We start from the raw sequence: 57671 nt of genomic DNA, 5'->3' as shown, positions 1-57671 counted from the left end.
TTTCGGATCGCGCAAATTTTTAGTTCCCCATTTTTCCTTGGTATCAATCACCGGGTTCCCTGAATATTTCTGAAAAGTGCGGCCACGGTCATTACTGTATGCGATACATTGCACCTCGTTACCTGGGCTGTCTGCTGTGTAAGCTGCAACTATCACATCCTCATCCCCTGTCTTAAAACCGGATGTATTCTCAAAATCAACTGTTGCTGTTCCGGAGAACATCGTGCCAATACTATCAGGGTACAGCGCATCGGGCAATTCCTCCCAATGAATCATATCTTTACTGACCGCATGTCCCCAATGCATATTTTCCCAGTTCCGTTCATAAGGATTATGTTGGTAGTACAAATGATATTCACCTTTGTTATATACCATCCCGTTTGGATCATTATTCCATCCACGCCTTGGTGAAAAATGAAATTGTGGACGCTTACTTTCTTTATAAAGACTGTCTGCCCCATTAATTTCGTCCGATTGATAAATATTTGCCAATCCTTCTGAGGCTTTCGGATATTCAATTTCGATGGTTTTTCCTATAAAAGCAGACACATCGCTAAATACCCAATAGTCAGGGTCACCGTCACTCAACCGGATCACAAATGATCGATCATCTGTTCCCGGAAGTATCATGGCCATCCGTTGCCTTTCCTGCGCGTGTTCAACCGGAAAGTTCAGGTATTTTTTACTAATTGTTATCTCTCTTTTAACCCCTTGTGCAAACAATGCACAAAAAGCCATTGTAAATAAAACCGTCATTTTAAGCTTCATGATTTTCTATTTAGTGATTTAATTTGATTTTTTTAAGTTCTTCTTTTTCATATTCGGGCATCGCGCCGCTTTGCGTGCATACAAAAGCTGATAGTTTTACAGCCAGTTCATGCATCTCTTCAAGACTCCGGTTGTTTAAAAGTCCTGAAACAATTGCTGCAGTGAACGAATCACCTGCACCTACTGTGTCTACTACTTGCACCATCGGAGTCTCTCGAAAACTTGTTTGATCGTTTGTATAGAGGTAACTTCCGTTGGTCCCGCAAGTCAAAACAAGCAAGCTCAAATCATACTCAGTAATCAGTGTCCTGCATTTTTCATACTGTGAGCCATCCAGCCCAAACATTTCAGATACTATTTCTAGCTCCTCGTCATTAATTTTGAGCACATTGCACAAACTCAACGAATCCCTGATCAATTCTTTTGAATAAAACTGCTGACGTAAATTAATATCAAACACTTTGTACGCAGTTTTGGGGACCAGCTGAACCAACAGTTGAATGCTCTCTCTCGAAAGTTTTCCACGTTGCGCCAGCGAGCCAAAACAGACCGCTGAAGCATTTTGGACAATGGCTTCAAGCTCTGGTTTAATCTTAATAAAATCCCAGGCTACCGGTTCACAGATCTCATATTGAGGGACCCCATTCCCGCTGAGGGTAACTTGTACGGTGCCCGTTGGATATTCATTTCTTCCAATATTATAATGCACCCCTGCCTGTTCAATTACGTTTAGTAGTTCCCTGCCGAGCTCATCGTTGCCAATTGCACTGATTGCCAGACTTTCTGTCCCCAGTTTGGAAACATGATAAGCAAAATTAACTGGCGCTCCGCCTATTTTCTTTTGATCGGGAAAGACATCCCATAACAGCTCCCCAATTCCAATGACTAATGATTTATCTTCCATTGCTCCAACTATATCAATCCAAGTTCGTTTTCAATTTGCTCCAATGATTTACCTTTTGTTTCCGGGATCCAGATCTTCACAAAAACAAATGCAATGATACTGAAGCCACCAAAGATGACGAAAAGGTATTCCAGTCCCAGAGATCCCTGGATAACCGGAGCAAAATACACGGTAAGAAAAGTACAAAGCCAGCTGATTGCAGTTGAGAATGACATTGCCACTCCTTTAATCCTGTTTGGGTATATTTCTGAAATAATTACCCACATGACCGGGGCAAATGAAGCAGCAAAAAACGAAATGTAAACCAGCAAAGCGGCCAAAACACCAACTCCGTATTGGGTGGGTTTGGCAAACTCCCAGGACAGGTAAATCAATGAAAAAATCATTCCTGCGGCGCCCCACAAAAGCAAGGTTTTCCTCCCTTTTTTATCAACCAACCACAATGCAACAATGGTCATTAAGAAATTGACAAGCCCAACAATCATTGCCTGCATCATGGAATCACCTTTGGCTGATCCCGCTGCTTTAAATATCTCCGGTGCAAACATAATCACAGCATTGATTCCGGTAATTTGTTGCAGGGCTGCTATCAAAGTCCCAATCATCACAATTTTCCCTGTCTTACCTCGAAATAACTCTGAAAGTGCCATTTTCTTTTTGCCCCTTTCTTCCGAGATGACTTTTTCCATCTGTGGCAATTCGCTCCTGACCAATTTCTCTCCACCAATTTTAAGCATTACCGCAGCTGCCTCTTCTTTTTTATCCTTTGAAACCAGCCAGCGCGGGCTTTCCGGAAAAGATATAAGTAAGAAAATCAAATACAGTATACTGAACAACGCCGGAACTGCCAGCATAAATCTCCAACTATCCTGTCCTAACCCTAAAAGCAAATAATCAAAAACATAAGCCAACACTATCCCGATTGTTATAGCAAACTGATTCATTGATACCAAACGTCCCCGGCTATGTGCAGGCGAAATTTCCGATATATACATTGGCCCAACCACGGATGTGGCACCAACAGCCAGGCCCGAAAGAACCCGAAAAACAATTAAAACCGATGAAGACCCCGCAAAAGCGCACCCCAATGCAGACAGGATATACAGAAAAGCAGTAGCAAGCATTACTTTCTTTCTGCCATATTTTTCAGTGAAGTTACCGGTAAAAAGTGCCCCGATCAGGCAACCTATGGTAAGCAGGGCAGCAACTGTACCCAACCCGCTGTCGGTTAATGAAAATTCCCCTTTTAACATATCTATAGCCCCGGAAATCCCGGCCATATTTAATCCAAAAAGCAAGCCCCCGTTGATGGCCACAAAGGTGGTCCAGTATAAATATTTATTTGATTTCATTTTCTTATTTTATTCTGTTTAGTTTACTCCTTAAATACCAATTTCTTCGTTGCTTCATCCATACCAGAGGTTCCTTTTGCTACAGAATCAAAATCACCATACCAGAACACAGTTGTTGCATAATCTACGGTTCCTGGTTGCCACCCAAGCATTTCAATATCAAAAACCAACTTTTCAGAAAAAGGGATTCCATCCAGATTACGGGTACGAAAGAAGGTATTGTACCCATGAGAGCTCTCTTGGTCAGCCCGAGGAGCACCGCCGAATGGAGTTTGAAAAGGAACTACCGGAGCCCAGGAACTGTTGTAATAGTCTTCTGTTCCAGTTCCAAACTGAGATGGAAAAGTATCTGAATCTATCCAGATCTTTTCATCGCCTTCACCGTACCAGGCAGGTGCGTGATTATACAAACTCAATACATCACCTTTATAAATTCCACGTCCGGAAAGTGTTGCAAAATTCCAATCCATACAGTTTTTATCATTTGATGGATCCGTGCTCAACTCAATGCCATCTTCCTGTTTCCAGGAAGTATGAAAATACAGTGAACGTTCATCCCAATCATACTTTGAAATTCCAAGCTTAACGCCTGCTTTTACAGTCTCTTTATTTGCATTTATTAAAGTAATCTGCCCCGTTGATCTGTATGGCATCACCCAGTGACTAATAACTTGCCCTTTCCCATCAGAGGACAAATACCAGCTTCTCACATAGGGAGCTCCCATACCTCCACCAGAAAAATCACTAAGAGGAACCCAACAGGTTTGTTTCCCATCAAAACTGGCCTGAAAGATTATCTGCCTCATGCTTTGCTCATAATCCATGGAGTCGTTTATTTCGATATTAAACTCCAATCGATTGAGTGCATTACCACCCTCAGGTAAAGAAAACGTTAGCGAATCCCCAGCCGGCAAATTGGCATTTGCCACTAGTAATGAGTCGCTTTCCGCTAAAGGCGGGTCAAGCAGCATTTTGTCCGTTTCAACGATAGCTTCTTTTAAGCTGTTTAGCATATCTTTTGAGAAAGTCTCAACTTTTGTCCCTTCTCCATATTTGCGGTAATTGATGTGGTAATATTTTGGTGTCGGGTTTACACCGGGTTCATCTTCAAAAGTGATTTTACACGATTGGGCGAAAGGGATCGGCAAGAAAAGCGTATTGCCCCCTTTTCCGTTGGGTTCGTAACTGGTATGTGGCTGTAACAAGCCTCTGCCCACTTCCGGAATATCCAATTGCATTAAATCGTAAGCAGGGATCACCCATCCGGGATTTTCACTGCCATCAAAATAAAATCGCCAGGTACCTCTTTTATCTATGGTTGTTATCCAGATTCTGGTGATTGCCCCCGGACCTTTTTGATCAAACATCACCTTTTCAATACGCCCGTCAATGGTATCAATTCGTTCAATACCAAACCCATCGTTATTCGCAAACCATCCAACCGAATCCGGCGAAATAGAATGGCGATCATAACTACTAACCTGCAGGGATGAATAAAAGGGCGATGGGTATCGAGTTGCTTCATCAAACGAAACCATTTCGTGAAGAAGTGATTCCAATGTAATTTGTTGGCTTTCTTTCGTCTTCGTGCAAGAAGCGAGTAATAAGAAAATTAAAAAATAAAATATACGTTTCATTAGGCAAGTTATATTTAAGTTGTTGATTGATCTCACATTGAGGGTTGTTCCGTTTTCAATACTATTCGTAAATGAATTGTTTTAGTTCAAAACAGCATATCCTTGCAATACCCCATTTAGCAAAGAAATGCTTGCTTCCTTGATTGTTATATTTCCTTCTTCGGTATAAAGTGTTACTTCCAGTTGGCTTTCCTCAAACGAATATTTTCTTGTCAACGAAATCAAACCATCCAAAGCAAATAACTCAATAGAATTCTTATCGACTATGATTTTCAAATCGATTGGTTGCTTGTTGCTTACATATGGGGCATAATCAAACCCTTTCAATTCTTGGATATCCTCCGAATTCTTTGTCGGATCAAGGATAAAAAAGTTCGCTCGCTGGTTGTGATATCCAATTACCAGTTGTTCTCCCGCATTGTTGGAAAATTTAATGCCAAATACCTTTGCCATATCCAAGTAGAGTCTGTCATCACCATCAACCAACAAATTGATTTCAAAAGGAATATCAAATGTTTCTTTGATCTTAAGTTCACCAGAAAATTGAGTTTCTTTTAACTGTTTCTTATCGCTCTCAATAGCAGCTAACTCATCGACGGGTTTTGACAATATTGACAAACCATTATAACTGTTTGATAAATTGAGCGTTCTGGGAACTGTTAGTTCATTGGCGCTATTCTCAGTGTCTCCTTGCCTCCTGTATTTTAAATTACAGATTGAACCCAGAAAAACAGCATCCTTTACATTTAACAAATAGTCGGACAAAACAATCCCTAAATAATTATCGCTCCCATTATCCAACCATTTAGGCTTGTCTCTGTCTGCTTTAAAGACATATCCATCAAAATCACCGGTAAAATACTGTATTCCACTCCCTTGATTGGGTGAACCCGAATCTCCGCTAACAAAAAGAATCCATTTGGTTTCGTTCGTCTCTTTCACTTCCAATGGGAAAAAGTCTAGTTTTGTCCATTCTCCTGTTTTTGCAAAAACCTCATTACCGAAACTGCTCACGAATTCCCAATTGATTAAATCATCCGATAAATAAAAGCTTATATCATAACCTGACAAGATCAACATCACCCATTTCTGGTTCTTCTCATCCCAGCTTATTTTAATATTACTAATTGGAGAATAGAAGTTATCCAGTTTAATAAGACCGTCTGCATATTCAATCCAGTTACTACCCGCATCTTCACTAAATAAGATTTGTAGTGCCTGCTCCTGATTTTCATTTCCTAATTCATTGTCAAACTGTATAGGGAAAATACCAACCAAAGGAGCAATTTTCATTCCAAGTCCCGATGAATTATTGATGTCATAGACGATGCTTCCTTTTCCAACCGTGTGCTCCTCGCCACTATTAATTTTCGTCGGAAGCGTTTTCCAATTTAATAGGTCCGAGCTTTTAGCATGCCCAAGCTTCCTAATTTTCTGGTTTGTTGTGAATTCATAATACAAGTGATAGCTATTGTCAAAAAACAATAAACTGACAGGTTCATCCAGTACAATTTCACCTGTTGAAAAATGTATTCCACTTTTTCCTTCTCCATTTTGCATGCGATCACATGCAAAAATTGTAATCATCAAAAATAAAAAGCCTACTCTCTGTATATATTTCATTTATTCAATGATTTGCACCAAACAACTTAGCTTGAAAACACAAATTTCGGAAGTGGACAAATCTCCACTCCCGAAAAAATCATGTATTAATTAAACCCAACATTCTGGGTATATCCGCCTTTTGTAAAATCTATTTCCCTCTGAGGAATTGGAAAATACTCATCTCTTCCTGCAGTAAACTTAGCATTGTTAAGGTACTCACGTCTTATCTTTTCTTTATCTAAATATGCATTCAGAGTAGATTCTGCAACTCCCCAACGAACCAAATCAAAAAAGCGTGGCCCCTCCATTGCAAACTCCAGCCTTCTCTCCCACCTCAATGCCATTCTTGCATTTTCCTGAGTCCATGGAAGATTTACTCCATCATACTCTGAAATCATGTAATTTGAAGGAGCACTTCCATCTTTTAACCTTGTTCTTTCTGTACTTTCTGCTGCTCTTTTTCTTACTTGGTTGATAAGCGGCATTGCTTTAGCTTCCTGTCCTAATTCAATGTATGCCTCAGCTTGCATCAAAAGAACGTCTGCATAACGAATGATATCTGCATTTTTCGAAACCCCCATGAATGGCCCCATTTTTTTATAGCATGAGCAATCGGCAGCCTGTTGTTCTTTCATGCTGTGAAAGTTACCGTAAACACCTGGAACCCTTACCCAACTAGTGCTGTAGATGTAAGAATCTTCATTGCGGTATTTGTAAGGATGGCCATCTATACCGACTGTATGGTCAATTCGCGGATCAACAGTAACACCATCGGTGGTGATATCGGCAGCACTCAACTCCACATCATTAAAAGATTGAAATACCGGCAATCCATTAGCATTTGTCGCAAAAGCATTGACCATATTCTGACTTGCCTGATGAAATCCACAGCAACCATATTGAGGTGCTCCATGAGGATAACTTAAACCAGGCTCAAAATTCAGTCTACCGGCAGTAGTTCCATCGCTGATTGAAAACTGAATTGAAAAAACAGCTTCGGGGCTATTATCTCCTTCTGGCAAGTAGTTTGTTGCAAAATCAGGATTCAAACTGTACTTGCCTGAGCTAATAACCATTTCAGTCAAATTTACAACCTCTTGCAACCTGCTTTGATTGATATTAGTAACCTGATGGTTTTCATCTTGTTCGTAGGCTTGATACAACCTTAATTTTGCCAAATACGCTGCAGCAGCATATTTATTTACACGCCCAATTTCTGGTTGAGTTTCCGGCAAATTATCCAACGCATATTGAAAATCTTCTGCAATTTTATCCCAAAGTTCATCATTAGAATACTCCCGATTTGACGTTTGCAAAATTTCTTCATTCGAAAGATTTTCATCAATAAAAGGAATGTATTTGAATAGGATTTTTAACATGAAATATGAATGCCCCCTCAAAAAGCGTGCTTCCCCAATTCGAACTTTTCTTAAATCATAATCCTCATCAGTAAGCTGATTCAAAGTCCGCAATGCAGAATTCGCCCGGGATATTGATGAATAATAATTCTCCCAAGTCCACGGGAAACCAGCGTCCCACGAATAAGATGGCTGAACTGTATTGTACTGCTCATAAAGATTAAACTGATCCATGTCTCCAATGCCACCACCACCTTTATAGGCATCATCAGAGCGTACACTTCCGTACCAAACCATACTCACGATCGGGCCAGGCATATCATTATTTCCAATAGCCGCATATGCAGCTGTAACCAATCCGTTGGCGCCCTCTGCTGAAGGACTTCCTGACGACACATATCCCTGTGGCTCAATCTGAAGATAATCATTACATGAAAAAGCTAAAAAGCTTATCATGACAATTATGTATATATTTATTTTGTTGTTTTTCATCGTTGTATTTTTTTTAAAAAGAAACATTTACACCTAATGATAAAGTTGTCGGCACTGGGATTCTCGTATCACTTAATCTTTCCGGATCTGGTCCCATATAGTCTTTGCTCTTAATCCAGAATACATTATCAGCCATAAAGTATACCCTAAGGTTTTCCAGGTTCATACCTAATCTACGAGCAGGAATGTTATAGCCTAACTGAAGATTACGAACCTTGAAATAAGAAAGGTTTACATTTAAATAGTCTGAAGAGCGGCCTTCATTGTTAGGATCAGCCAATGTCAAAGCAGGGATTTTTGTGTCTGTATTGGTTGGGGTCCATGCATCGAACACGCCCGGTCCAAAGTTTGTACCTACATTAACGTTCCGATTCCACCCCAAATAAGGATCATAACCAATTTTTCCGGCAACTCCTGATCCAAATATTGATAAATCAAAGTTTTTGTAGTTCACATTGATCCGAAGACTATATTCCAAATCTGGTAAAGTCGTCCCTAAGAACTTCTGATCCAAAGCACTAATAACTTCATCGCCATTTAAGTCTTTGTAACGAATTCGACCAGGACCAGCCCCAACTTGCTCTGCAGCAGCATCTACTTCAGCCTGATTTTGGAAGATTCCATCATACACATAGCCAAAAATTGAATATTCGGAATGACCAACAATTGTTTGCTCCGAGTTTCCCGCATATGCTGTCCTAACTTCCTCTGGCAACTCTGTAATTTTATCGGCAAAATGACCAGCACCTGCTGCAATTTCATAATTAAATTCGCGGTTGATATCTTTTCTGTAGCTTAAAGAAAACTCCCATCCTTTATTTTCCTTTGTTGCACCATTCAAGTATTGTTGTTGTCCTTCACCCAATGCTGAAGCCACTGGTGGTTTAATAAGGATATCGCTGGTCGTTCTAGTGAAATAATCAAAGGCACCAATGATTTTATTATCAAAAAGGCCAAAATCAACACCCACGTTTACTTCGTCTGTATTCTCCCATCGAAGCAATGGATTGGCAGCCTGAACAGACACGAATCCGGAAGGTAAATTACCGGTATCGGCACCATATAAAGAATAAGCTGAACCTACGTTATGATATTGGTTCCAAAAATCACCTCCATGATCGTTTACATCAACCTGATTGGCAGTCGCCCCATATCTTGGTTCAAACAAACCCAGGCTGGCAAAATCACCAACATCCTGGTTACCAACTCGACCTACACCAATTCGCAATTTCAAATTTGATAATGAAGTTAAGTTATCCATAAAAGATTCCTCACTAAGTCTCCAACCAAATGTGGCTGCCGGGAAAATACCATAACGGTTATCCAGTCCGAATCTGGAAGAACCATCACGACGTAATGTAACAGAAGCCAAAAAGCGTTCATCGAAGTTGTATGCAATTTTTCCAAACTGAGAAAATAATCGACTGCCGGTTCCGGTTCCAAAACTATTACCATTACTGGTACCCGCATCCAGTACAAAGAAATCTTCTGATTGAACAGAGTAACCTTCCTTGTAACCAGTATACGAACTGAAATTATCTGCAATCGCCTCTACACCAAGTAAAAAATCAAATTTACTTTTACCAACATCCAACTTATAGGTAACAGTATTCGACCACGTTACGCTTGTAAAATCTGTTTTATATAATCTCAAGCTATTAACTACTCTCGAAACAAACCCATTATTAAAACTAAGTTCGATATTTTTATCCTTTAGCATTGAATAATCAACACCAACATTTGTTCTAAAAACAAGATTTTCAATTGGTTCAAATTCAGCGAAGGCGTTGCCAAATAAGTAAGATCGATTTCTATTATCCCATTTGTTTAGATCCTGCATTGCCACAGGGTTATTTCTATCATTATATCCTGATCCTAATGGACCTCCGTACTCACCGGTTGAAGTATACAATGGAATTGTAGGTGGCATTAGAATTGCTAATACAGGAGTAAGCGCCAACCCGATATCCTGTGCTGCCAATGTCTCATTTGATGAAACTACTTGGGTGTTTATACCAAATCGAATCTTTTGATCCGCCATACTTGTTTGGGCATTAATTCTGGCAGTCAAACGATCGTAATTGGTATACTTAAGCATACCGGTATTTTTGATATATCCTAAATTTATCAGTAATGATGAACTCTCAGTTCCTCCAGTAACGGTAAGGTCATTGCTAATAACATAGCCAGGTTGGTAAGTAGCATCCTGCCAATCGGTATCTGCTGAAGGTACATTGGTATCACCTCCAACAAAAGGCTGAGAGGTAACTTTGTTTAAAACCGGACTGTTAAAGTCTCCATTCCAATCAAAATTATAAATTTCACCATTTGCGGCTGCAGGGTCTACGCGATCATTAATAGATGCTTGCCAAAGCGCTTCTCCCCGTTCGACTGCATTAAGCATATTATATCGTTGTGGTTTTTCACTTTGAACAGAAAAATTTGAGCTAAACTGCACTTTTACCTTTCCTTTAGTATTTGATCCATTCTTTGTTGTAACAATGATTACACCATTGGAAGCCCTGGATCCGTAGATAGATGAAGCAGAAGCATCTTTCAATACTTGAACAGAAACAATTGAACTTGGACTTAGTGCCTGAAACACTTCAGCTCTTTTTGTTGGGACGCCATCGATAATATAAAGAGGATCATTATTCCCAAGTGTATTTACACCACGAATAAGAATACGATTACTTGCACCATTTGGATCACCCGTCTGTTCAACATATAAGCCTGGCACCTTGCCCTGAAGCGCCAACATCGGGTTTCCAGTACTTAAACTTACATTTTCTATTGATTCGATTTTTACAACGCCAATTGCACCTGTAAGGTCCGCTTTACGTTGTGTTCCATAGCCAATTGCAACGACTTCTTCAATACCAATCGCATCTTCAACTAAGGTTACATCAATTGTAGGCTGTCCGGAAAATTGGTACTCCTGAGTTTTCATTCCCACAAAAGAGAAAACCAAAACACCATCCTGTGGAACACTATTTAGGGAATAATTCCCATTAACGTCGGTTATGGTTCCCATTGTAGTTCCTTTGACAACGACTGTAACCCCCGGCATTGGCATGCCTGATAAGTCTGTCACTTTCCCTGAAACCGTATTTTGTTGTCGGATAAAATCATTCACGGAATTAGATCCACCTATTTTCTGAATCAGAATATACCGATCATGAATTTCATACTCGAATCCCTTATCTTTTAACAATTGATCCAATAAAACTGACATTGAAACATGATTTACATTAATTGAAAACCTATCCAGATTTTCAATTTCATCATTTTTGTAAAAAAAATAATAGTCAGTTTTTTCTTCTATTTCTGTTAAGATTGACTTTAGCGTAGCATTCTCCATGCTAAGGTTTAATCTCACGTTTTGAGAGCTGGAGGTTTTTGCTGTGGCAGCAAATAATCCAATCAAAATAAAAAACCCAGCGAGTTTCATAATTAATAAAAATTTACACCATTGTCGGTAAAGACAATAATCTACATTACTTTTTTTCATAAATTTGGAATGTTTTAATTAGTTATAAGATTTTTTAAAACGCTTGACGGTGAGAGTGTGGGGCACTTTCACCGTTTTTTATGCTCCTAAATCAATATACCATAGGCAACTAGTTTTTATATATTAGTATTTGATCTTTTTTATTGTTGAATGGCTTTAGTTCATACTGTACGCCATACATTCTTTTCAAAATTTTCAAGAATAAATCAATTGGTTTCCCTTTAATAATCGTACCAGAGACTTCAATATCACCAATGCTTTCATCAGAAATAATTATCTCTACATTGTACCATCTTTCTAGTGATTTGACCAAATCAGCTAACTTTGTTTGTTCAAGTAATATCTTCCCGTCTATCCAGCTGCTATAAAATTTGGTATCAACTTTTTTAATTATTGTTTCACCTGTTATTTTATCAATGATAATTTGCTCGGAAGGATTTAATATCGCCAATTGACTTCCATCCATATTTTCGACAGTAACCTTTCCCTCAATAAGGGTAACAGCCATTTCTGAATCGTCATCGTATGATTTAACATTAAAAGTTGTCCCATAAACTTTTACAATTCCAGTTTCAGTTACAACTTCGAAAGGAATATTGTCGTTATGAACAACTTTGAATTGAGCTTCACCCTCTAGAGAAACAATCCTATTTTTACTATTAAATGCTGTTGGATATTCTAATGTAGCTCCTGCATTTAACCAAACGATTGTACCGTCGGACAGAGTCATTTTACTCATTTGCCCCCAATCAATTTCAATTTTGTTATAAGAAAGATCCTTGAAGTCAGAAACAACTATATTTTGAAATAAAACTCCAACAATAAAGGCCAACAAAAAAACTGCTGCATATTTAGCAAGTGGTAGAATAAGCTTTTTAAAGGAAAAATCTTGAGTTAACTGATAACTTATGTTTTGCCAATTTCGTTCTTTATCAATTTGATCAAGCAAAAAACTATTTTTAGACTTAAAATGAATTTTGCGAGCTAACCCCAGTCCCTTTTTAGTTTCAGCCAAATTTTCGATCTCAGAAAAATCTTTTTCTTCGTCTTCATCCAAGCTATTATGTATCTTCCCAACAATTAATTGCCACGCTTTATTTGGTTCCATCATTTCCTAATATTTCATGCATTACACGTTTAGGACGCGTCAACATGATATTTGGGTGACAGAAGAATTCAATTAATTGTCCTATTTCTGAAAAATAGCCAAAGAAGAAGGTTGTCATTCACTAAATTTTCCCTCAAAAATTGATAGGCTCGAGACATTTGAGTTTTAACAGTATTGACAGATATTTTTAATTCCTGAGCAATATCCTTATACGAAAGACCATTAAGAATTGCGAGTTGAAGTATTTTTCTTCGTTGTTCTGGAAGTTCTGCAATTAAATTATAAACCTTTTGAATTGTTTCCTCCCTCTCCAGATCGTACTCTTCAATTGGAATACTTTCCAATCTGTCAACGATAGAATCAATTCCTGTTCTTCTGCTTCTTGGCGACCGCAAATAACTGTAAATTTGATTTCGCACAGTAAGCAACATGTAATTTTCAAACGACGTTTTGATTAATATTTTTTCCTTACGTTCCCATATTCGAACGAAACAATCACTAACTATATCTTGTGCTAGTTCAATATCATCAACAACCGAATTTGCATAGAAACATAATGATGAATAATATTCATCATAATAATGCCTAAACGCTTGCTTGTCCCCTGCCTTTATTTTATCCCAGATGTAAGTATCCATTCTATAAAACGATTCCGAACAATTTTAGTAATAAATTCTGATCTGGTAAAAATTATCGAAACTAAAATTAGAAACAGCTTTAATAGCTCTGTCTAAAAAAACCACGGCCGCACCCCTGATACACCTATAAGAATGGATTTTACTTCCTTAAACACAAAAGAGATTTAAAAAAAACATCACAAAATTATACGCAAAGAAGTTCCGCAGATAAAAATTCCAAACAATTAATTTCTCTCTCTTTAGTATTTTAGATTCGAGATAATTCAGTTTTAAGCCATGAATCCTACCATAATTTTGAAAGTATTATTGGAAGTTCTCGGGAATGACAACCATATTAACACAACATAACAAACGCTCTTTTATTAACATAGCACACAAACAAGATAGCACAGTAATAAAATATTGAGTCCACAATACTCAAACTACCAATCAATTGCTCTGTATTATTATTGCGGTTGCTCAATTAATGAGATATTAAAAGAATGATGAGTGTTTAACAACCAATGTTTTTACTATTTATGAAACATTGGAAGTCTGTTTTATTAAATATCAACCATATTGCAAATGCTCCCCTGCCGCATAAAAATCATCAATAGTATTTGTTCCGACCATCGCAGAGATACAAGCACCAAAAGCAGCTTCCTCCAAATGAAGAGGAATCATTAATTTATGACTATATCTTCGTTCAATTAAATCAGCCAATATTTTATTCAACCGCACAGCATTGCCGGAACCGACTAAATAGTTCATCCGATCTCGAATCTCTAATGGGAACATATCATAAAAACCATAGGACTCGTTACAAATCCCATTAGCAAATCCGATAATCAGATTTTCGGGGGAGAAATTGGCGGTAGATATATTTTCTATACTACCTCTTTTTGATGGATTAAGCCGTGTTCCTCGAAATGATACGTCAACATTCAATGAATTTTCAATTGCATCATCGTCAATTTTTATCTGATTTATAAATTGGTAAAAGTCAATTTCAGACTGAGAGCTTTTGCAAAACGCACTAATTAGCTTTTCAATGAAATTCTTTAGAACAACCAGAGAGTATCCTCCGGTTAGCACTGATCCAACCATAATATACCCACCACCGGGGAACGGGCGCACATCTACATCTTTGATGTATTCATATTGATCGGTGTAAACTGAAACCTGGCTACTTGTTCCAATATTTACAAGTATTGATTCTCTAATTTCGCGAACAGATCCGAGAAAACTCGCCTGGTTGTCACCTAAAGCATTGCATACCTTGATATTGTCTGAATAATTCCCAATCACTTTCCCCGCGTCTACAACTTCAGGCAACATGTCTTTATTTATCCCTAGTTTTTGAATCCCTTCAATGTCAAATTCCAACTTTTCAAGATCGAACAAACCTAAACTTGCTGCATTTGTATGATCAGTAACCGGAATACTTAATCCAGCAAGATTCATTGCTATAAAATCCATGATCGTACAAAGTTTCGAAGCACTTTTTGTAATTAGGTTGTTATGGTCGTTATAAAAATGTGTCACTAAGCCAAATCCAGTTGACACATTATAACCGGTCATTTTTGATATATATTCAGCGTAAGTTAAATCAGCATCGAAAGGTAAATTTCCTCTTCCATCTTGCCAGGTATACAACGGACTAACTGGTTCTCCCGAATTATCAACGTATAAAATTCCATGCATTTGACCCGTTATTCCAATTGCCTCAATATTTTTATATTCATCTGTAAGTTCATCAATAATATTTGAAACAATCGATAAAATAATTTTAGGCTCCTGAACATCTTCCCACACATTCTCAACGACAACTTTAGCAGAATTCTGATATGTAACAGATTTTAGCTTTCTACTATCCAGATCGTAAATAACTCCGCAAATATTACTTGTACCGATGTCTATACCAATGAAATGTTTTCCCATACTTCTAAAATTATATCTCAGGATTTTGAAATTATTTTCCAATCAGATTTCTGTTCTCAAGTCTCATCTCCAAATGCTCCAATGGAACTCCTTTTGTTTCTACAAAGAAAAACCATACGATAAAAAACTGTAATATCATCATTACTCCTCCAAAAACAAATGGAATGGATAGGCCAATTTTAGGTATGGAGACAATTACCGGATATACCTGAGCGGCAACAGCTGCAAGTCCCCAATGTGTAAAACTACCTAATGACTGGCCTTTACTTCTAACTTTATTGGGAAATACTTCACTGATGTATACCCAAATTACAGCCCCCTGTGAAAATGAGAAAAACAAAATAAATGCTGCAACTGCCCATGGAAAAAGTTCAGTAAACTCACGTGTCCACGCAATGTAGGCACAAACGCCCAAAGGTATAGCTGACCCCCAAGAACCAATTAACAATAGCATCTTTCGTCCTATTTTATCAATTGTCAATAAGGCAATAGTTACTGCAATAACATTAGCAACACCTATAATTACGGGTTGAAATTTACCTCCGAATGTGGCTCCTATTTCATTTAACGTGTCATTTAAATAGTACAAATATCCATTAACAAATGACAGTTGATTAAATGCAGCTACTGTTACACCCAGAAAAATGGGGTAGAAATATTTTCGTTGAAACAATTTTTCCTTAATATGCTTTGAAGTAGACTTCAAAGATTCAATAATCTCGGCCATTTCTTCTTCAATTCTAAGTTCCCCAACTTGTGCAAGTACATTTTTCGCCTCTTTGATTCGGTGGATTGATGCTAACCATCTTGGACTTTTAGGGATAAAGAACAACATCGTAATAAACAACAGAGCTGGAATACATTCAGCAGCAAACATCACCCTCCATTGCAACTTTAAAATATCAAAATGCATGGTTTCAATAAGTGCGTTGGAAAAATAGGCGACCAATATTCCAAAACAAACATTAAACTGAAACAATATTACCAATCGTCCTCTAATTTGTGCGGGAGAAACTTCTGCAATATACATAGGCCCCAAAACAGACGCCCCTCCCACTCCGATTCCCCCAATCAACCGGAAGACTGTTAATGACCAGAAATCCCACGCCAGAGCACAACCTAAGGCTGAAATAAAAAATAAAGCTCCCAGTACTTTCAAACTTTCTCTTCGGCCCCAAATATCACCTGGTTTAGAAGCAATTATTGTTCCTAGAATTGTTCCAATCAAAGCAGACGACACCACAAAGCCCATTGACCATTCTGAAAGTTGAAATATGGTTTTCACTGCGGAGGTTGTTCCAGCAATTACAGCTGTATCAAACCCAAATAATAAACCGCCTAGTGATGCAACAATTGACGCTTTTATTAAAGTAGTTGTTACCCGATAGTTTTTTTTATTTGTAGACATAATTGAATTATTCATTTTTAATTTTTCGCTTTCCCAATGGTAATTTATTGAAATTACATTTTTGTTGACTCCAAATCCAGCCGGAGGATTATATCATTTTGTATTTCAGCTGATAGATCTAAAAAGTTAACGAAAGTTCCGTGAATTCGCATTATATAAACGCCACTGGGTGCAAATTTTTTCGGATTCGCTATAACCTTTCTCAACATATCGGGAGTATTTACATTTACATACAGATAGAATGGATTAATGTGATCGCTATCGCAAAAAAACAAAGGTTGAATTACTTTGTCATAAAATGACATTCCCTTCTCCTCCATAGATTCTTCTGGAAAATATTTTGGATCTATTCCAAAATGAGACGCATATCCACCAGTCATTTTTTCAAATGATAGTTTCTTAATTGATAAAATTCTAAAACCCAATCCAGAATGCGCGTCCCCACAAAGTGGGTCCAAACCATAATTTAGCATTTCTCGAGCATGCCGTCCATCTGGAGTTGCTCCAACCCAATATCCATACAAAAGATGTGTGGATGGGCTGCTCCAATCAGGTCTGAATGGATTCCCCAAATAATTAGTCAATGAAGCTACTTTATCTGATACTTTATTTACAATTCGTTGAGCCACATCGTCAACTTTTCTCGAATTATTTCCGTATTTCTCAGCAGTTAACAAATATTGCCTAAGATCTTCTTTTTCAGAAAAGTCATCCCTTAAAGCAAGTAATAGTTTACCAGCATCTTCAGGTCGCTCTTTCAATAAATCATTTATGGCAACAAACGAATCAGCTAGTACTGAAAGTCCATGGATAAGGCATCCGCTTCCATTGTACTTGGTCCCTTGATTATTCACATCTCGCATATCAAATCCAGAATCAATTCCCCCCATCGTTGAGGAAAGAAAAGGAACTTTCAAATGTGATAACGCAAGTGAACAATCATTCGCGGCTCTCGACATTTGATCTAAAAAATAATCGAGTTGCTTATAAAACAGACTCTCAATATTAGAAAGAATCGCAACTGGTTCAATTTCCGACATTCCCAATTCGGTATAACCAAGACCAATCTTTTTTCCCGATATAGCTGAGTATCCGTCATTTAATGTAAGTTCTAGTATTTTTCCAAGGTTCAGCCAACTATTGGTTGTATTTCCGTTATCTTTCCCTATGACAAGCGGTTCTTGACAGCCAGCAATAGAATAATCTGCCAAATCCTCTGTTTCAATTCCCGCCCAATCTAAAACCTTAAAAAGTGAATCATCATTGAAGAGTGATGGAGTAAGACACCCCGGAGTAAAAAAGAACTTACCCATTTCTTTATAAATCTGCTGGGGAGTGTTTCGATGAAGTTTTACTGACAAAATTGGTTGTGGGTAATTTGTCTCAAAATAGGCATCAAGCATTGCATAAGTAGTTGCATTGCTTAAATCTTCTCCACTACTTAAACGACCAGAGACCATTAAGTTCTGAGAGATTGCCCAACTACGATCACCAACATTAAAAAAAGTCAGAAAATGCTTAAAAATAGAAGTAGTCATTTCTCGGTCAGCTCCATCCATCTCACGGTAGTCTTCAAAAATACGATCAACATTTCCGACAGAGAAAGCATAAGGATTGGGAGATTGTTCAATACACATCACTTGCCACAAAATGATAAATGATTGTATTGCTTCGAACAAATTTGACGCTCCAAATTCAGGAACTTTTTGAAGCGTATTGGCAATTAAAAGTAATTCTCTCTTTCGTTCTTTTGAAACCTTAGTTGATAATTCCATCGCAAGCTGAGCGTAACGATTAGCCAATTTTATTGTTGCTTTAAGTGCAAGTTCCATCGCATCATAAAATGCTAATTTATTTTGATCGTTCTCAAGCTCCCGCTTCTTAGCAATTTGAAGAAGTTGCTCAGTAATTCCTCCTTTTATTATCGGTTTAAAATCAGCAATTGTATGTCCCGTGACCTGTTCCACAAAATAAACTACTTCTTTTGTTTCGTCACCAGTTTTTTGATAGACTTTCTTTAAATCCTGAACATATGGAGATTTTGCATACTCATCCCTGACCTTTCGAATACGCTCCTCGGTAAATTCATCATTAGGTTCAATATCATCGAATACGGCCAATGGATCGCAGTACCCTTCAAAAGAATCAATGTGAAAATTCGGATTAATTAAAGCGTATGTTTTTGCAAAGGCATCACTCTGAGTTCCAGCAAAAACCTGATTAGCACTAATCTGCAAAGGAATCTCAGTTACTACCCGTTCCAGTAATTTGGCTGATTTAATTTCGGAATGAACACCTTCAAAATCACTTTCCGCATTCATCTGTATCTCTTTTATACGAAACCAGCCATCAAGTCTTTTTAGTTGCCGTTGCTCCTCAAAAAGCTGAAGTGCCATTCGGTCAAGCTTTTCTTTGTTATATAGGTTTTGCCATTTCATATTAACTTTCTAAGGTTATTGATGATTTTCAAATCATTCTCCCGAAACACCTTTTCAATTTTCAATATTCTTTCTACCGATACATATTCGTTTTTCATAGTATAATCGAGTCCGGACAGCTCCCACTTCACTTTTCCATATTCATGATATGGAAGAATTTCCACAAATAGATGATTGTTATTCAATGGTTTGATTATCTCAATAAAATGCATAATATCTATCTCGGAATCGTTAAAATGAGGAACCAATGGAATTCTTATCCAGATAGTTGTACCAGACCCAGAAGCTTTTTTAATGTTTTCAACTATCATTTCATTACCTAAACCCAATATTTGCCTGTGTTTGTTATTGTCCCAGTGTTTGAAATCAATCATTAAAGTATCAAGGAATGCAAATAATTCAGATAAAAATGGATGCGTTCCATTTGTTTCCAGAGCAATATTTATCCCCTCTTTATCCAACATTGCTGCTAGATTCTTCAGTTCATTGAATTGGAGAGTCGGTTCACCTCCTGTAAAAGTGACACCGCCACCATTGTAAAACAACGATTTAGACTGTAACACTTCATCATAAATATCATTGATTGAATACTCTGTATAACTCAACTTAATTCCTTCATTCCTGTTTTTTGTTATACAAACTTTTGAAATACAATTTTCACAAAGTAACCGATCCAGTATTTGATTCTTAATTGCTCCAAAGGGACAAATTGAGTCTTGCAATTTATGTTTGCTCACAAGTAAGGTACCCGCCATTGAAATTCCCTCAGGATTAGAACACCAGGGACACTTCAGATTGCATCCTTGTAGGTGATATAATAATCTGTTCCCTGGTCCATCTTGATTAAAGTTCCACCCCTTCTGAAAGATTCTTATTTTACTTGTATCTGAAAACATCCAGCTGTTGTTTATAATCACAATTGCATTAAAGGAAGAGGTTGGCTGCAAATGCACATTCTATTAGTTACAAATGCATATACAACCTCCCCTTCATTTGCGAGCAGACCTATTCTGATATCGGTGTTATCTCAATATCTTTGAAAGCTACTTTGCCATGTTTTGCGTAAAACCACAGCACATTTCCCTTTCTCTCTGGTAGCCGATTTACAATGCATCGTTTACCAGCAACACAGACATCAATCATATCATCCTTCATTATAATTTCAACGGTGTATGGTTTATCTAAGCCATCTACAGCTTGTATATTAGTATTATAAAGCGACACAGTCTGGTTAATTTCAGAAAAGTCCAATTTATAACCTTCAGACGCTTTCTCTTTTGATCTTAAATAAAGACCGATATTTTCATTATTTCCATCAGGATCAACTTCAAACTTAATACGGCAATTAACAGGAATATCTCCAGCATGAAAAGATCCTATCGATCCCAATGCATCAATGATATATTCATCTGCACTATCTTTAGATGCATTTTCATCCAGCTGAAAATCAACCTTCATTTTAGACCCGACTTCGGGCATCGTTTCTTTTGGGAAGCAGGTAGCCAATGTCCCATCAGCCATTTGTATGACCTCGCGCAAAAGAACGGCTCCTCCAAAAATTTCACCGCCATTATCTTTGTTATCTCTTTTACTTGGAATCCAGGAGGCTGCAATTCGCCTTCCGTTAGTGAATTCTGCTGTCTTTACAACATTCGACCAATCTTCGTCAAACACCTGAAATGAGGGTTCAATCCATGGGCCGTAAGGTTCTTTCGACATCACATAAAAAGTTCTACCTGCTTGCGAATACAACAAATAGTACCAATCATTCCATTTGAAATAATCCGGACATTCCGGAACATGACGTTGACCATCAAGAATCGGTTTATTCACGTTCCATGTTTTCAAATCACTGGATGTTAAATGAACCAAACATCCCTGGTTCTCATCAATGGATGTGTTTTTCTCTCTCCAACTGGAAACGAACAAATGAAATAAACCATCGTCATCAATCACCACTTTAGGATCTCTAAAATCTCTTTTACTATAGCCTGGTGCTGATGTATAAAAAGGATTCGGTTTCTGCTTTTCAAAACTGATGCAATCATCACTGGTAGCGTAACTCAATTGCTCATTTACATGTCCATTTTCGTCAATAAGACGCGTAGCATAAAAAGCGTAAAACTTAGTACCATCAAAAGCCAGGGAACCTGTACAAATAGACTTTTCCCAATCCTCATCAATCCCAATCGCAATCGGATGGTGCTTCCAATTCTTTAAATCACTAGTTGTGCTAACTACCCACTGGTGAGCACCTAGTCCATTTAGTGACGAATGATGTCCTTCATCCAGTAACCAAAAAAGATAATATATACCATCATGATAATAGGGAATACAATCTCCTACAAACTGATTTCCATTTTCGGGAACAAAATATTGCATATTACCCGTTGGTTGTGACTCCGGCTTATAATCAATTTTAAACTGGGCAATTCCTAGTTGCGCTATAATAGCTAAAGCAACCGTAACTATAATTTTCTTCATTTTAATAGGTTTCAAAAGTTATTTATTTTCCAAATTGATTTCATTTCATAAATCTCCAACATACTAATTTTCGGGCCATATTTAAAGGACTCAAACACCAGTCCGTCAGCATGTCTAGCTAGAGGTAATTGCCTTGTTATATACCTTTCACCACTATTTAAAAAGATCTCAGCAATCGTTTTATCAAGTAGAATTTCCAATTGGTTCTCACCTGACAAAAGTTCATCTGAAGACAATTCTATTAGTGAATTTCCCTGATAATAAAGCCTGAAGGTATTTCCCTCATCCAAGGTGAACTTCATTCTAACATGAAGCGGCCCTTCATTAACCTCTGCCATTTTTCTGTTTGCTTCTTCCGCACTCAGGCCTTTCCAGATGTACTCTTTTTGGTGCAACTGATTAATTTCATGAATTGGATTTGCCGTTAAGACAACTCCCCTATCGGTGGTTTTAAGTAAAAATTCGGTCGGGAATAACATCATCTGTGTAAATGGCATTCCTTTAGGTTCTACTCTGGCCCACGCTATTTGAACGCGTCGATCATCCGGCATATTTTCAAACGACTGTGATGCATATAAAAGATCTCCCCAGCTACTTGTTCCTTCGGCATAGCGTAGCTTCTCCGTTTCGGGTAAAAATTCCCTCCCATCAAAACTACCGACATAATACTCTGAGGAACCGCCATGCAAAACCCATTTTTTATTATTGTCATCACCATCTACGGACAATTCAAACATATCGGGGCATTCGAAAAGCCCTTCAAAATGACTTTGCTTTTCCCAATTTCTCAAATCTCTGGAATTATAAAAAGACATCCCATTTTTTTCAAAAAGAACCATTACCCAATGCGTGGATGGCTCGTGCCAAAATACTTTAGGATCGCGGGTATGTGTAGTTCCCATTTCCCAGTTGCTATCAATAACGGGATTTCCCTGAAAACGTTGAAATGTTTTCCCTTCATCCAAGCTATAAGCTATGCATTGCACTTGTTTGAATGAAACGCGATCGTAGGCCGTGTAAAACAAAAGCAAAGCTCCTTTACCAAATCCGGCATCATTGTTCTTGTCAATAATAGCCGTTCCGGACCAAGGTGATCCTAAGGTATCCAAACGCAATGCTGGTGGCAATTCTTCCCAATGTATCAGGTCTGAACTGACAGCATGTCCCCAGTACATAAAACCAGTGTTCCACGATAGTCCAAATGGAAATGACTGCCAAAACAGATGATACTGCCCGTTAAGATAAATTGGACCGTTAATATCGTTACTCCAACCTCTTTTTACGGTAAAGTGATATTGAGGACGATACTTTTCCTGATAGATTGAATCGGATCCAGCAATTTCGTCACTCTGATAAATACGATCCATCGATTCCCTGGATGCCGGACAGGACAATGTAATTCGCTGCCCCTTGAACTCTTCAACATTGATGTATATCCAGTAATTAACGGAATCTTCTGCCAACTGTGCAGGAAACTCGCGCTGCTTTTGGCCATTCGCTTCTATCTCAACAAGTTTCATTCTGGCCTGATAGCCAATGGGAATATTCAAATAGTTTTTCGTAATCTTCATTGTTCGATCGTTCGAAAAAACCATCTGCTGAAATATTACCAAAAACAACAGCAGAAACCCGATCAATCTCAGGAAACAGCTCGATCTATATTGTTTACTTTTCATTTTTGATTTAGTAGTTATTAGTTGGTTTGATTAAATAGTAATTGATTGATTAAACCAGAGTCAGTTATTTACTTCTCTGTCTCTTTTCCCTACTGAATGCCCATAAGGGCGCCTTTCAATAAAATAGCATCACCTGCTTCTGTATAGATTTCAAAACTTTGAAAGTTTTCCTCATTACCACAAAATGAAGTCATCGCTATCTGATTATCACATGTGAATAATTGAAAAGAGCACCCATCAAAGAAAATCTTCAAATTATTAACTGGTGAATCCGAAGAATAAGCGACACCAGATGATCTATATCCATTTTCTATCTGGTTATTTTCAAACAAATTGGAACGATCAACATAACAATACTGTTCTTCCGAATTATATCCAATATTGAGACTTCCCCCTGATTTCGTTTTAAACCGCACTCCATAATTACGACTATTCCAGATTGCATGTTTACGCGAATTATCAAACGTTAAATCCAATATAAATGGAGCTTCGGGAATTTTGTACTCATCAGAGATCGTCCTTGCATTCGACAATTCAATTCTGCCTATTTCTTCTATGAGCTGTTTTTGCGAGTTAATTTCTGAGATGAGAGATGAGGAAATAAAATAATCATCATTTTCGTTAGTTAATTCCAGTTTGCGAGCAAGAATTAGTTTTTGATTGCATTCCTCCTCATTTTCAGTATTAAAACCTCGTCCCCATAAAAAAGCTATTTTGTCTCCATTTTCATCGTTAAGGAATAATCCGTCCAGCTTGTCTGTTCCGTAATCAAGCAGAAGCTCTTTTACCTGCGTTGCCAAAAATTTAGCACCATCAAAATCGCCTACAAAATATCTTTTTGTTTTGACTGTCTCATCTTCTTTTTTCATATCCGCCCAAAGCACCCACTTCATATCATTAGTCCCGACAACCTTCATCGGGAAGAAATCCGGATTTTCAAATTGACCGGAAAAATGAAGTTGTTCACCAAAATCACTTAAATAATTCCAATGAATCCCATCAGTGGATTTATAAAACCGAATGGCATCACCAACAGACACAGTCATAATCCAGGCATCGAAATCTTTGCTCCACCTAACTTTTGGATTTGCAAAGCTGGCTGGTTCACTATCTGTCAATAGAATACTTCCGAATAGATTCCAGGTATTTCCTTCATCAATGCTATATGCAATCTCAATTGTATTTTCAATCCCCTCTAACGAGTTCATGTAATAACAAAGCATTGGTGGAGATACTTTAGCTCCAAATCCGGATGTATTTGCAGAATCAATCACGACACATGGTGAAATCATTGTTTGCATTCCATCCGATAAAACAGCGACTTGCTCTTCTGCACATGTCAAAAGATCTGAGCTGGAATAGTGCCCCCAGATTAAGTCATCTGAAATAGAATCTTCCGAGAAATACAGATGATAACTTCCGTTAAAATAGCTTACCGTTACTGGCTTGCCATTGATTTTATCACTTAAACCAGACATTGTATTTCCCGATCCCACTCTTGGTGTGGTCGTATTACATGAAAAAACAAACACCACAATTATAATCGCCAGCGCACTTCTCATTTGTTGGATATATTTAGTCTTCAGAAGAAAATGTACTAAACAATAATCTATTCATAGCATATTGAAGAGAAGTAAGCCAAGCCATCTTTCTGTCTTGGCTTACATTCTCGGTATATTTTACCAACCTACATTCTGCTTATACAAACCTTTCACATAACTGATTTGTGTCTGCGGAATCGGGAAATATTCATCCCTGTTCTTTGTAAATGTGGCATCCTTCAAATAGGTACGTCGTGTCTTCTCAACGTTAAAATAATTGTTCATATATTCATCTGCAATTCCCCAACGTACGATATCGAAAAACCATTTTCCTTCAGTTGCAAACTCTAGCTGGCGTTCCCACTTTAGAGCTTCGAAAGCAAAATCCTGTGTCCAGGCAGGGCAGTTTTCACCTGGTTTATAAGGCTCAACCATAAAGTTTCCGGTTGGTGTACCATCAGCAAACTTCAGCATTTCGTCGCTGGTTGCAGCTCGTTCACGAATTTGATTGATTAAGTCCAGTGCTTCATCCAGATTTTGATTTAATTGAATTAAAGCTTCTGCTCTCCACAACATCACTTCATCCAAGCGAATAACATCCCAGTTAAGCCCGCTTCCCATAAATGGATTTGTTTTACGGAAACAGGGACAAGAAGGCAATACCAACAATTTTTGACTCATGGAATAGCCATACACTTCAGGAGTCCGAACCCAGCTGGTCTGCATCACAAAATCCGGATCGTATTTCCAGGGCATTTCCGGCACACAAGCAGTATGCATTAACCTTGGATCCATCGGAGTAGATGCAAATGCTTCTTTGTTATCGAGCATTACACCAGTATTGAAGTTGTCAAAGTCAGGCACACCGTCCACCGTTTTATATCGATTCATCAGGTTAACGGTTGGTTGCAAGAATCCGCAACAACCATATTCTGAGTTCACCGGATAAACCAGCCAAACATTAACACGTCCAACAGGTGAACCATCGTTGTTTGCAGTGTGCTGGATCGCCCAAACTGACTCTTGTCCATTTTCATACTCCCACAAAAAGTTCTTTCCAAAATCTGCGAATAAACTCTTACCAGAGTTATCAATTACATCTTTACACAAACTTGCAACCTCAGTAAGCTTTTGCTGATTAATAGAAACGACATTGTTATTGTCATCCTGTTCGTAAGCAGCAAATAATAAAGTCTTTGCCAGATAAGCTTCTGCCGCATACTTGGTTGGCCTACCAACTTCATCCTGACTTGTAGGTAAGTTTTCTGCTGCAAAGCGGAAATCATCGATCAGTTTTCCCCATAATTCCTGATCAGTTAAATCATCATTACTTACCTTATCATACTGATCATTAGGAGTATTTTCATCGATATATGGGAAATACTTGAAGTTCAACTTCATGTACATATAAATATGTCCGCGTAAGAAACGTAACTCAGCAATTCGTTGATTTCTCAACGGATATTCCGCATCTGTTAAAGCTTGAGCTCTCCGTAAAGCATCATGCACTCTACCAACCGCTACATAATGCACCCACCATAAATTATCTAAATCTCCAGAAGTTGTTGCCTGCATATAAGTGAAAGTTTCCCAAAGATTTCGTTCTGCATTGTCGTTTGTTCCCGAACCTCCTTTATAAGCTTCACCACCACGAACTGATCCTTCTTCGTAAGGCATCCCCATTTGTTTATTGAAATGGTTTTGCCCGCAAAAAGAGTAAGCTGCATTTATCATCTGTTCCACCTTATCAGGTGTATTTAAATCTGCATCTGAGATTATCCCCTGAGGATTTTGCTCGAGCATCGAAGTACATGATATAATAAGTATTAGCACAAGATTAAAACTTGCTATTTTTATAGTTTTCATTTTTATTCGTTTTAATTTTTACTAATTAGAAAGTTACGTTCAATCCCATAGTTAATGACAATGGAAGAGGATAGCTGTTGCCTGGAGTTTCCGGATCCAATCCGGTATAAGCATTGTCTCCCCAAGTCTTCATAACCGTTAAGAGATTATCTGCACGCAGCGAGATTCTTGCTCGTTTGATTTTTAAGCGATTAGCCATTTGATCCGGAATTGTATACCCCAGTTCTGCATTTCTAATTTTCATGTATGAGCCACTCTCTACATAATAAGTTGAGAAACGACCTTCATCATTATAGTTATTAATTGAAACTGCAGGGATTGTAGAGTTATTATTTTCAGGAGTCCATGCATCCAACAATCTTGTTCCATAGTTTTCACCAACAGTTCCCAGTGCATAAATATCAGTCCATCGTTTCCAACCACTCACATTTAGATCTTTACCAAATACGCCATTGAAGAATACAGTGAAATCAAAGTTCTTCCAATTAAGCCCCACAGTAATACCATATTCCAGGTCAGGATTTTCTACGCCAATCCAGGAACGGTCTTTATCATCAATTTTTCCATCATCATTCAAATCCTTGTATCGAATGCGCCCGGGAGCAGCACCAATCTGTGTTGCATGAGCATCAACCTCTGCCTGAGATTGAAATAATCCATCAGCTTCATATCCATACAACGAATTTCTTGGACGCCCCAAAATGTTTTGATCTGTTCCATTCCCTGCAAAGTTGTTGATTACATCTTCCGGTACTTTAACCACAGTTTGTTGATTGTGCCAGAATACACTACTAACTTCCAATCCAACGTCTCCAAGTTTCTCCCGGTAGTTCAATGTAAATTCATACCCTTTGTTATCAATATCGGCACCATTCAACCACATGCTTGCTCCTTCACCCAAAGTTGCGACAGTACCAGGTTTCATTAAAATATCACGAGTATATTTCAGATAATAATCAAATGATCCGCTAAGCTTTGAATTAAAGAATCCAAAGTCCAGACCAAAGTTATGCTGAGAAGTCGTTTCCCATTTTAAATCCGGATTTCCTCTTTGTGTTCTGCGAAAACCTGCAGGTAAACTACCGCCTTCACCAGTAAAGTCATATGCTGTTCCCCAGTTCCAGTCCCACAAATTGTTTGCATCATACATTGAAACATACATTTGATAACCAGCATAATCATCAATCTGAGAATTACCATTTTGTCCCCAACCATACCTCAATTTAAGTTGGGAAAAATCAGATAAGGCTTCACTTAAGAAACTTTCATTATTTAAAACCCATCCCACTGAAAATGCAGGAAAAGTAGCCCAGCGATTGTTCGAACCAAATACAGAAGAAGCATCTCTACGAAGAGTAAATGAGGCTAAGTAACGATTGTCGTAGTTGTAATTGAATTTCCCAAACCAGGAAATCATTGTGTTATTACTTCTGTTTCCTCCATTGTCTTTTTCTTCTTCACCAGCGTCTAGTTGCATATAATCTGTAGTTTCCAATGCATACACACGGCGACTTCCCCAAAATTGATCCCAAGTGTGCTCAATAGTTTCCTGCCCAACCATGACGTCAAAATTGCTCTTTCCTAAATCAAATACATACTGTAAGATGTTACTGTTATTCCAGTTCGCATCAAAATTTGCAGTTTGGGTTACTTTATTCCTATCCTCACTCAAAAAGCCTGAACGATAAGTCAGATCCATGGTTTTGCGCCAAAAACCTGTAAAGTCAAGACCGAATGATGAACGGAATGTTAGCCCTTTTAATAATTCGATATTAATAAATGTGTTTCCAAACAAGCGCATATTATCCTGATGATTCTGTAGATTGTCCTCAATTAACCGCACCGGATTTTGTCGATCGCTCATTCCACCAATAGGGCCACCCCAACCAATGCCATCAACGGTATGAACAGGCACAATGGACATTAAAGATTTTGTGCTACCTAAGTTGCCATCCCCAATATTGCTGCTCTGTCTCCATTTTGAAATGGTGAAGTTTTCGCCAACCTTAATTTTACCATCCAACCAGGAATAATCCGTATTAATCCGAGTATTCAACCGGTTGAAGAAACTGCCTTTGATGGTTCCTTTGTTATCGTAATAATCAACAGAAAAGATAGCGTGCCCACTTTCATTACCACTGGAAAGGGTCACATTATATTGTTGCACCTGACCTGTCCGAAGAATCTCATCCTGCCAGTCGGTATCTGCCGATTTCATTGTTTTCGCATCAGGATCGAGGTATTCTCTCCAAGTTACTTTATCCAAAACAAAATTTCCATTGGCATCGACGTGATCTACATATTGATACAATTGCCCGATTCCAACAAGGTTTGGATCTGCATCAGCATTATCATTCTTAATCGCCCAATACTGAGAAATACCTCTCTCTTCTGTATTCATCAGATCAAAAGGTTTTGCACTACTCACCATCGTGTACGAAGACCTAAAATCAACCGTGGTGCCCTTTTTCCCTTTTCTGGTTGTAATGATGATAACACCATTTGCAGCACGAGATCCATAGATTGATGCTGATGATGCATCTTTCAGAACTTGAATAGATTCAATATCCATCGTTGCCAACTCAGACATCGATCGGGTTGTAGGAGTACCATCAACAATATACAGTGGATTATTATTATTCAAGGTACCTTCCCCCCGGATACGAACGGTAGACCACGGATTTGGAGAACCATTGCTTGATACTGTCATCCCTGCAACCTTTCCCTGGGCTGCTCGCATCGCACTACCGGTTGTACTGGATCGTATCTGATCCACTTCCACAACAGATACCGAACCGGTAAGGTCGGCCTTTCGCTGGCTGGTGTAACCAGTAACAATTACTTCATCGAGGCTTGTTAATGATTCCTGCAAAACCACATCAATAACAGGAGAATCTGCCACAGTGATCTCTTGCGATTCAAAGCCAATAAAAGAAAAAACCAAGGCAACTCCATTATCTGTTCCAATGGAATAATATCCACTTGCATTCGTTATCGTACCTTGTGTGGTTCCCTTCACAACTACAGAAACACCCGGTAATGGAAGCCCGGAATCGTCAGTAACAGTGCCGGAAACAGTCATCTGCTGAACAAGAAAATCAGAGTCAATTTCTTCATTTTTTGGAAAAATTATAATACTACGGTCTATCAATTTGAAGGATAAACCCGTATTCTCCAATAATCCATCGACCAAATCCAGCACACCTTTGTCTGTAACTTGAATTGACTTTCTTTCAACATTCTTGACCTGTTCATTTTGATAGAAAAAGCGGTATTCAGATTGTTCTTCAATCTGGCGAAAGATTTCACTTAGCGCAGCATTCTCAATTTTCATAGAGACTTTTGAACTTTGAGAATAAACAGATGCTGTAACATTAACCACAAATAATAGAACTAAAAAGACTGTTAGCTTCATAATTCGAAAAAGTTTAATCCACCCGACTCTTGTCGAGTAGTCAGATAATCGTTTTTTTTTCATAATTTTGAAAAGATTTATAGTTTGTAAATCAGAAATTAGAAGGTGATATTTCGTTGGCGCGGGTATCACCTTTTGTTTTCATTTCTTCACTCCTTAAGTTGGAGTTTAATTGTCTTATTATCTACTTCATATTTTATAGGTATTGTAAGGTTTATAAATTCGAGTACTCTGGAAATACTAAGGTTATCTATTGATCCTGTGTAGTGTATATTTTTGTATACATTTTTATTATATATAAATTTTACAGCATAATATCGTTCCAATTTTTGAATCATGACATTAAATGGTTCATTATCAAAAAACAGAATTCCTTGCATCCACAAGATTTCATTTTGCACTTTTGTTTCAATCTTTGAAATGCGGCCTTCATCTTCATTATAACTAATTTTTTCGCCAGGCTTTAACTCAAAGGTTTCTGATTGATCACTAATGTTCATCGCTATTTTACCAGACAGAAGTGAAGCTTCAGTAATTTTTGAATCGTGATAATGTGCAACATTAAACTTTGTGCCTAAAACCTTAACTTTTGCATTGTCCGTATTTACGATGAATGGGTGGTCAGCCGCATGAGTTACTTCAAAATATGCCTCTCCATCCATACTAACAATCCGTTCATCTTTCGTTGCGTGGTATTTTAACACGGTTTCTGCGTTAAGCCAAACCAACGTACCATCAGGAAGCGTGACTTTGCTTTGCTGACCAGCTTCTGTGCTAACTTCAACCCAGTTATTTTTATAAAACAAATTGGTTTGGGAGGCAATATAAATAGATGAACCAGCAATTGTGATAATCAATATTATCGCGGCAGCAATTCTTGTTAAGTAAAAAATAGTGGGGTGATGTCTCTTTTTAACACTTCCTGCATTTAACTTGAACAGCATCCTCTCACGAACAATATTCAATCTTTCATTTGATTCTTCCTCTGCAGGATTACTCCAAAATGATTCTAAGTTTGTAAAAAATGAACTGTTGCGAGCAGCCTTGCTTTTCCATTGATCCAATACATCTTTGTCTTCCTTACTTTCAATTCTAAGCAATTTCCGGGCAATTATTAGTGAAATATCCTTCAACTCTTTCATAATAGTATTATACTTTACGAAATAAGGACATCACTTCTCTTGCTTCTCCCCAAAAGAAAATGACTTTTTTTCACGAATTATTTAAAAGGCCAGTAAAAAGGTTATCAAACCCTTTGAATTAGTAGGATTCGTCAAATCAATATCTAGCTGCTCTGCGATTTTCTTAACGGCAATAGCAACCTGATTATCAACTGTCTTAACAGATATATCCAAGATTTTGGCAACTTCATTTCTATTTAATCCATCTTCTCGAATCAACTTAAAAATGATTTTACATTTCGATGGTAATTTATTGACAATTCTATTTAATGCGTCAAGCATTTCTCCTTCGATTAAATCATTTTCAGCTGATTGCTTGTAATCTGCCAATTGAATATGAGAATCAGCAAGCATATCAAAACTAAACTTCTGTTCCTTTTTTAATACATTGATGGATTTGTTGCGAATAGAAATAAATAGATAAGTTTCAATATTATTTATCGCAGAAAGAATTTGTCTTTGCTCCCATAGCTTTAAGAAAATGTCAAGTACAATTTCTTCTGCTAATACTTCAGACTTTACAATTGCAGCTGAAAAACGCATTAATCGGTAAAAGTAGTAATCAAAAAAGTCAGTAAATGACTGTTGCGATTGCTCCTGCAAAAATTTGCCAAATATATTTTTACCTGTATTTTCCAACGTTTCGCTACAACTTGAGAGTTGAATTGACTCCACAATTTTAATAATTTAAAAAGAATTTTAAATCATCTTCCAAACTTATTATCTATTGGTTAAAAATTCTGCGAACTAATATCAGAACCTACTTTCTGCATCAATAGTCATTCATTGAGAAACTTAAAAACAAAAAAAGACACTTAAAACATACATCTTAAGTGTCTTCAATTTGACTTTATTTCAATAACTGTACCCCGGACGGGATTCGAACCCATGACCCATAGCTTAGAAGGCTATTGCTCTATCCAACTGAGCTACCGAGGCATCCTTTTAGCGGTTGCAAATATAGGAAAATATCAAAAAATGAGGACTAAAATTTCATTTTTTTGACAGAACAACCACTATTTACAGTTTATACCAAGTGTATATTATGTGCTTTGCATTGTTCGATCATCTCATCCGGCCATATACTTGACTGAATCTCACCGATATGCGCTTTCCTCAAAAAGTACATGCAAATTCTCGATTGACCAATTCCACCTCCCAATGAAAGTGGCAAATCACCGTTTAACAATCGCTGATGCCAGTATAATTCTTTTCTATCTTCAGTGTTGGTCAATGCTAACTGGTGCAATAATGCGTCTTTATCAACACGAATTCCCATCGATGAAATTTCAAAGGCACTTTGTAAAACCGGATTCCAAATGACAATATCTCCATTTAAACCTTTATAACCATTACTATTTACCGTTGACCAATCATCATAATCAGGAGCACGTCCATCATGAATTTCGCCACCAGGTAATGCACCCCCGATACCAATGACAAAAATAGCTCCGTATTCTTTTGCAGCTCTATTTTCCCGCTCTTTTGATGTAAGATCCGGATATCTTGATTCTAATTCTTCTGCATGTATGAACGTTATTTCTTCTGGCAAAGTTGGTTTTAATTGAGGGTAATGCTCATAGACGTAAAACTCGGTTCGCAAGAGTACGGTGTAAATTTTACGAACAACCTTCTTCAAAAACTCAAGGTTTCGTTCTTCACGAGTAATTACACGCTCCCAGTCCCACTGATCCACATATAACGAATGAATATTTGTCAATTCCTCATCCGGACGAATCGCATTCATATCGGTATAAATTCCGTAGCCGGCATCTACCTCCAAATCAGCCAGTGTCATCCGCTTCCACTTTGCAAGAGACTGAACAACCTCGGCAACCTCATCATTTAATTCCTTGACAGGGAAAGAGACTGGACGCTCAATACCATTAAGGTCGTCATTTATTCCGGTACCTTTCATCACAAAAAGTGGAGCAGTTACCCGACTTAGCTTTAATTCTGAAGACAAGTCCTGTTGAAAAAAATCTTTTACCAGCTTTATAGCCTTTTCTGTTTGCTTTAAGTCGAGATGAGAATGATAATTTTCGGGAAAGTATAGTTTCATAAAATGATGTTTTGATCCGTACAACCGGATTAGTTACAACTAATAATTTCTTCTGCTTAAAAATAGTATATTATCACATTTAATAGAAATATTCTAACAAACTGAAAGACAATATAATTATTCAACTTCAGACAAACTCTCTACAACCAACTATTTTCATGGCGATAGTCTATAGAATAACGCGGCTACTTCGAAATAATTCACTCAATTTAAAATCTATTCCCTATCAGAAACAGGGGTGTTTTTGGAATTCTTAGCAAGTCAAAAAAAAATAATATTTAATCAATTTTTTTAATTTTGCCATGCATGAAAAAACTTCCCCCCAACATATTCAACCTGTACCTAATAAAAATTGCAAAATGGTTTAATTTGGTAATGCCTGTTATTGTTATTTTCTATCAAGAAAATGGCCTTACCATGCAGGATATTTTCATTCTAAAATCAATTTATTCAATTGCCATTGTTGTAATGGAAATTCCGTCTGGTTACATGGCAGATGTTTGGGGCAGAAAGAAAACGTTATTACTCGGAGGTTTGCTTGGGGCATTGGGATTTGCACTTTACAGTTTTTCGTATGTTTTCTGGACATTTGCAATTGCCGAAATCATTTTAGGAATTGGACACAGTTTTGTCTCAGGAGCTGATTCTGCCATGCTTTATGATACGCTAAAATCGAATAAAAAAGAAAAAGAGTATATAAAGCACGAAGGCTGGATAACCTCATCAGGAAATTTTGCTGAGGCATTTGCAGGCATAGCCGGGGGATTGCTTGCAACTATTAGTTTGAGACTCCCATTTTACTTTCAATTTGGAGTAGCTTCCATTGCAATCCCTGCTGCCATTTTTCTGAAAGAACCAGTTGTTCATGCCAAGCAGGTATCCGTTGGTTTTCGAAACATTCTTCAAACTGTTGGGAAAACATTTAAACATCCACTACTTCGTTCCGCCATATTGACTTCCTCATTCACAGGAACGGCTTCTCTTACTTTTGCTTGGTTTGTTCAGCCTTATTTTCAGGAAGCTGGATTACCATTGACATTTTTTGGTGTGATGTGGACTTTATTGAACCTTTCGGTTGGACTTTCCTCGATGTTTTCTTATCGCGTTGAGAGAGTATTGGGACAGCGATATTCATTACTTGTAATCATTCTATGCTTGAGCCTTGGATATTTCTTATCAGCAATGGTAGTGAGTATTGCGGGTATTGCATTCTTATTCTTTTTCTACTTAATCCGTGGAATTGCCCACCCCATTTTGAAAGATTATATCAATCAGTACACAGAACCGGAAGTCAGGGCAACTATCCTTTCCATCAGAAATTTTGTGATCCGAATCAACTTTGCCATTATTGGACCAGCTCTTGGGTATATCACCGATCATTTTAGCCTGGCTGCTGCATTACTATTAACCGGTGCCGGATATTTAATAAGTGGAATTTTAAGCATGTTCCCGCTGCTTAAAAAGGACAAGTAGTAAATTATTCTTCTGTCAATTTAAATGAATCCAGGAAGGTATTTACAGCTTTGTTAAGGCTGTTACTACTTGCTGTAATCACCTCGGAAATATAAGCTTTATTTTTCACCAAATAGATTCTCATTTTTATAATAGCGACCCCATTTTTAAAATCGATTCTTATTTCTCTGCCAGGATATCCTTTATATGAAATGGTGTTAGTTGTTAGTAATTTACCCTGCACATTCGTAACAGCACCGTTAATCGAATTATTCATAAATTCAGCAATCTCTTCATCTGCCATGATATCACTATCAACCAGATCTTCCGGATATACTGAAAACCCGGCTCCATAAAGGATATTATCATCTTTCCCCAGTTCCGGCTCATAGGTATAAATTTTCACTTCCATTGGTCCGATTTCAGACTCTACAGATTGTATGTTTTCCTCGGGTTGTTCCGGAAAAAGTATTTCAAAGTTAGCTTCGTTATTGTGGTATGTTATCCATTGGATTGTATCAGATTGAAGAAACTCCATTTTATTGAGTTTCTTCAGCCCCTGTATTTCCATTAACTTTTCTACCCCCAACTTTCCATAATGACTTCCGATCGCTGCAAAAATAGTTCCCACAACAATTCCAATAATTTGACTTTTTGTAATCTTCCTTTTCTTCTTTTTTCCAGCTTTTTGCATTACCGACACAGCCTCATCTGTAACACATCTTTGGGCCTTAAAATCATTTAATGTTTTGCCTTGATTCCGCTTTAACCAATCTTTGAAGTTATTAGACATCTTCTTATTGCATTTCTCGCAAAACACCAGATATTCTGATTTTACAGGGTTGAAGTGTCCGCAATGTTCACAAGGTAAATGGTACATACTAAACAATTAAAATAGAAATATTAGGAAACAAAAAAAATTGCTGACGCAATCTCCATCACCAAATTATCAAAATAAGTCCAATATACAATAAGCGAATAAAAAATAATTTGATAACAAAAAAAGCAACATCAACGATGCTGCTTCATTATTTTGAGTAGTGACAAATTTCTTAAACCAAGCCAGAAAAGCCCATAAATGCCATAGCTAAAATACCTGCTACAAGCAAAGCAATTGGAGTTCCTTTTAATCCTTTTGGAATATCAACCAAATCTAGATGTTCGCGCAGACCTGCAAACAATACCAAGGCTAATCCGAAACCAATAGCATTTGCAGTTGCAAAAACAACTCCTTCCAACAAATTGAATTCCTTTTGGACGGTAAGAATAGCAACACCCAAGATTGCACAGTTTGTCGTAATTAGTGGAAGAAAAACTCCTAACGCCTGGTACAAAGCAGGACTAACTTTCTTAAGGATAATTTCGACTAACTGAACCAACGATGCAATAATAAGAATGAAGAATATGGTTTGTAAATATTGAAGACCAAACGAATTTAAAATATACAACTGGATCAAGTATGTAACGATCGTTGCAATTACCATAACGAATGTAACAGCACCAGTCATTCCAACTGCAGTCGATATTTTCTTGGATACACCCAGAAATGGACAAATCCCAAGGAACTGATTCAATACGATATTATTGACAAATATGGCGGCTATGATAATAAATAAATATTCCATAATGTAATCTCCTATGATTTATTTAAACGTCTGATCAGGGCAATTAAATAACCCAAAACAATGAATGCCCCTGGGGCCAGCACGAACAATAACATTCCATAGTTTTCAGGAAAAACTGTCATAGAAAAAATCTTCCCACTCCCCAGAAACTCGCGAGCTGCTCCTAAAAGAGTCAAGGCGAAGGAAAATCCTAAGCCCATTCCCAAACCGTCAAGTGCAGAAGATAATATCGTGTTCTTGGAAGCAAAAGCTTCGGCACGTCCTAATACGATACAGTTCACAACAATCAGTGGAATAAATAAACCTAAACTTTTATACAATGCAGGAATATAGGCTTGCATAACCAACTCCACAACTGTAACCAAAGTGGCAATAATTACAATAAAACTTGGAATCTTTACTTTGTTGGGAATAAAGTTCTTAAATATTGAGATAACAATATTCGACATTAATAAAACAAAGGTTGTTGCTAATCCCATTCCCAAACCATTTATCGCGGAAGAAGTTACTCCCAAGGTTGGACACATTCCCAATAAGAGAACGAAAACCGGGTTTTCTTTTATAAATCCTTTTGAAAAATTTTTCCATTGACTCATGACTGACCTCCTTCCTCTGCTTCAGTTTTAGCAGACTCTTGTTCATTAAGTGGGGGTGCATCTTTATAGGTTTCAAATGCTCGATTAATAGCATCTAAAAATGCGCGTGATGAAATGGTCGACGCAGTAATGGCATCCACATCTCCACCATCCTTTGAGACTTTAAATTCTGTAGTTTCCGGACTTTTTCCAATTATATTTTGATTGGGCTTATTTTCATATCTAAACCAAACTCCCATTTTAGAACCTAATCCAGGAGTTTCCTTGTGCTCCAATACTTCGTACCCAGAAATGGTTCCATCAGCAGCAATACCCGCCATAACACTAATAAAACCACTAAATCCCTTTTTTGTATATGTTTTTACAGCGACGCCAACTAGTTGTTGATTTGCATCAAATGCAGGAAAAAATTCCAGACTATCAGCTCCATCTGAAGGAAGCATTTTCCACGATGATCCTAAATGATCAAATGTGGGCAATACACTTTCAATGGCTTTCTTCTGGGCTTTTTCTTTTGCCAAGGCAATGTCTTCTTTAGTTAGATCGTGTATAAAACCTAAGATCATTGCGGCTACTAAAGTGACTACCAACAAAGTAGTAGTCATACTAAAAAAAGTTGATTCTTTCTGTGCCATTACTTTTTCCCTCCAAATCGTTTAGGTTTTATATAGGCATTTAATAAAGGTGTAAATCCATTCATAATTAATATTGCGAATGAAATACCCTCAGGGTATGCACCAAAATTTCTAATTAGTACTGTGATTAATCCAATACCCACCGCATAGAAGAATTGCCCTTTATGCGTCATGGGTGAAGTAACCATATCAGTTGCCATATAAATTGCACCAAGCATTGCACCGCCAGAAAGTAAATGAAAAACTGGTTCGATAAATTTCTCAGGGTTTATCAACCACATTCCGCCTTGGAAAATGAAAATAGTTCCCAAAATGAAAACCGGAATATGCCAGGTTATAACCTTTTTCCAAAGCATGTAACCAAATCCAAGCAACAGGAATATGGCTGAAATTTCACCAAGAGAACCAGACATGTTTCCATAAAACAAATCCATATTTGCTGGTAGATTGGGAAGTAGATCACTAACTGGTTGGCCATTTTTAATTCCTTCTTTCAATATTGCCAATGGAGTTGCAGTTGTGGTTGCATCTACCACCATTTGTTTGGTAACCGGCCAACTGGTCATCTGCACCGGAAATGAGATCAGTAGAAAAACACGCCCAACTAAAGCAGGGTTAAACGGATTGTTTCCTAAACCGCCAAAAGACAGTTTACCTACTCCAATAGCAACCAAAGCACCAATAATAATAATCCAAACAGGGAGATTTGCCGGCACATTAAATGCAAGTAAAATCCCGGTGAGTGCAGCTGATCCGTCGGTGATCTTTGGAATCTCCTTCATTATATATTTCTGAATCAGAAACTCAAATGCAATACAGGCTGCAACAGCAATAAATGTGACTTTGACTGCTTCAAATCCAAACATGAATACAGACCAAACCAAGGCGGGTACCAAAGCGAAAATCACCCGGTACATAATTTTATTCACCGAATCACTTGTGTGCACATGCGGTGAAGGGGATATGGTTAGTAACTTACTCATTTCTTATATCTATTCATTCGATTTTTAACTCAATTATTTTTTTCGTGAACGGAGAATCTGTCCAACTTTTCCTTTTCCTAATCGGATATAATCAAGTAAAGGACGATCTGCAGGACAAGTATAACTGCAAGAACCACATTCTATACAATCCATAATTTGGTTCTTTTCAGCTTTATCCCAGATTTGTTTGTCAGAAACAGTCATCAAATAGTATGGCTCCAATCCCATTGGACAAACAGACACACAACGCGAACAACGAATACAGTTTTGCATCTTCTCGCGTTTTGCTTCCTCCTCTGGCAAAATTAAAATCCCTGATGTTCCTTTGGTGACAGGCACATCCATCGATGCAATTGCTTTCCCCATCATTGGTCCACCACTAATGACCTTTCCAGTATCCTCGGGTAATCCACCTGCAGCATCTATCAAATCCTGCACGGGTGTTCCTACCCTTACCATGAAATTCGAAGGTTTTTCAACCGATTTTCCAGTCACAGTTACAACACGCTCTATTAGTGGCTTATTTTTTTGCACAGCTTCATAAACCGCGAAAGCCGTACCAACATTGCTAACCACAGCACCAACAGCGATCGGAAGAGCTCCAGATGGAACTTCTCTTCCAGTGACAGCCTTTATCAGTTGTTTTTCTCCTCCCTGTGGATATTTTACTTTTAGCGGTACCACTTTAATTGTAGAATCCCCATCAATCAACTTTGATAAATGATCAATAGCATCCTTCTTGTTATTTTCAATACCGATGTACGCTTTTTGAACATTAAGTGCGGTCATCAATAAACGAACACCGACTAAAGTTTCTTCTCCTTTTTCAAGCATCACCCGGTGATCAGAGGTCAGGTAAGGTTCGCATTCCACTCCATTAATGATCAACATCTCTGCCTCCATACCTTGTGGAGGAGTCAATTTCACATGTGTTGGGAATGTTGCACCACCTAATCCGACAATTCCGGCTGCATTAATTTTTTCAATTATCTTCTTGCTATCTTTTTCAAAATCTTTTTTTAGATCCTGATTTTTATCGACCGACTCTTCCCATTCATCACCTTCCACAGTAATAAAAATACCTTGCTTTGGATAACCGCTACTATCCTGAGCCAGATCGACTTTACTTACTGTTCCTGAAACTGAAGAATGAATGTTAGCTGATACAAAACCACCGGATTTAGCAATGAGTTGTCCAACTTTTACTTGATCGCCTTTTTTAACCAGGGCTTGAGCTGGTGCTCCAATATGCTGGGCTACAGGTATAAAAACACTTTTCGGCAAATCAAGCACGTCAATGGCTTTATTTGCTGATAGCTTATTTTCTGCTGGGTGAACCCCTCCGAGTTTAAATGTTTTTAACACGATTGGCCTCCTTATTTAGTTAGCTGAATTTTCAGAATTTGTTGAGGGTGCTTCCGTTGTTTTTTCCGGTGAAGCTTCCGGTTTCTTTGCTGCTGGCTTTGGTGGCAAATCCGTCTTTATCTTCCGTGGGGGAAAATTCAACTCAATAATCGCATTGGTCGGACATTCAACCACACATTTACGACAAAGCTTACACTTATCTGAATCAATAAAAGCAAGATTATTATTCATTGTAATTGCATCAAACGGACAAACTTTAAAACATTTGCTACATCCGATGCAAGCAACAGAACAAGCTTTTTTCGCAACACCGCCTTTATCCTCATTCCTGCAGGAAACGTAAATCTTACGATCTTTAGGTGCCTTTTTACGAAGCTCTATCAAATCTTTCGGACAAGCATCAACACATGCTCCGCAAGCAACACATTTATCGTCAACAACTTCCGGCAAGCCAGTTTCAGGATTCATATGAATTGCATCAAAGTCACAGGCAACAACACAATCTCCATGTCCGAGGCATCCGTACTGACAACCAGTATCTCCACTATATAATGATGAAGCGACCGCACAAGAAGAAGCACCGTCAAACAAGTTTGTTTTAGGACGATGCTCACAAGTTCCATTACAGCGAACAACTGCGACCCGGGGATCTTGTTTCACTGCTTCCAAACCTAATATTCCTGCAACATCTCCCATACAATCATTACCACCAACAGGACAATACAAGGATGATAATTCGTTTTGCGAAACGCAAGCTTCAGCAAATGCTCGGCAACCTGCATAACCACAACCACCACAATTGGCACCGGGTAATGCTGCCTCTACTTCGTCGATCCTTGGATCTTCATATACTTTAAACTTTTGAGCAACAAAATACAAGATCACTGCAGCAAGCGTCCCAATTGCACTCAAAGTAATCATCGTGTAAACAATGGTCATACTCATGATTGAACAGCCTTTATTTCAAATTCAAAATTTCTTTTAAGCTTTTCTCTGAATAAATAAATTGTGAAGTAATAGGGAATGGTTGAACCTAAAGCCAACAAACCGCTCAATCCCTCGTTCTTGGTAATCGATAATGAGATGATTAAGACAGCCATCAGCAATAGAAAAGGAAGTAGGTATCCATAAAACAGCGCTTTAAAACCCTGCGAGGTTTTTCCGACTACGTTGACAAACTGGCCAACTCGAAAATCACCTTCAAAATGATGAATTTCAATTATCTTTTCTTCCATATCTGCTACTGTACAAGCCCCTTTGGCATGACAAGAGGCACATGCAGATTCATTAATAATGCCTACTAGTATCCTTTTATCTGAAAGCTCTTTTATAATTCCCTTGTGTGAAATTTCTCCCGTCATTCTTGTTCTTCAAAAAGCTTTAATGCTGCAAAACTAACTATGTTTCAAAAACTAGAATCTATGTTAAAATCATTTATAAAACATCTTATCTTATTTATATCAATTTTAAATAGCAACAAATAATTCATATTTTTTTAGCACTATCAATCAACGCATTACACGCATACATGATATTTGTCATTGTTTTTGCTCAATTTTGAAGAGTTTTAAAAACGACAAAAAATTGAATAAATCAATCAGTTATTCTATGATTTCGTTCAATTCGACTATGTAATTTAATGAAATACCAGTTGAATTATTTAATGATTCGGCACATGGGAAGTCCTGAAATTAGAAAAGAAAATCAATCTCGTATTCAAGATGAAATCAAAATTAGAATAGCTAGCTAATCACACTCCAATTAAATTCGGTGTTTGTCATTTTTGTAAGATGGTACAATAAAAGCTTATTTTCATCCTTTTCCAACCGTGGATCAGCATTAAGAATATCATTAGCCATATCTCTGGCAATTCTAAGAATTTCACCATCTTTTGCCAAGTTTGCAATATTTAGATTGAGACCTAAGCCACTTTGTTGCGTGCCTTCCAGATCACCGGGACCACGCAACTTCAGATCCACTTCGGCAATTTCAAAACCATCATTTGTTCGAACCATGGTCTCCAAACGCTTTCTACTTTCATTACTAATTTTGTATAACGACATCAGGATACAGAAAGACTGTTCGGCTCCTCTCCCCACTCTTCCACGCAACTGATGTAACTGAGACAAACCAAACCGCTCAGAGCTTTCTATCACCATAACCGAAGCGTTTGGTACATCCACTCCAACTTCGATGACCGTTGTTGCAACCATAATCTGCGTTATTCCTTCCTTGAAAAGCTGCATCTCTGCATCCTTTTCAGCAGGCTTCATGCGACCATGGACCATACTAATTTTATAACGAGGAAAAACTTCCTGCATCAATTCATAACCGTCTTCCAGATTTTTTAGATCCAACTTTTCAGATTCGCTTATTAAAGGATAAACCATGTAAACCTGTCGTCCGGAATCAACTTGCTTTCGGACAAACTGGTAAACTTCTTTCCGACGATTTTCATAGAAATGCCGGGTATCAATTGGTTTTCTACCGGGTGGTAATTCATCAATTATCGACACATCCAAATCACCGTACAAAGTCATTGCCAGGGTTCGCGGAATTGGAGTTGCTGTCATCACCAATACGTGAGGTGGAATACCTCTATTTTTCTTCCAAAGCCGGGCGCGTTGAGCCACCCCAAACCGATGTTGCTCGTCAATAATTACCAAACCCAGCTTATTGAAATTAACGGTATCCTCAATTAACGCGTGAGTTCCAATCAACAATTGTAATTCGCCTTTCTCCAACTGTTCATGAATAACCTTACGTTCTTTTGCTTTTGTTGAGCCTGTTAATAATGCGATATTGATTCCTAATCCCTGAACCATTCGTTGAATGGTATTATAATGCTGAATAGCCAAAATCTCTGTTGGCGCCATTAAACTCGCCTGGTATCCATTGTCAAAGGCAATAAGAGCAACCATCAATGCCACCAATGTTTTACCACTTCCGACGTCTCCTTGTAACAATCGGTTCATTTGTTTACCGGATCCCAAATCCTTGCGAATTTCCTTGATTACCTTTTTTTGAGCGCCAGTCAACTCAAATGGAAGATTATTTTCATAAAACTTATTGAAATTGTAACCAACCTGAGCAAATACAAATCCTTTAAACGCATCATACCTTTTATGCTTTAAACTCAATATTTTCAACTGGATATAAAACAATTCCTCAAACTTGAGACGAAAAGTAGCGTTTTGCAATAATCGCGTATTTTCGGGAAAATGGACCTGTTTAAGAGCGATTGATAATGGCACCAATTTTAAAGGTTCCCGAACTTGGGCTGGAAGTGTTTCATAAATCTTACCCTCAACTTCCTTTGCCAGATTATACTGTAGTTTATTAATTGCACGGGTGTTGAGGAAACGCTTTTTCAGAAGCTCCGTCGTATTGTAAAAAGCTTGTAAAACACCTGTCTTAAACTGTTCACTTTCCTCATTCTCCATTTCCGGATGAATGATATTTACTCTTCCACTAAAAACGGATGGTTTCCCAAAAGCCACGTACGTTTTCTCAAGCTTTAGGTTCTCCCGAATATACTTTACGCCTTTAAACCAAACCAAATCCATTGATCCGGTTTCATCATAAAACACAGCGTTTAACCTTTGCTTATTTCGAACTCCTAAAACCTCGAACGACCTTATCTTGCCTTTTACCTGAATGTAAGCCTGGTTTGCGTTTACTTCACCAATTCGGTGAAATTTGGTGCGATCAATGTATTTATAGGGGAAATAATATAGAAGATCACGAAATGTAGAAATGCGAAGTTCCTTTGTCAGCAACTCCGCCCTTTTTGGCCCCACTCCGGGTAAAAACTTTATTTCCTGATCTAAAAACTCGGGCATGAAACAAAGATAAAAATTATGCCTGATGCCAAATGGCAAATTCTAAATAAGTAAATCAACTTTGAAAAATAGGAAACTTGATGCTTTTAAGCAATGTTCCTTTCCTTACGAATATTTTCATAAGCTTCGTTAACTTTCTGAAATTTCTCGTTAGCCGATTTCTGAATGTCTTCGCCCAAATAACTAACCTTATCCGGATGATATTTCATCGCCATTTTTCGATAGGCCTTTTTAACTTCCTCGTCAGAAGCTTCAGGTTCAATTTCCAATATTTTATAAGCCGCTCCTGTGTCTTTGACAAACATTGATTTAATAGACTGGAAATCTTTATCACTAATCCCTAAATAACTTGCAATCTTATCAATCAAATTCAACTCAGAAACATCTACCTTACCATCAGCTTGTGCCACGCCGAAAAGCAAATGAACTAATTGCAACCTCGATGAGTGATCCATATTGCTTCTGATCTGATGACAGACATCCGCCAGAGGAATGGTTTGTTTCAACAAATCGCGAAGCATCTGAGTGGCTTCCTGAGCGTGACTTGCCCCGAAAGTCCGAACCAAAAATTGTTTTACATAGTCCAACTCAGATTTCAGAACTTTCCCATCAGCTTTCATTACAGCAGCAATCAAAACGAGCAAACTGGTTACATATGCTCCTGTAGTTGTTCGCTGTGTACCTGTTCGGCTCTGCATAGTCATCTCCGTTTCATTTTGAAACATAGACCCCACAACAAAACCTAAAATTCCACCTATCGGACCAAAAAAGGCCCATCCTAGCCCACCAGCTAACCATTTTCCGTATTTAGCCATCTTTTCTTATTTTTTTATCAAATTCTATTAATTGTGGTATCAGCAGATCCTTGTTATCATTTTGCAACACCAAATCGCTGAACTTCATTTTTTCTTCATCAATCCACTGCTTTCCAATCCGTTGCCTCACCTCTTCCTCTGATATATTGTCCCTGGTTTTTACTCGTAAAATACGCTCTTCCTCCGGAGCAGTAACCAGTATGTTAAAATCCATCATTTCATAAAAGCCACTTTCAAATAAAATGGCAGCCTCGTGCAAAACATACGGTGCTTGCTGCTTACCAACCCATTCAAAAAAATATTTCCTGACTTCGGGATGAACGATAGCATTCAGTTTTTCCAACGAAGGTGCAGAATTAAACACAATGTTTGCTAATTTTTTTCGGTCAAGTGATTGATTTGACAGGTAAATGTCATTTCCAAAGTTTAGCATTAACTTACTTCGAACAATCGATGAAGAATTAATGATACGTTTTGCTTCTACATCTGCTTCAAAAACGGGGATACCTATTATCCTAAAAAACTGACAAATGGTTGATTTCCCACTTCCAATTCCGCCTGTCAATCCAACCTTAATCATACTAATTTTTTTCAATGAGATATTCTACTTCAGCAGGAGACATTGTTACTCCCCTTAAATGAGGTGGCTGTAAAATCAATTCAACCGCCAATGTTTCTTTGTTCTTTAAAATATCGTCATAAGAAACTCTCGCAATAAAATCATCGGTATTAATTTCACTGAAACGACTTAAGCCAGTCATAAAGCTCAAGCGTGTTTTTGAAGGAAATAGATTGATTTTCACATCTTCAGGCAATCCGTCAATAATAATAGGAACTTCCAATTGCTTTTCCGTGAATTCCTCCACTGGAATGGTCATGACGACTCTTTTGGGTTGGCAAGTATATTTTTTTGATTCACTCAGCGAAACATTACGTTGAATTACTTGATCTATCTTTTCATAGTGTTGAATCTTCGTACTTATAAATTCTAAAGTATCCAACACTGACTGTGGACCTGAAATTAAAACAGAGTCTGGCTTTGTCCGAATATCACCATTTAAGTAATACTGCTGTACTAAGTCAACGGTAACATCAGGCTTCACTTTTATCTTTTTCGAAACGATATTGTCAAATTTAAAATATAAAGTATCAGGCTGAATACTTGCCACACGCAATTCGTTACTTACCTGATCTGAAATTCGACTAACAAACCTCCTGCTTGGAATAGCAAAATAAGAACGTTCGCTTTCTTCCATCATATTGCCAGTAAACTCATTTACATTAAATACCAATGGTGAAAATGCCAAACTCAGCTTATGTCTCAAAATGGTAAAACCGTATGCATTTACTTCCAATACGAAATGATCCGGTGGTTCATTGGACAGAACCTTCTTTTTAGGAAGATTTGTATACTTTACCGGGAAAGAAAGTTCTACTTTATACTCTTTGTTTAAGGCATTTAAAAACCAAAATATTGTTGCAATACCGACACAAATAAGAAAGATGATCAGCTTACTTTCATCTTTAATATTGAAGGTTTTAAAAACACCTTTAACTTTATTTATCCAATTATTTTCCACGAAACCAAAGATAAAAAAAAAGGGTCGACTAAGAAGCCGACCCTTTAGTATTTTAGTGTTATGCTCCTATTTTTGAGGAGTCACATCTGTCATATCTTTAACAACTGCACTTTTATCTACTCTCAATTTCACATTATCATCTACTTGCAATAGAATGTAAGCGTCTTTTATTTCAGCAATTTTTCCGTAAATACCACCAGTTGTTACAACCTTATCTCCTTTTGCAAGACTTTTTCGGAATTTCTTCAATTCCTTTTGCCTTTTAACCTGAGGTCTGATCATGAAGAAATAGAAAACCACAATAATCAATATGAGTGGTAAAAAAGTTGTCAGTGGATTAGCGTCAGCACCTTGTGGTTGCGCCATTAATAAATAATTCATACGTTATACCTTTTAATTTTTACTATATAAATTCAATATTTTATTTTCGACTGTTGCAGTTATTGCCAACTCTTTTTGTCCGGCATTGGTGAATAGTTTAATCGTTTTATATACCCTTCCGACTTCGCCAGCCGTATTAAAAACGACTTCAATATAACCTGTTTCCTGTGGCATTATCTTTTCTTTCGGATATTCAATATTCAGACAACCACAATCTGATTCAATTTTCTCAATCAATAAGTAAGCATCACCAGTATTTTTAAAACTAAAGCTAAAAGCTACAACTTCTCCAGCCTGCAAGTCACCAAAATTATGCATTTCTTGTTGAAACTCAAACTTTGCAATTCCATCCGGACTGTCAGCTTTTTTTTGCTGTTCTTGCTTTGACTGTTTTGAAGAACAAGAAAGTAATACACCCAACAATAATATTGAAAGTATACTTTTCACTACTCAGCTTTATCTTCACCAATTAAACCGCGTCCTGCTTTCAATATTTTATTTTCCTTCTTCAGATCTTTCAACGCCTTATCAAGCACTCCATTAATGAAGTTGCTACTTTTTCTGGTACTGTAATATTTTGATAATTCGATGTATTCGTTCAAGCTAACTTTAGTAGGAATTGACGGGAAATACAGAAATTCACAAATCGATAATTCTAAAATTAATTTGTCAATAAATGCAATACGCTCCACATCCCAGTTAAAAGTGTGGTCTTCCACTACTTTTTTCAATTCATCATGATTCAGAATTGTTTTCCGATAAAGATCTTTTGCAAACTGATGATCTTCTGAATCTTTAAACATCGGCATCAATGACTGATCTTCGCGAGTATATTCTTTGAACTTTTTAAAAGTTTTAATGATCATACTCACCACAAATTCAACATCATCGTTCCAATATATACTTTGTTCCTCGAGCAACATAAACAAGTCTTCTGACTGTAAAATCACTTCGACAAACAACTTTTCAATAAACTTCCTATCAGCCTGATAATTGTTTTCTTCAGCTTTCATGTAATTGATGAAGAAATCTGATGAAACCATTGCAGTATATAGCTTTTTCACCAATTCTGGCTCATCGTTCCATGATAATTTCGAACGCTCCAACTGTTTTTGAAGCTCCTGATTATTCTTAAGTTGATGAATCAATGCATTGTTGACAAAACGAACATTTGGATTTAAATCATCAGCTGTAGGAAAATGTTTCTTTTTACGAAGATCAATGACAGACTCTGCATGTTTGGACATCTCAATAACCAAATCGAGCAAGTAGTGGTAAAGATCAAATGTTTTTTGGAAACTGAAGAAAAGTTCTTTCTCCGTGTTGTTGATTGATTTATCTGGTGATGTATAGAAGGCGTATAAAACCTGCAATACCTTAATTCGGATAATTCTTCTGCTAATCATTGTTTTAGAACCTGTTAATCACATTGGGCTGCAAAGTTAAGCATTTTCTATTTATGCTTTTCAACATCTTTACTTATTTTTGAAAAAAGATGGGATTATTTGAGATTCGCGAATGGCAATTGTCTTTAAGACAATCATTGTTATTTCTTGTGATAAAAGAAGCTCTTTAATCCGGGCAAATCTCGCTATCGAGACTGCATTCTAAATTACGGATATTATTGCTTGTTTCTAAAAAAAGAAGAACTGATTAACATTCAACATTGGAATGAACATTGAGAAAGATAAAGTAATTGTTGAAAACAAAAATTAATGTTCTCACCTTTCCGAACTCTCTTCCAGGCTCTCAACGTCCTCTCCTTCCTCGTCAGGTTCGTCTTCCCACTCATACTTCGTGCGCTGCGGCCCCTGATTTCGATAAAAAATACTTAAGAAAAAACCAGCGGCAGCCCCCCACAAATGGCTTTCCCATGAAATACCAGGCTGAACAGGAAACATTCCCCAAAACATTCCGCCGTATAGAAATACAACTATTATTGAAATGGTTAGTAATCGTACATCATTTCTAAAGATCCCACTGAAAAACAGAAATGAACCCAAACCATAAATAATACCACTGGCACCAATATGCCATGCTTCTCTCCCACCCAGCCAAACACATACTCCGGATAAAAAATAAACTAAAAAGAAAATACGATAAGCTAAATTTCGGTAGAAATAAAATAGTGCCAGTGACAAAACAAAAAAAGGTACGGAATTAGCAAAAATATGCCCCAGATCACTGTGTATAAAAGGGGAAAACAAAATGCCTTTCAATCCTTTCAGATAAAGAGGAAGAATGCCCAACTCCACAAAACTGAAATCCATGATATTTTCAACCAAAAACACCAGCCAAAAAGCAAGCAAAAACAAACCCGGGAATACCATACTGTGCTTAAATATTTTCTTATCCAGCTCAGGATCTGTATTTCCGGTCTGGCCTGGGTAATAGTTGAATATCCGCATGTTCTACAATAAACTTTTTAATATGCTTACAAAGTCATAAATATCCTCTTCGGTAGTATCAAATGAAGTCATCCACCGAACTTCTGATCGGCTTTCATCCCAAACGTAAAAGAAATATTTCTCCTGTAGTTTTGGAATGATATCAGGCGGGACAATCGCAAATACCCCATTTGCTTCGGTTTTTTGAGTCAGCGTAATTCCGTCAACTTTCAAAACTTCCTGCTCGAGTAATAAAGCCATTTTATTTGCATGACTTGCATTCTTCTTCCAAAGTTCATCTTTAAAGTATGGCAGGAATTGCGCACTTACAAAACGCATTTTCGAAAAGAGTTGCATACTCTGTTTGCGCAAGTATTTGGTATTTTTTGACAAATCCGAATTAAAAAACAAAACCGCCTCACCCATCATCATTCCGTTTTTTGTTCCACCGAATGAAAGCACATCCACTCCTGCATCTTTGGTAAATGCTCTAAAAGGCAAATCCAAAGCTACAGCAGCATTAGCAATTCTAGCCCCATCCATATGCAAATACATACCGTGGCTATGAACCAATTCTGCAATACTTTTTATTTCGTCTACACCATACAAGGTTCCAAGTTCTGTTGCCTGCGAAATTGACACAACTCCCGGTTGTGCATGATGCTCAAAATCAAACCCATGCAAATACTCAGCGATTCTATCCGGTGATATTTTCCCTTTTTCGCTTTTTACAGGTAATAACTTGCAGCCCGTAAATTTCTCAGGAGCACCACATTCATCAACCTGAATATGAGCAGTATCAGCACAAACAATCGAATTAAAAGAATTGGTTAATGTTGATAAGCCTAACACGTTGGCACCCGTTCCATTAAAAACAAAATAAACGTCGGTATCTTGTCCAAACTCATTTTTAAAAATTGAAATTGACTCGGCAGTAATTGGATCTCCGCCGTATCCAACAACATGACCATCATTTGCAGCGATCATCGCTTCAAAGATTGCAGGATGAACCCCGGCATTATTATCACTGGCAAAGCCTCGTTTCATGGTAGTTAAATTTGATTTTTCAACATAAAAGAAGTTAAAAAAAACAGATGATCAAAATCAATCTAAGCCAAACTGTGTATTTATTTGTTACATATTGTGAATCTTTCTAAATGGTATTTTACATCTTTTTCAAAACCTAATAAATGAAAGAAAAAATTAATATTATGTGGTTTCGTCGCGATCTTCGAATTGCTGATAACCACGCATTTTTCCGATCACTATCTTCTAAATATTCAGTATTGCCTATTTTTATATTTGATAGTCAAATTCTAAATGATTTGGACGATGACGATGCCAGATTGGGTTTTATTCTGGGTGAAGTAAACAAACTAAAAAAGGAATTTGAAGAGAATAACAGCACATTTTGGATTTATCATGGGAAACCACTGAACGCCTTCAAACGACTTTTAGTTGAATTTGATATCGATACTATATATGCAAATCGCGATTACGAGCCCTATGCATTAGAAAGAGACCAACGAATAGCAGAGTTTCTTGCCGAAGAAAAAGTAAAACTTGAAACGCTAAAAGATCAACTCATTTTTGATCAAAATGACATTTTAAAAAAAGATGGGAAGCCTTACACCGTTTTCACTCCATATAGCAGACGTTGGCTGGAAAAATTTCAAAACCTTAAGCTGGAAAACTATCCTTCTAAAGAATTATTAGTTAACCTTTTTAAATCTCCTCCATTAAAAACATACCACCTGCGGGATTTAGGATTTAGGCCTGGGAATTATCCAATTCCAAAAAATAAAATATCAAGAACAATCATTGAAGAATATGAAGAAAAAAGGGATTTCCCAGGCATCGATGCGACTTCGAGATTGGGGATTCACCTACGGTTTGGTGCAATCAGCATTCGGAAGTTAACCAAACAAGCTTCCAAATACTCATCCATATTTCTAAATGAATTGATTTGGCGGAACTTTTACATGGACATTTTATGGCATTTCCCCCATGTAGAAAAAGAATCTTTCAAAAAGGAATATGACAGAATTCCATGGATTAATTCGGAGAAAGATTTTCAAAAATGGTGCGATGGAAATACTGGCTATCCTTTGGTTGATGCAGGCATGCGACAACTAAATCAGACAGGTTTTATGCACAATCGTGTACGAATGGTAACTGCAAGTTTTTTATGCAAACACCTACTGATAGATTGGCGGTGGGGTGAAGCTTATTTTGCAGAGAAACTTCTGGATTATGAATTAGCATCCAACAACGGAGGTTGGCAGTGGGCTGCCGGTTCAGGTTGCGATGCAGCACCCTATTTTCGAATTTTCAATCCGACTCTGCAAGCACAAAAGTTTGATCCAGAGTTTAAATACATAAAAAAGTGGATTCCTGAATTTGGAACAGATAAGTATCCCAAACCAATAGTCGAACATAAATTTGCAAGAGAAAGGGCAATTAAAACCTATAAAATAGCACTTGAAAGATAAAAGAAATGCAATCCTATTTTTCAGCTATGAATCACTTTTAATCCAGTTCAATATTTTCTCATCATACGGTTGAGTTTTTGGACTAACAAAATCTACTAAATGTCCATTCTCATCAATCATGTATTTTTGAAAATTCCATTTTACTTCAGAATCAAGTACACCATTATTTTTCTTTTCAGTAAGCCATTGATAAACAGGAGACATATCCTCTCCTTTTACTGAAATTTTTGACATCATTGGGAATGTCACACCGTAGTTTCTTTCACAAAATTCGGCAATCTCATCATTTGTTCCCGGCTCTTGTTTTCCAAAATTATTCGCTGGAAAACCAATAATTACAAAGTCATCTCCCCCGTATTCATTATACAATTTTTGTAGGCCTTCATATTGAGGTGTATTGCCGCATTTTGAGGCCGTATTTACGACCAAAACTTTTTTACCTTTTAATGTAGAGAGATCAAAATCTCCCCCTTCTATATCTTTCACGACAAAATCATGAAAACTTTTTTGTCCGAAACCAATAGTTACTGATAAAATCAATGAGAATAAAAACACAATTTTTTTCATGGCTAATTCAATTAATATAACGATATAAAAAACAGTAGGAAAGACAATTTGTTCAGCTCAAAACAACCATGATGTTAATAAGTTCATCCACCGGATCTGCACAAAATGTTTATCTTTGATTTTCATTTAAAAGGGTTATGGAGAATTTTATAGTTTCTGCCAGAAAATACAGACCAGACACTTTTCAAACTGTGGTTGGACAGGCTTCAATCACTTCTACGTTGAAAAATGCAATTAAAAACAGGCAACTAGCTCATGCTTACCTGTTTTGTGGACCGCGGGGAGTTGGTAAAACTACCTGTGCACGTATTTTTGCAAAAACAATTAATTGTCAAAACCTTACTGCTGAAGTTGAGCCATGCAACGAATGTGAATCGTGTCAGGCATTTAATAGCAATCGTTCATACAACATTCATGAACTGGATGCTGCCTCAAACAATTCTGTCGACGATATAAGAAATCTTACGGACCAGGTTCGCATTCCACCGCAAATAGGACACTATAGCATCTATATTATTGATGAGGTTCACATGTTGTCTCAAGCGGCATTCAATGCATTTCTGAAAACATTGGAAGAACCTCCAAAACATGCTATTTTCATTTTGGCAACCACTGAAAAGCACAAAATTATCCCAACCATTTTATCCCGCTGTCAAATCTTCGATTTTAATCGGATTAAAGTTTCAGACATTGCAGGACACCTGGGGTATGTTGCGAAAAGTGAAGCAGTTGAAATTGAATCTGAGGCATTAAACGTAGTTGCCCAAAAAGCTGATGGTGCCATGCGTGATGCGCTTTCAATCTTTGACCAGATTGTTAGTTTTTCAGGAAAAAGCATCACTTATAAAGATGTTATTTCCAACCTGAATGTGTTGGATTACGATTACTATTTCAGATTAATTGATCTATTTCTGAAAAATGATATCCCCGGATCATTAATGCTTTTCAATGAAATTTTGGATCACGGATTTGACGGTCATCATTTCATTTCAGGATTGAGCACTCATATTCGTGATTTATTGGTTTGTAAAGATCCAATTACCGTTCAACTGCTTGAAGTTGGCGGCGAAATCAAAGAAAAATATAAGACACAGGCTGTAGCATGTGAACAGGAATTCCTTTTTGGAGCACTCGGAATTAGCAACGAATGCGATATGCAGTACAAAGCGAGCCAAAATAAACGCTTGCTAATTGAGCTAAACCTGATTAAAATGGCACAGCTCACATTAAAAAAAAAATAGCTGACGACAACAAATCAGATGAATTAGCTCCTCTGTTTAAAGGTGACTCAAAAACTCAACCACAAGAAAAACAGTCACCCCCTAAAAAAGAAAATACCAGTCAGGAAGTTTCTCAAAACTCTCCCCCAAATAAACCTATTGTTAAGAGGGTTATTCGCAAAACAGGAAGTGGATTCACTCCTTCCATAAAAGATGCTATCTCTGGTAAACTGCAGGACAAACAAGAAGAAAGTCCGAAAGAGAAAATGAAGCTTTATACTACAGAACAGCTTCATGAGCCATTTACCAAAGAGCAATTTGAAGCCAAGTGGAAAGAGTATCTCACCAAGTTGGATGAACGCCCTGCACTAAAAGCAACGTTGTCTAACATTCCGGAAATCTTCAATGAAACGAAGTTAAAACTAAAAATCAGCAACTTCATTCAGAATGAAGATATTACCTCAATAAAACCCGATTTGGTAGCCTGGCTAAGAAAACAACTTCGCAACACTGATATTGAATTATTCACTAAAATAGAAGCAAATGATCAGCCAAATAAAGTAGCTTTAACAGACACAGACAAACTCAATGAAATGATCAAGAAAAATCCGAATCTTGCTCTGCTAAAGCAAAAATTCAATCTTGATTACGGGGAGTAATTGAACGGAATAAGTAAATACTTTGTTAAGAAAAAAGAATCGACCAAATAAAATTCGAATGTAAATAATCTATTTCGTATTTTTAACCAAACTTAAAAATCGACAGTTATGCTAAAAAATAATGTATTAATAGCTCTCAACGAACAAATAAATGCTGAAATGCACTCAGCATATCTATACCTTTCAATGTCTGCTTATTTTGAAGATATGGGATTAGGTGGTTTTGCAAACTGGATGAAAGTTCAATATAAAGAAGAACTATCTCATGCGCTAAAAATATTTGATTTTGTAAATGAACGCAACGGACGTGTTACTTTGAAACCGATTGATGGTGTTCCAACTGATTTTGACGGAATCATTGATGTATTTGAAAAAACCCTTGAACACGAGCAGAAAGTTACCGGATTAATTGATAATTTGATGGACATTGCAGTGAAAGCAAGCGACCATGCTACTCAAAGCTTTTTGAGATGGTTCGTTGATGAGCAAGTTGAAGAAGAAGCAAATGTAAATGAGCTTCTTGACAATTTGAAACTGATCAATGGCCAAGGCAATGGCGTCTTTTTGCTCAATCGTGAATTACAACAACGTACATTCGTTGACGAAACAACGGCAGTATAAAGATCATACTATGACTATATTTGATAAAAAGGCTGCCCGTATTAGGTAGCCTTTTTTTATTTTAGCAAACTGGTTCTTTTAGATCCCCAATAAACATTTCCGATGAACGAGATGATAGAGAAAGCATGGTTGTCTTTAAAAGAAGCCTGCGAGCCCAATTTAAATAAGAAAGATTTCGAAGAAGTAGCAGATGCATTTGAATTTGCCTATCAGGTACTTGGCGAACAAACCTGGCCAAATGGCGAGCTTATTCTAGTGCATTCCATTGAAGTTGCCGAAGTAGTTGCACGTGAAATCAGCCTCGGATCTGACTCCATCATTTCGGGAATATTACACAATGTTACCTATGAACAAGTAGAGAAACGTGCCAGCCTTGAAACTATTGAAGAAAAATTTGGTCCATCAGTTGCTGGTATTCTTTCGGGTATGGCAAAAATTAATGCGCTGGGAACCGACACCGTTGATCTTCATTCAGAGAATTACCGCAAATTAATGTTGGCACTGGCTGGTGACGTTCGTGTAATTCTGGTCAAAATTTCGGATCGGCTGCATGTAATGCGTCATTTGGATAATCAGAAACCTGAAGTACAGAAGAAAATTTCGGTGGAAACATCTCACCTTTATGCTCCTCTTGCACACCGTTTAGGTTTGTACAATGTAAATTCGGAGTTATTGGATTTAAGTTTGAAATATCTAACACCGGATGCCTATCTGCATGTTAGCGAACGACTAGCAGAAACGGAAACAGAACGAAAAAACTTCGTAGCAGAATTTGTTAAACCAATTGAAAATAAGCTTCGTAGTCGTGGTTTCGAGTTTGAAATGAAGGCACGCACAAAATCCATCAATTCCATTTGGAATAAGATGAAAAATAAGAAAGTAAGTTTTGATGAAGTTTATGATCTGTTTGCCATCCGTGTAATTTTAAAATCAACGCCTGAGTTGGAAAAGTCCGATTGCTGGCAGGTTTATTCCATTGTTACCGATGAGTACCAATCAAATCCGGAACGAATGAGAGATTGGATTACCGTACCAAAATCAAATGGATATGAAAGCTTGCATGCCACCGTTTTAGGGCCACATAAAAAATGGGTTGAGATACAAATTCGAACAAAAAGGATGGATGAAATTGCCGAGAAAGGCCTTGCCGCTCACTGGAAATATAAAGGAGGCACCGGTGGTTCCGAAATGGAAAAATGGCTTCTTCACGTGCGAGAAATATTGGAAAATCCAGAACTTAATGTGGTTGACTTTATTGATGATTTTAGCACCAACATTTATAGTGACGAGATCTTTGTGTTTACACCAAAGGGTGATTTAAAAAGATTACCAGCTGGGGCTACCTTGCTTGATTTTGCTTATGAAATCCACTCGGAAGTCGGAGATCATTGTGTGGGAGGAATGTTAGATGGAAGAAAGATAACGCTACGCCACAAACTAAAGAACGGTGATCTTATTTCGGTGGACACCTTTAATAATCAAAAGCCAAAACTCGACTGGCTCGATTTTGTGGTTACCACCAAAGCAAAGAACCGCATAAAAGCAAGCGTTAACGAAGAGCGTAAAAAAGAAGCTGAGAATGGTAAAGAAATCCTAACCAGAAAATTAAAAAACTGGAAGATTGAATATAGCGATGAAAGCATCAGAACTTTGCTGAAACATTTCAATTTTAAGCTAGCTCAAGACTTGTATTACAGTATTTCTGTTGGCAAAATCGATCCTCTGACTATTAAGGAAGTTCTTATTGAAAAAACTCATGAAGAAACTGCTCGTCAGAAACTGGAAGAAATAATTCCTGTTGACCAAATAAAAGAATACGAATTTACAGGAGGAGATGACTATCTGGTTATTGACAACAATATCAAAAACGTAAATCACAAACTTGCTCCCTGTTGTAACCCGATTTTTGGAGATGAAGTTTTCGGTTTTGTAACAATAAATGATGGCATTAAAATACATAGGATTAATTGTCCGAATGCCAAACAAATGACAGAACGTTATCCCTACCGGGTGATTCCTGCAAAATGGCGAGACTCCAAGAAAAAATCATCATTCCAGGCAACCATTAAGTTGTCCGGAACCGATGATATGGGAATTGTTGGTCAGATTTCCCATGTAATTGCCAAAGACGTCGGTGTTCAAATGCGTTCTATCAATATCGACTCGACAAATGGACTGTTTGAGGGCACCTTACGTATTTTTGTCAACAACCTTGAACATTTAGATTTTCTAATGAAAAAGCTTCAAAACATTAAAGGTGTGTCGAATGTTTCGAGGGCAGATTAATGAAAAATTGAATGCTTGAAAAGCTAACGGAAATATTACCAAGTTGATTTATCATTTCAATGAAAAATAAGCGTGTAATTTAAAGATCAATTAAACGACTGATTCTTAATATATATTATATAGAAGAGGTTGTCTTACTCTCGAATAAGACAACCTCTTCTATTAATTATTAAATATTAAATTCTTTATTCCAATACAGGAAATTCGGCAATCCTAAGAGTGGTGCAACCGTAGGGAATTAATTCCACTTCTTCAATACGCTCCATTGGTCGTTTAGGATGTCCAGGTGAAGGTATTTTCCCGGCTGAGCCACGCTCCATTTGCCAGAGAGGTACTCGCCTTGCTTTCATCTTTATAGAAATTGGAGCATTCTCCAGATTCCAAGGATTCAATTCCACTTTATCACTTACTTCCATCTGAAGTTTTCCTCCTTCAAGTTCACTTTTCAGAAGCGTATAATTCCATGGTGATTGGGGCAATACTTCCCAGAACGAATTGTCATATCCTTCTTTTTGAACCTCGCGCCATTCTTCCTTTATTTTCAAAGCAAACACCAATGGTCCGCGCTCAATTCCAACAGAATTTTCGTACCAGTTGCTATACCGAAATTCAGCATTCAAGCTTAATTCAACTTCATCACCACTTGACCATTCGCGATCAATAATAGCTACATTATTTTTAATTACCGGCCTAATTAGTTGCCCGTTTACACGAATTTCGGAACCATTGCTCCAAAGCGGTATTCTCAGGTGGAACGGAAATTTTAACTTGCTTGCTGTTTCAACCTTAAAATTCACCTTT

Annotated in this window: 46 protein-coding genes and 1 tRNA gene (2 of these 47 only partly in view); 6 read left to right on the top strand and 41 right to left on the bottom strand. The window is 37.5% G+C overall.

What is annotated here, in order from left to right:
* The 22 genes from ACUNWD_RS01475 to asnA form a co-directional block, all read right to left on the bottom strand.
* A protein-coding gene (locus tag ACUNWD_RS01475; protein ID WP_445585987.1) for a GH32 C-terminal domain-containing protein crosses the window boundary here: on the bottom strand, positions 1 to 768 show its beginning. The gene continues 873 nt to the left of window position 1, outside the view; the window shows 768 of its 1641 coding nt (coding positions 1–768); it begins with the start codon at positions 766 to 768; its stop codon lies beyond the left edge, outside the window.
* Between the two features lie 10 nt (positions 769 to 778).
* Positions 779 to 1672, bottom strand: a complete 894-nt coding sequence (locus ACUNWD_RS01470) for a carbohydrate kinase family protein (protein WP_445585986.1) — start codon at positions 1670 to 1672, stop codon at positions 779 to 781.
* Positions 1673 to 1680: 8 nt separating this feature from the next.
* Positions 1681 to 3024 (bottom strand): sugar porter family MFS transporter, encoded by a 1344-nt coding sequence (locus tag ACUNWD_RS01465; RefSeq protein WP_445585985.1) that lies wholly within the window; start codon positions 3022 to 3024, stop codon positions 1681 to 1683.
* A gap of 23 nt (positions 3025 to 3047) precedes the next feature.
* A complete protein-coding gene (locus ACUNWD_RS01460) occupies positions 3048 to 4661 on the bottom strand; it encodes a glycoside hydrolase family 172 protein (protein WP_445585984.1) in 1614 nt (537 codons plus the stop codon).
* An 81-nt stretch (positions 4662 to 4742) separates the two neighbouring features.
* Entirely contained in the window at positions 4743 to 6284 is a 1542-nt protein-coding gene (locus ACUNWD_RS01455; RefSeq protein ID WP_445585983.1) for a GH32 C-terminal domain-containing protein, read from the bottom strand.
* 86 nt (positions 6285 to 6370) lie between these two features.
* Positions 6371 to 8116, bottom strand: a complete 1746-nt coding sequence (locus tag ACUNWD_RS01450) for a RagB/SusD family nutrient uptake outer membrane protein (RefSeq protein ID WP_445585982.1) — start codon at positions 8114 to 8116, stop codon at positions 6371 to 6373.
* A 13-nt stretch (positions 8117 to 8129) separates the two neighbouring features.
* Positions 8130 to 11627 carry a SusC/RagA family TonB-linked outer membrane protein gene (locus ACUNWD_RS01445; RefSeq protein WP_445585981.1) on the bottom strand — a complete coding sequence of 1166 codons (3498 nt, stop codon included), beginning with the start codon at positions 11625 to 11627 and terminating at the stop codon, positions 8130 to 8132.
* Positions 11628 to 11736: 109 nt separating this feature from the next.
* The gene (locus tag ACUNWD_RS01440) at positions 11737 to 12738 is read right to left on the bottom strand and encodes a FecR family protein (protein WP_445585980.1); all 1002 of its coding nucleotides are present in this window, start codon (positions 12736 to 12738) and stop codon (positions 11737 to 11739) included.
* Between the two features lie 65 nt (positions 12739 to 12803).
* Positions 12804 to 13373, bottom strand: coding sequence for an RNA polymerase sigma factor (locus tag ACUNWD_RS01435; protein WP_445585979.1), 570 nt, complete (start codon positions 13371 to 13373; stop codon positions 12804 to 12806).
* Between the two features lie 549 nt (positions 13374 to 13922).
* A complete protein-coding gene (locus ACUNWD_RS01430; protein WP_445585978.1) occupies positions 13923 to 15293 on the bottom strand; it encodes a sedoheptulokinase in 1371 nt (456 codons plus the stop codon).
* Between the two features lie 31 nt (positions 15294 to 15324).
* Positions 15325 to 16716 carry a sugar porter family MFS transporter gene (locus ACUNWD_RS01425; RefSeq protein WP_445585977.1) on the bottom strand — a complete coding sequence of 464 codons (1392 nt, stop codon included), beginning with the start codon at positions 16714 to 16716 and terminating at the stop codon, positions 15325 to 15327.
* Between the two features lie 38 nt (positions 16717 to 16754).
* Complete coding sequence (locus ACUNWD_RS01420) at positions 16755 to 19139, bottom strand: pyruvate formate lyase family protein (RefSeq protein ID WP_445585976.1); 2385 nt, start codon at positions 19137 to 19139, stop codon at positions 16755 to 16757.
* Positions 19136 to 20035 carry a glycyl-radical enzyme activating protein gene (locus ACUNWD_RS01415; RefSeq protein WP_445585975.1) on the bottom strand — a complete coding sequence of 300 codons (900 nt, stop codon included), beginning with the start codon at positions 20033 to 20035 and terminating at the stop codon, positions 19136 to 19138. Before ACUNWD_RS01415 ends, ACUNWD_RS01420 begins: the two co-directional genes overlap by 4 nt.
* 109 nt (positions 20036 to 20144) lie before the next feature.
* Positions 20145 to 21623 (bottom strand): family 43 glycosylhydrolase, encoded by a 1479-nt coding sequence (locus ACUNWD_RS01410; RefSeq protein ID WP_445585974.1) that lies wholly within the window; start codon positions 21621 to 21623, stop codon positions 20145 to 20147.
* Positions 21624 to 21634: 11 nt separating this feature from the next.
* Positions 21635 to 23194 (bottom strand): glycoside hydrolase family 32 protein, encoded by a 1560-nt coding sequence (locus ACUNWD_RS01405; RefSeq protein WP_445585973.1) that lies wholly within the window; start codon positions 23192 to 23194, stop codon positions 21635 to 21637.
* A 194-nt stretch (positions 23195 to 23388) separates the two neighbouring features.
* Positions 23389 to 24861, bottom strand: a complete 1473-nt coding sequence (locus ACUNWD_RS01400; protein WP_445585972.1) for a GH32 C-terminal domain-containing protein — start codon at positions 24859 to 24861, stop codon at positions 23389 to 23391.
* A gap of 117 nt (positions 24862 to 24978) precedes the next feature.
* A complete protein-coding gene (locus ACUNWD_RS01395) occupies positions 24979 to 26706 on the bottom strand; it encodes a RagB/SusD family nutrient uptake outer membrane protein (protein WP_445585971.1) in 1728 nt (575 codons plus the stop codon).
* 25 nt (positions 26707 to 26731) lie between these two features.
* Positions 26732 to 30184 (bottom strand): TonB-dependent receptor, encoded by a 3453-nt coding sequence (locus ACUNWD_RS01390; protein WP_445585970.1) that lies wholly within the window; start codon positions 30182 to 30184, stop codon positions 26732 to 26734.
* Between the two features lie 86 nt (positions 30185 to 30270).
* Positions 30271 to 31263, bottom strand: coding sequence for a FecR family protein (locus tag ACUNWD_RS01385; RefSeq protein WP_445585969.1), 993 nt, complete (start codon positions 31261 to 31263; stop codon positions 30271 to 30273).
* Positions 31264 to 31344: 81 nt separating this feature from the next.
* Positions 31345 to 31941, bottom strand: coding sequence for an RNA polymerase sigma-70 factor (locus tag ACUNWD_RS01380; protein WP_445585968.1), 597 nt, complete (start codon positions 31939 to 31941; stop codon positions 31345 to 31347).
* A 226-nt stretch (positions 31942 to 32167) separates the two neighbouring features.
* A tRNA-Arg gene (locus ACUNWD_RS01375) sits at positions 32168 to 32241 on the bottom strand.
* A gap of 88 nt (positions 32242 to 32329) precedes the next feature.
* Positions 32330 to 33364 carry an aspartate--ammonia ligase gene (gene asnA, locus ACUNWD_RS01370; RefSeq protein ID WP_445585967.1) on the bottom strand — a complete coding sequence of 345 codons (1035 nt, stop codon included), beginning with the start codon at positions 33362 to 33364 and terminating at the stop codon, positions 32330 to 32332.
* A 306-nt stretch (positions 33365 to 33670) separates the two neighbouring features.
* On the opposite strand from asnA, the gene ACUNWD_RS01365 reads away from it, so the two are divergent.
* Complete coding sequence (locus tag ACUNWD_RS01365) at positions 33671 to 34837, top strand: MFS transporter (RefSeq protein ID WP_445585966.1); 1167 nt, start codon at positions 33671 to 33673, stop codon at positions 34835 to 34837.
* 4 nt (positions 34838 to 34841) lie between these two features.
* On the opposite strand, the gene ACUNWD_RS01360 is transcribed toward ACUNWD_RS01365, so the two are convergent.
* The 17 genes from ACUNWD_RS01360 to ACUNWD_RS01280 all read right to left on the bottom strand — a co-directional run bounded on the left by ACUNWD_RS01360 (position 34842) and on the right by ACUNWD_RS01280 (position 50072).
* On the bottom strand, positions 34842 to 35609 hold the full coding sequence (locus ACUNWD_RS01360; protein WP_445585965.1) for a hypothetical protein: 768 nt from the start codon (positions 35607 to 35609) through the stop codon (positions 34842 to 34844).
* Between the two features lie 259 nt (positions 35610 to 35868).
* Entirely contained in the window at positions 35869 to 36441 is a 573-nt protein-coding gene (gene rsxA, locus ACUNWD_RS01355) for an electron transport complex subunit RsxA (RefSeq protein WP_445585964.1), read from the bottom strand.
* A gap of 11 nt (positions 36442 to 36452) precedes the next feature.
* Positions 36453 to 37037 carry an electron transport complex subunit RsxE gene (gene rsxE / locus ACUNWD_RS01350; RefSeq protein ID WP_445585963.1) on the bottom strand — a complete coding sequence of 195 codons (585 nt, stop codon included), beginning with the start codon at positions 37035 to 37037 and terminating at the stop codon, positions 36453 to 36455.
* A complete protein-coding gene (locus ACUNWD_RS01345; RefSeq protein WP_445585962.1) occupies positions 37034 to 37672 on the bottom strand; it encodes an RnfABCDGE type electron transport complex subunit G in 639 nt (212 codons plus the stop codon). The genes rsxE and ACUNWD_RS01345 overlap by 4 nt, the downstream gene beginning before the upstream one ends.
* The gene (locus ACUNWD_RS01340) at positions 37672 to 38655 is read right to left on the bottom strand and encodes an RnfABCDGE type electron transport complex subunit D (RefSeq protein WP_445585961.1); all 984 of its coding nucleotides are present in this window, start codon (positions 38653 to 38655) and stop codon (positions 37672 to 37674) included. The genes ACUNWD_RS01345 and ACUNWD_RS01340 overlap by 1 nt, the downstream gene beginning before the upstream one ends.
* 33 nt (positions 38656 to 38688) lie before the next feature.
* On the bottom strand, positions 38689 to 40020 hold the full coding sequence (gene rsxC, locus ACUNWD_RS01335) for an electron transport complex subunit RsxC (protein ID WP_445585960.1): 1332 nt from the start codon (positions 40018 to 40020) through the stop codon (positions 38689 to 38691).
* Between the two features lie 15 nt (positions 40021 to 40035).
* Positions 40036 to 40965 carry a Fe-S cluster domain-containing protein gene (locus tag ACUNWD_RS01330; protein ID WP_445585959.1) on the bottom strand — a complete coding sequence of 310 codons (930 nt, stop codon included), beginning with the start codon at positions 40963 to 40965 and terminating at the stop codon, positions 40036 to 40038.
* Complete coding sequence (locus tag ACUNWD_RS01325; RefSeq protein WP_445585958.1) at positions 40962 to 41381, bottom strand: SoxR reducing system RseC family protein; 420 nt, start codon at positions 41379 to 41381, stop codon at positions 40962 to 40964. Before ACUNWD_RS01325 ends, ACUNWD_RS01330 begins: the two co-directional genes overlap by 4 nt.
* Before the next feature lie 381 nt (positions 41382 to 41762).
* On the bottom strand, positions 41763 to 43862 hold the full coding sequence (recG, locus tag ACUNWD_RS01320) for an ATP-dependent DNA helicase RecG (protein WP_445585957.1): 2100 nt from the start codon (positions 43860 to 43862) through the stop codon (positions 41763 to 41765).
* Positions 43863 to 43948: 86 nt separating this feature from the next.
* Positions 43949 to 44677 carry a TerB family tellurite resistance protein gene (locus ACUNWD_RS01315; protein WP_445585956.1) on the bottom strand — a complete coding sequence of 243 codons (729 nt, stop codon included), beginning with the start codon at positions 44675 to 44677 and terminating at the stop codon, positions 43949 to 43951.
* Complete coding sequence (coaE, locus tag ACUNWD_RS01310; RefSeq protein WP_445585955.1) at positions 44670 to 45257, bottom strand: dephospho-CoA kinase; 588 nt, start codon at positions 45255 to 45257, stop codon at positions 44670 to 44672. Before coaE ends, ACUNWD_RS01315 begins: the two co-directional genes overlap by 8 nt.
* 1 nt (position 45258) lies before the next feature.
* Positions 45259 to 46257 carry a hypothetical protein gene (locus tag ACUNWD_RS01305; protein WP_445585954.1) on the bottom strand — a complete coding sequence of 333 codons (999 nt, stop codon included), beginning with the start codon at positions 46255 to 46257 and terminating at the stop codon, positions 45259 to 45261.
* A 66-nt stretch (positions 46258 to 46323) separates the two neighbouring features.
* The gene (gene yajC, locus ACUNWD_RS01300; RefSeq protein WP_445585953.1) at positions 46324 to 46638 is read right to left on the bottom strand and encodes a preprotein translocase subunit YajC; all 315 of its coding nucleotides are present in this window, start codon (positions 46636 to 46638) and stop codon (positions 46324 to 46326) included.
* A gap of 12 nt (positions 46639 to 46650) precedes the next feature.
* Entirely contained in the window at positions 46651 to 47085 is a 435-nt protein-coding gene (locus ACUNWD_RS01295; RefSeq protein WP_445585952.1) for a DUF1573 domain-containing protein, read from the bottom strand.
* Positions 47085 to 48044, bottom strand: coding sequence for a transcription antitermination factor NusB (gene nusB / locus ACUNWD_RS01290; protein WP_445585951.1), 960 nt, complete (start codon positions 48042 to 48044; stop codon positions 47085 to 47087). The genes ACUNWD_RS01295 and nusB overlap by 1 nt, the downstream gene beginning before the upstream one ends.
* A gap of 315 nt (positions 48045 to 48359) precedes the next feature.
* Positions 48360 to 49046 carry a rhomboid family intramembrane serine protease gene (locus ACUNWD_RS01285; protein WP_445585950.1) on the bottom strand — a complete coding sequence of 229 codons (687 nt, stop codon included), beginning with the start codon at positions 49044 to 49046 and terminating at the stop codon, positions 48360 to 48362.
* 3 nt (positions 49047 to 49049) lie between these two features.
* On the bottom strand, positions 49050 to 50072 hold the full coding sequence (locus tag ACUNWD_RS01280; RefSeq protein ID WP_445585949.1) for a threonine aldolase family protein: 1023 nt from the start codon (positions 50070 to 50072) through the stop codon (positions 49050 to 49052).
* 143 nt (positions 50073 to 50215) lie between these two features.
* Here ACUNWD_RS01280 and ACUNWD_RS01275 point away from each other — a divergent pair, with 143 nt between their 5' ends.
* The gene (locus ACUNWD_RS01275; RefSeq protein ID WP_445585948.1) at positions 50216 to 51517 is read left to right on the top strand and encodes a cryptochrome/photolyase family protein; all 1302 of its coding nucleotides are present in this window, start codon (positions 50216 to 50218) and stop codon (positions 51515 to 51517) included.
* 24 nt (positions 51518 to 51541) lie between these two features.
* Here the strand turns inward: ACUNWD_RS01275 and ACUNWD_RS01270 are convergent, their stop codons facing one another.
* The gene (locus tag ACUNWD_RS01270) at positions 51542 to 52084 is read right to left on the bottom strand and encodes a glutathione peroxidase (RefSeq protein WP_445585947.1); all 543 of its coding nucleotides are present in this window, start codon (positions 52082 to 52084) and stop codon (positions 51542 to 51544) included.
* 137 nt (positions 52085 to 52221) lie between these two features.
* Here ACUNWD_RS01270 and ACUNWD_RS01265 point away from each other — a divergent pair, with 137 nt between their 5' ends.
* The 4 genes from ACUNWD_RS01265 to ACUNWD_RS01250 all read left to right on the top strand — a co-directional run bounded on the left by ACUNWD_RS01265 (position 52222) and on the right by ACUNWD_RS01250 (position 56870).
* A complete protein-coding gene (locus tag ACUNWD_RS01265; protein WP_445585946.1) occupies positions 52222 to 53325 on the top strand; it encodes a DNA polymerase III subunit gamma/tau in 1104 nt (367 codons plus the stop codon).
* Positions 53326 to 53570: 245 nt separating this feature from the next.
* Positions 53571 to 53963, top strand: coding sequence for a hypothetical protein (locus ACUNWD_RS01260; RefSeq protein ID WP_445585945.1), 393 nt, complete (start codon positions 53571 to 53573; stop codon positions 53961 to 53963).
* A 108-nt stretch (positions 53964 to 54071) separates the two neighbouring features.
* A complete protein-coding gene (locus ACUNWD_RS01255; protein ID WP_445585944.1) occupies positions 54072 to 54584 on the top strand; it encodes a ferritin in 513 nt (170 codons plus the stop codon).
* A gap of 102 nt (positions 54585 to 54686) precedes the next feature.
* Entirely contained in the window at positions 54687 to 56870 is a 2184-nt protein-coding gene (locus ACUNWD_RS01250; protein ID WP_445585943.1) for a RelA/SpoT family protein, read from the top strand.
* A 185-nt stretch (positions 56871 to 57055) separates the two neighbouring features.
* Here ACUNWD_RS01250 and ACUNWD_RS01245 read toward each other — a convergent pair whose 3' ends face one another.
* On the bottom strand, positions 57056 to 57671 hold the final stretch of the coding sequence (locus tag ACUNWD_RS01245) for a beta-L-arabinofuranosidase domain-containing protein (RefSeq protein WP_445585942.1). 1385 nt of this gene lie beyond the right edge of the window; only the last 616 of its 2001 coding nucleotides appear in the window; its start codon lies off the right edge, out of view; its stop codon occupies positions 57056 to 57058.

The sequence above is a fragment of the Sunxiuqinia sp. A32 genome (assembly GCF_052690465.1).
This window is presented reverse-complemented; position numbering and strand designations above follow the sequence as displayed.

Coding starts and splice junctions, on each gene's coding strand:
- ACUNWD_RS01390 (WP_445585970.1), bottom strand. CDS start 30,184: ATGAAAAAAAAACGATTATCTGACTACTCGACAAGAGTCGGGTGGATT.
- ACUNWD_RS01415 (WP_445585975.1), bottom strand. CDS start 20,035: ATGTTTTCAGATACAAGTAAAATAAGAATCTTTCAGAAGGGGTGGAAC.
- ACUNWD_RS01430 (WP_445585978.1), bottom strand. CDS start 15,293: ATGGGAAAACATTTCATTGGTATAGACATCGGTACAAGTAATATTTGC.
- rsxE (WP_445585963.1), bottom strand. CDS start 37,037: ATGAGTCAATGGAAAAATTTTTCAAAAGGATTTATAAAAGAAAACCCG.
- ACUNWD_RS01360 (WP_445585965.1), bottom strand. CDS start 35,609: ATGTCTAATAACTTCAAAGATTGGTTAAAGCGGAATCAAGGCAAAACA.
- ACUNWD_RS01325 (WP_445585958.1), bottom strand. CDS start 41,381: ATGACGGGAGAAATTTCACACAAGGGAATTATAAAAGAGCTTTCAGAT.
- ACUNWD_RS01250 (WP_445585943.1), top strand. CDS start 54,687: ATGAACGAGATGATAGAGAAAGCATGGTTGTCTTTAAAAGAAGCCTGC.
- ACUNWD_RS01410 (WP_445585974.1), bottom strand. CDS start 21,623: ATGAAGAAAATTATAGTTACGGTTGCTTTAGCTATTATAGCGCAACTA.
- rsxA (WP_445585964.1), bottom strand. CDS start 36,441: ATGGAATATTTATTTATTATCATAGCCGCCATATTTGTCAATAATATC.
- ACUNWD_RS01420 (WP_445585976.1), bottom strand. CDS start 19,139: ATGAAATGGCAAAACCTATATAACAAAGAAAAGCTTGACCGAATGGCA.
- ACUNWD_RS01465 (WP_445585985.1), bottom strand. CDS start 3,024: ATGAAATCAAATAAATATTTATACTGGACCACCTTTGTGGCCATCAAC.
- ACUNWD_RS01395 (WP_445585971.1), bottom strand. CDS start 26,706: ATGAAAACTATAAAAATAGCAAGTTTTAATCTTGTGCTAATACTTATT.
- ACUNWD_RS01460 (WP_445585984.1), bottom strand. CDS start 4,661: ATGAAACGTATATTTTATTTTTTAATTTTCTTATTACTCGCTTCTTGC.
- yajC (WP_445585953.1), bottom strand. CDS start 46,638: ATGAATTATTTATTAATGGCGCAACCACAAGGTGCTGACGCTAATCCA.
- coaE (WP_445585955.1), bottom strand. CDS start 45,257: ATGATTAAGGTTGGATTGACAGGCGGAATTGGAAGTGGGAAATCAACC.
- nusB (WP_445585951.1), bottom strand. CDS start 48,044: ATGATTAGCAGAAGAATTATCCGAATTAAGGTATTGCAGGTTTTATAC.
- ACUNWD_RS01470 (WP_445585986.1), bottom strand. CDS start 1,672: ATGGAAGATAAATCATTAGTCATTGGAATTGGGGAGCTGTTATGGGAT.
- ACUNWD_RS01280 (WP_445585949.1), bottom strand. CDS start 50,072: ATGAAACGAGGCTTTGCCAGTGATAATAATGCCGGGGTTCATCCTGCA.
- asnA (WP_445585967.1), bottom strand. CDS start 33,364: ATGAAACTATACTTTCCCGAAAATTATCATTCTCATCTCGACTTAAAG.
- ACUNWD_RS01285 (WP_445585950.1), bottom strand. CDS start 49,046: ATGCGGATATTCAACTATTACCCAGGCCAGACCGGAAATACAGATCCT.
- ACUNWD_RS01255 (WP_445585944.1), top strand. CDS start 54,072: ATGCTAAAAAATAATGTATTAATAGCTCTCAACGAACAAATAAATGCT.
- ACUNWD_RS01345 (WP_445585962.1), bottom strand. CDS start 37,672: ATGGCACAGAAAGAATCAACTTTTTTTAGTATGACTACTACTTTGTTG.
- ACUNWD_RS01260 (WP_445585945.1), top strand. CDS start 53,571: ATGAAGCTTTATACTACAGAACAGCTTCATGAGCCATTTACCAAAGAG.
- recG (WP_445585957.1), bottom strand. CDS start 43,862: ATGCCCGAGTTTTTAGATCAGGAAATAAAGTTTTTACCCGGAGTGGGG.
- ACUNWD_RS01315 (WP_445585956.1), bottom strand. CDS start 44,677: ATGGCTAAATACGGAAAATGGTTAGCTGGTGGGCTAGGATGGGCCTTT.
- ACUNWD_RS01330 (WP_445585959.1), bottom strand. CDS start 40,965: ATGAGTATGACCATTGTTTACACGATGATTACTTTGAGTGCAATTGGG.
- ACUNWD_RS01385 (WP_445585969.1), bottom strand. CDS start 31,263: ATGAAAGAGTTGAAGGATATTTCACTAATAATTGCCCGGAAATTGCTT.
- ACUNWD_RS01270 (WP_445585947.1), bottom strand. CDS start 52,084: ATGAAAAAAATTGTGTTTTTATTCTCATTGATTTTATCAGTAACTATT.
- ACUNWD_RS01365 (WP_445585966.1), top strand. CDS start 33,671: ATGAAAAAACTTCCCCCCAACATATTCAACCTGTACCTAATAAAAATT.
- ACUNWD_RS01340 (WP_445585961.1), bottom strand. CDS start 38,655: ATGAGTAAGTTACTAACCATATCCCCTTCACCGCATGTGCACACAAGT.
- ACUNWD_RS01435 (WP_445585979.1), bottom strand. CDS start 13,373: ATGGATACTTACATCTGGGATAAAATAAAGGCAGGGGACAAGCAAGCG.
- ACUNWD_RS01405 (WP_445585973.1), bottom strand. CDS start 23,194: ATGAAGATTACGAAAAACTATTTGAATATTCCCATTGGCTATCAGGCC.
- ACUNWD_RS01265 (WP_445585946.1), top strand. CDS start 52,222: ATGGAGAATTTTATAGTTTCTGCCAGAAAATACAGACCAGACACTTTT.
- ACUNWD_RS01450 (WP_445585982.1), bottom strand. CDS start 8,116: ATGAAAAACAACAAAATAAATATATACATAATTGTCATGATAAGCTTT.
- ACUNWD_RS01440 (WP_445585980.1), bottom strand. CDS start 12,738: ATGATGGAACCAAATAAAGCGTGGCAATTAATTGTTGGGAAGATACAT.
- ACUNWD_RS01445 (WP_445585981.1), bottom strand. CDS start 11,627: ATGAAAAAAAGTAATGTAGATTATTGTCTTTACCGACAATGGTGTAAA.
- ACUNWD_RS01425 (WP_445585977.1), bottom strand. CDS start 16,716: ATGAATAATTCAATTATGTCTACAAATAAAAAAAACTATCGGGTAACA.
- ACUNWD_RS01400 (WP_445585972.1), bottom strand. CDS start 24,861: ATGAGAAGTGCGCTGGCGATTATAATTGTGGTGTTTGTTTTTTCATGT.
- ACUNWD_RS01275 (WP_445585948.1), top strand. CDS start 50,216: ATGAAAGAAAAAATTAATATTATGTGGTTTCGTCGCGATCTTCGAATT.
- ACUNWD_RS01455 (WP_445585983.1), bottom strand. CDS start 6,284: ATGAAATATATACAGAGAGTAGGCTTTTTATTTTTGATGATTACAATT.